Source organism: Streptococcus mitis SK597 (assembly GCF_000148545.1).
Classification (GTDB): Bacteria; Bacillota; Bacilli; order Lactobacillales; family Streptococcaceae; genus Streptococcus; species Streptococcus mitis_C.
The window spans coordinates 1-57671 of record NZ_AEDV01000097.1 but is presented as its reverse complement, the minus strand read 5'-3'; the positions used below and the strand labels follow the sequence as shown (position 1 = coordinate 57671).

Below are 57671 nucleotides of genomic sequence, written 5' to 3'. Positions count from 1 at the left end.
AAACAGTCGTTGAGTGACTTTTTCAAATTGAACTGTAATTTTATTATCTTTTCTTTCCACACGTTGAACAAAGACCTTGTCCAAGTATGATTTGACCAAACCAATCTCTAAAAGATAAGCTACCACGTCTGGGTACTCTCCAAAACGGTCTATCAACTCCTCTTGTAACTCTTCATAATTGACACGGTTGTCAATTTGACGAATTTTTTTGTAAATTTCAATCTTATGTCGTTGGTCTGAAATATAAGTATCAGGAAGATAGGCATCAATTTGCAAAATCAACTCAGCATTCCCTTTAGTTCTTGTGTTAGCGTTAGCATTACCGTTTCGTTTAGCAATAGCTTCCTCTAATAACTGCGAATACAATTCAAAACCAACAGAATCAATGAAACCAGACTGGGATTTTCCTAGGAGATTCCCTGCTCCACGAATCGAAAGATCTCGCATAGCAATCTTAAATCCGGATCCCAATTCTGTAAATCCTTTAATCGCTTCTAATCTCTTCTCAGATACTTCACTAATTGATTTTTCTGGACGATACATGAGATAGGCATAAGCAATACGATTACTACGACCGACTCTTCCTCTTAACTGATACAAGGTTGACAAGCCCATATGGTCCGCATTTTCAATAAATAAAGTATTGGCATTTGGAATGTCCACCCCTGTCTCAATAATGGTAGTCGTCACCAAAATATCGTATTGTCCCTCAATAAAGTCTAATAGAGTATTTTCTAACTGGATTTCACTCATTTGTCCGTGAACATAACCAATTGAAGCTTCTGGAATCAACTCCTGTAATTCTGAAACCTTCTGGTCAATCGTGTCAACTTTATTATAAAGATAGTAAACTTGACCTCCACGCTCCATTTCACGCAAGACTGCATCACGAATCACACTATCATTCTTTTCTAAAACATAGGTCTGAACAGGATAGCGATTAGTTGGAGGAGTTTCAATAACAGATAAATCTCTGATTCCCAGCATAGACATGTGAAGGGTACGAGGAATTGGCGTTGCTGTCAAGGTCAGGACATCTACTTGTTTTTTCAGTTCTTTCAAGGTTTCCTTATGCTTGACACCAAATCGCTGTTCCTCATCAATAATCATCAAGCCCAAATCAGCAAACACAACATCTTTTGACAAAACACGATGTGTTCCAATCAAAATATCAACTTGACCGTTTTTCAATTTTTCAAGTGTTTCAGTCTGCTCTTTTTTACTTCTAAATCGACTCAATACATCAATATTAACTGCAAAATTTTGGAATCGTTCCTTAAAATTCGTATAGTGCTGTTGCGCTAAAACCGTCGTCGGAACTAGAACGACAACCTGTTTGTGATCATTGACTGCCTTAAAGGCTGCACGCATAGCAACTTCAGTCTTTCCAAAACCAACATCCCCAACTAAAAGTCGATCCATTGGTTGAGAAGCCTGCATATCTCTCTTGATTTCCTCAACACTACGAAGTTGATCATCCGTTTCAACATAAGGGAAGGCATCATCAAAAGCATGTTGATCTTCATCATCAGCTGAGAAAGCAAAACCCTTCAACTGGCTGCGTTCAGAATAAAGTTTAATTAAATCGTCAGCTATATCCTCTACCTGGTTCTTAACTTTTTGCTTTGCTTTTTTAAAATGACCGTCATTTAATTTATTGAGTTTAGGATCTTTCCCATCACTTGAAATATATTTAGACAGTAGATGAATCTGTTCTACTGGGATAGAAATTTGATCACCATTTTGGTATTGGACGCTAACATAATCGCGGTGAATCCCTTTGATTTCAATGGTTTCAATTCCTAGGTATTGACCAATTCCATGAATGTGGTGAACAACGTAGTCCCCTTTTTCAAGTTCATTATAATCTTTTAAGCGCTCTGCATTTGAAACATGTTGTCTTCGAAAACGACGTTTTAATTTCTTTTGAAAAATCTCATGTTCAGTAATCACCAGAATTTTTTCATCTACAAAATGAAAACCATGTCTGAGATTGCCCTCGATTAAGTTTACAGATTCTTGACAGATTCTTGACTTATCTCTAGAATCCAATTTAATCTGATATTCCTCTAACACATCCTCCAATGTTTTACTTCCCATTGAATTGCTAGACTGCAGAATAATAGTATAATCCATTTTTTTGTATCGCTCAATTTCTTCTTTTAGAAAAGAAAATTGATTGAAAAACTCCTGCATAGGATATTGATTAAATTGATAAATTTGATCAAACTTGAGATTTCCTAAACCCTTTTGCATATTAGAGAAAAAGGTAACCGGACTCTGTTTTTTATAGATATGCTCTGTATCTGCAAAATACTGCATCTCAGAAAATGCTTTACTGTTCTGTAATTCTTCTGTAAAGTATTGTGCTAATTCTCTTTCAAATACTTCATACTGATTCATTAATTTTTGATAATCATCAAAGAATATTGGGGTATCTTTTTCAATATAGTCAAAAACAGTCCATATCTTGTCATAACACAAAGATAAAAATTTCCGGGAATCAGAATGAATTTGTTTTTGGTGAAAACTTGAAAGAATTTCTTCTAAGTATGATTTTAAAATAGGTGATAACGTTTTTGAAATTTGTTTTTCTAAAGCTGACTGACCTCGTTGATAATCCTTTTCTCTCAAAAGTATGTCGCTAGCTGGAAAGATTGTGAGTTCTGTCTGATTTTCTTTTGATAATTGTGTTTCGACTTCAAACGACCTGATACCATCTACTTCATCACCAAAAAACTCAATTCGGCAAGGTTCTAACTGGGATATTTCAAAAATATCTAAAATATCTCCTCGAAGACTAAATTCGCCCTGAGTTTGTACTTGTGTAACCTTTCGATAGCCTATTTCCTTTAACTGATGGATAAGCGCGTGTTGGTCATATTCTTCACCAACTGTTATTTTTACAATACTATCTTTGAATATATTTGGAGACGGTAAAATCAATCGACTTGCTGCGATATTACAAACTAAAATCCCTTTCTTAGATGAATTAGTCAAAAAACGCAAGGCTTCAACCCGTGAAATGATTTTTTCTTGTGAAGACATCAAAAACTCGACCATAGGGGAGTCATCTACCAAAAATGGATAGACAAGTTCCTCACCCAAGATAGAGATAAGATCACTAACAAGTCCTTCTGCTTCTCCATAAGTTGACGTCAACAACACAATCTTATCTTCCTGTCTCAAACTACTAGCAATTGCTAAAGCTTTTGTAGAAGTTGACAAGCCTAACATTAATTGTCTTTTCTTATCTGTCAGATTTTGATGCCATTTTTTTATCTGATCATTTTCTGAGAATAAATCTAATAAGGTCACCATTTATCCGTTATACCTCTGCATCGTTTTTTCAAAGTTTTTCTCTTGTAAATAGTAGTTTACAGAATCGTCAACTTTGTCAATAGACTGTAAAATACCAATATAATCATCCTTGTCAAACTTACTCAAAACATGGTTAACAACTGACATACCATTTTTAGGTCTTCCAATTCCTATCTTAACACGATTAAAGACCTGAGTTCCAATATGTTGAATAATAGACTTGATACCATTATGACCACCCGCTGAGCCTTTTGTTCTTAAACGAATTTTCCCAACTTCCATGTCAAGATCGTCGTAAATGACGAGTAAATCTTCAATATCCAAACCATAATAAGTCAATAAAGCATGAACCGCTTTTCCACTTTCATTCATAAAGGTCGTTGGTTTGACAAGATAAATTTTTTCTCCATTTAGGAAAAAGGATGCTAGGTCAGCTTGAAATATCTTATCGTGTGTAAAAGTAACATTCTGTTTCTTCGCTAGTTGGTCAATCAACATAAAACCAACATTGTGTTTTGTTTCAAAATATTTATCCCCTGGATTTCCTAATCCTACAAGTAATTTGCTCATTTATTTTTCCTTTCAAAAGCCAAAAGGGTTGGAATTTTTTCCAACCTAAGTGACACTATTCATTAAATTTTTTAGACATTAAAGCGGAATTCCATGATATCGCCGTCTTGAACGATATATTCTTTTCCTTCTTCACGCAAGCGTCCAGCTTCTTTTACGGCCTTTTCAGATCCGTATTTCACTAAATCCTCATATGACATGGTTACTGCACGAATAAATCCTTTTTCAAAGTCTGAGTGGATAATCCCAGCTGCTTGAGGAGCCTTCATACCACGTTTGAAAGTCCAAGCGCGAACTTCTTTTTCACCGGCTGTGAAGTAAGTTCCCAATCCAAGCAAGTGGTAAGCTGCACGCGTCAACTTATCTACACCTGATTCTGTCAAACCAATGGCTTCAAGAAACTCTTTTTTATCTTCATCGTCCAATTCAGAAATTTCTTCCTCAGCACGCGCAGAAATGACGACTACTTCAGCATTTTCTGTCGCTGCAAATTCACGAATTTGTTTGACATAGTCGATAGAGTCAGGTTCTGAAACCACATCCTCGTCAACATTAGCAACATAAAGAACTGGTTTAGTTGTCAAAAGGAAAAGACCTTTGACAACTTTTTGTTCCTCATCTGTAAATTCGATTGTACGAGCTGATTTTCCATCTTCAAGGACTGGTTTAATCTTTTGAAGAACATTAAACTCTGCTACTGATTCTTTATCTTTTTGCGTGCGTGCCATCTTTTCTACACGCGCATAACGCTTATTGACTGATTCTAAGTCTGCAAGAATCAATTCCAGGTTAATGGTGTCAATATCTGCAAGTGGATCCACAAAGGCGTCTTCACGTCCTTGCTCACGCATAACATTTTCATCATCAAAAGCACGAACTACATGAACAATCGCATCTACTTCACGGATATTGGCCAAGAATTTATTCCCTAGTCCTTCTCCTTTTGAAGCTCCTTTTACAATTCCTGCGATATCTGTAAATTCAAATGTTGTTGGAACTGTCTTTTTAGGAGTGATCATTTCAGTCAATTTTTGTAGGCGTTCATCTGGAACCTCAACCATTCCAACGTTTGGATCAATCGTCGCAAATGGATAGTTTGCAGCCTCTGCTCCTGCTTTTGTAATTGCATTAAATAGTGTTGATTTACCAACGTTTGGCAAACCAACGATACCTGCTGTTAAAGCCATATTTTCTCATTCTCCGTTTTCATTTCAATCCCTAATATTATAACACAAAAAGGGAAAACTTGCTAACCCTCTAACTAAGGGTTTTCAGTCAATAATTTTATTCATTTTTCGATCAAAATCATAGCGCCCCATCATGACAACATGGTCACAATTACTGCACTTTATTTTGATATCTGCTCCTACACGTGTAATTTCCCAACGATTAGCTTTTTTTCCTGTTGACTTGATGGTGCAAGCATGTGGTTTTTTCATCTCAACAAAATTTCCAACTTGATACATACTACTCTCCTTTTCTTTTTCGATTATATCATAAAAGAGGCGAGCTGAGCTCAACCTCTTTCACTTAATTTGTACGAACTGGGGTGATAAGTTGCATGAAGTCTTCGTCAGTATCTGCTGGCACAAGAGTAAATGGACGAACAGCTGAGATAAAGCTAATGGTCACCTTTTCGCTATTTAAAGCCTTAAGAGAATCAATCAAGTAAGTTGGGTTGAAACTAATGGTCAAATCTTCACCAGTAACCTGATCAGTATCGATTTCTTCGTTTACTTTACCAACTTCTGGAGAGTGAACATGGGCGCTAACAATCCCATCTTTAATTTCAAGTTTCACAGTACCATTTTGAGTAGCACTTGATAAAAGACGAGCACGTTCCATTGACTGGCGTAAGTTTACAACATCAAAAGTAATAGTAGTATTAAAGTCCGTTGGAATCAAACGATCTGTGTCAGGATAGTTCCCTTCGAGGAGACGAGTATAGAAGCTAATATTTTCGCTTCTAAAGAGGATTTGGTTATTGGCAAAGAAAATCTCTACAGTTTCGATATCATCTGTAAATACCGCTGAAAATTCGCGTAGAGAACGGCTAGGAATCACGACATCAAAATCATCACTATTTTTCTCAAGCGTTAATTTTTTCTGGCTTAGACGATGAGAGTCTGTTGCCACTGTTTTTAACTCTTTGTGTTGACTCAATACAAAATGAACACCTGTCAAAATTGGACGACTCTCTTGTGTACTTGCAGCAAAAGCTGTTTCATTAATAATTTTCTTGAGCAATTTTGTTTCAAGAACCAAAGGAGTGCTTGCTGAAATTTCTTGGATTCGTGGATATTGTTCACTATCTTTTCCTTTTAGGGTAATTTCTGATTTACCGCTGGTTAAAACAATTTGATTTTGTTCAATTTCTTTAAAATCAAGAGTCACATCAGGTAGACTAGATACAACATTGATGAAGAAAGAAGCTTCAAGAAGGATCGAACCTAAAGAAGTAATTAACAAACCAGCATCTTCATTTTTTTGAGAAATAAAATTTTCAATTGAAATTTGACCATTTGAACCAATTAAAGTAACACCTTCATTGGTTACGTCAATTTTTACGGTTGATAAAATAGGAATGGCATTTTTAGAGCTAATAGCTCTCTTAGTAGTATTTAAGGCTTGTAGAAATAAATTTTTATTAATTGAAAAATGAATCATGGATTCTCCTTTATTTATTTTTAGTATTAGAAGGATAATAGTAATAATAGAGTCTGTGAAATCTGTGGAAAACAGACTAAAAGTAAGGCATACCTAGTTTTTGGGCTTGTTTAAAAAATGTGGATAAAAAAGATAATAAAGTAAAAGTTATCCACAAGTTATTTGATTTTCTTTTTGATGGATTCAATTTCTAAACGTAAATTATCGTCTTCATCAATCAAAGATTTAATTTTTGCATGGGCATGAATGACTGTTGTATGGTCTTTTCCACCAAATTCCTTCCCAATTTTTGGAAGACTATTATCTGTTAGTTCTCTAGATAAATACATGGCTACTTGACGGGCTAAAACAATATTTTGAAGGCGTCTGCTTCCCTTCATTTCTTTGATACTGACACCATAAAAGTTACCAACTTCATTTTGGATTTTGTCAATTGGGATGACGAGCATTTGGCTAACATCTTGTTTGCGAGCTCTAATAGCTTCTGCAGCAATATCAATAGTGATATCCTTGATTTTTTTTACTCGGGCAATTAAAGTGATGTCGTTGATAGCTCCCTCAAGATCTCGAACATTTGAATCAAATTGCCCAGCTAGGTATTCTAGAGTATCACTTTGAAAATTGTAGCCTAAATGTTCCGTTTTACTTTGTAAAATGGCAATGCGTGTTTCAAAGTCAGGAGGTGTGATAGTTTGGGTTAACCCCCAACTAAAGCGAGTGACAAGCCTTTCTTCGAGTCCTTCTAAATGCTTTGGACTTCTATCACTGGTTAGGACAATCTGTTTTTGCTTGTCATGAAGGGCATTAAAAGTATTGAAAAATTCTTCCTGAGTTGCGACTTTTTTTCCGCTGAGTGACTGGATATCATCGATTAACAAAAGATCAAGACTACGATAGGTTTTTTTAAACTTTTCCATTTCCCCAAGTCTTAGGTGATCAAGAAAGTCATTAATAAAGCTTTCAGCGGGTATGTATTTGACACGCGCATTTGGAATATTTTTTAGAATTTCATTTCCAATAGCGTTTAACAGGTGAGTCTTACCAAGCCCAGGTCCTCCATAGATAAAAAGAGGATTATATGTCAAGGCCAAATCTTCAGAGACAGCCAAAGCGGCTGATACTGCCCAAACATTTCCATCCCCTTGAATAAAATTATCAAAGGTATACTTTTCTTTTAACCCAGTATCCGAATAAGGAATAGATGCTAACTTTGGACTATAATCATAAAGAGTTGAATTTGTAGCTTCTTCAACTTGTGAGATAGCCGTATCTTGAGGTTTGGTGAAAATATAGTGGGGAGTTATCTCAGCATCATAAATTTCAAATCCAGCAACTACAATAATATCTTTTAGTTGTTTTTCCCAGACCATTTCCATTTCAGATCGTGGTAAAAATATAGTAGCAACATTTTCCTCTACTTTGATGAGTTCAGCTTGAATAGCATAGAAATCATACATGGATCGAGTTAGTCTTTCTTGCGCAAATTCTAAGATACGATTCCAAAATTGTTTTTCTTTCAATCATCCCTCCTCCTTTACTATTTAAAAGTTTAATGCTAGACTTATTTTACCATAGATAGTAAGAATTTTCCACAAGCTGTGGGAAATAATCCACAATGTTATCAAGTTTTATCCACAGGTTGGGGATAAAGTCAGAAACTATTGATTTATTAAGCTTTTTATTGAAAAATATAGTGGATAACCTTGTGAGATAAAAAAATAAAAGAACAGCCTTATTTCAGGCTGTTGATAATTCTACTGTATTCTTCTTGGTTTGAAAAAGAAATAATGATTTTTCCACTATCTTTTTTAGATAGTTTGATTTCTACATCTAATCCGAGTAGTTTTTTTAACTGTTCTTCTTCATTTTGTATGAAATGATCATTTTCTTGCAGTTTCTTTTGTTTTTTCTCTGTCAGAAGAGCTTCTAACTTCCTTACAGAAATATCTTCTTCTATAATCCGTTGAAAGAAATAGTCTTGTTGTTCCTTATTCAACCCAACTAGCGAACGAGCATGCGCTTGTGATAGTTTGCCATTTTCTACTTCTGAGAGAATCTGTTCTGGCAAGGAAAGCAAACGAATGGAGTTGCTGATATATGGACGAGACTTGCCCATTTTATCTGCAATTTCAGCATGGGTGAATCCTTTCTCTACGAGAGATTCATAGGCGCGTGCTTCTTCTATTGGGTTTAAATTTTCTCTTTGTAAATTTTCAATAATGGACTGGACCATCATCTCTTGGTCTGAAAGCTGTTTAACAACAGCAGGGATAGACCTTAGACCAGCTAAAAGTGAAGCCCGATAGCGTCTCTCTCCTGCAAGGATTTCATAACCAATTACAGGAGATTGACGAACAATAATCGGTTGAATGATCCCATTTTCTTTGATAGACTGTGCTAGTTCATCTAGTTTTTCTCTATCAAATTCTTTTCGAGGTTGATAAGGATTTTTTTGTATATCTGTGATAGAAATCATTTCAAATTTTTCCATGATTCTACACTAACACATCTTTTCTCTTATGTAAAGTTTTCTTTACATAGATGTCAATTAAGATTCTAAATCACCTGAACTCTTGTCAAGTTTAATAGATGTAGTTTCTTCTTTACCGTTACGATAGTAAGTTATTTTAATAGTGTCTCCGATAGAATGATTGTAAAGAGCACTTTGTAAGTCTGTTGATGAAGCAATCTCTTTGTCATCTACTTTTGTAATAACATCGTATTTTTCAAGGTGACCATTTGCAGGCATATTACTTTGCACAGAACGAACAACTACACCAGATGTTACACTGCTTGGAATATTCAGTCTTCTAATATCACTTGTATTAATATTTGAGAGATTGACCATTTGGATGCCCAAAGCTGGACGCGTCACTTTTCCGTTCTTTTCCAACTGTTCAATAATATTGATAGCATCATTTGCAGGTATTGCGAAACCAAGGCCTTCTACAGAGGTTCCTCCATTTGTGGCAATTTTACTTGAGGTAATTCCGATAACCTGTCCTTGAATATTGATTAGTGGGCCACCAGAGTTACCTGGGTTAATAGCAGTATCAGTTTGGATGGCTTTTGTAGAAATGGCTTGTCCATCTTCAGATTTTAAAGATACATTTCGATTAAGACTAGATACGATACCTTGAGTGACAGTATTTGCATACTCAGAACCTAACGGGCTACCAATAGCAATAGCAGTTTCTCCTACGGTTAACTTGCTAGAATTACCAAACTCAGCTACTGTTGTAACTTTTTCTGAAGAGATTTTGACGACAGCAATATCAGAGAAAGTGTCAGCTCCGACAATTTCTCCAGGTACTTTAGTCCCATCTGACAATCGAATATCTACTTTGCTGGCGCCATTTATAACGTGATTATTGGTGACGATGTAAGCTTCTTTATCATTCTTTTTATAAATAACGCCAGATCCTTCACTAGAGATTTGCTGAGAATCTGTATCAGTATCATCATTACCAAATACGCTATTTTGTCTATTTGCTGAATAAGTAATAACAGAAACAACGGCATCTTTTACTTTATTAACAGCCTGCGTTGTTGAATTTTCGTTCTTATAGGCAGTTTGTGTAATAGTACTATTGTTGTTAGAGTTGCTTACACTACTTTTTTGAGTTAGTTGAGTTATTGAAAAGCTACCCAAGGCTCCACTAAAAAAGCTAATGACGATAACGACTAATAATTGAAACCATTTTTTATAAAATGTTTTTAGATGTTTCATATTTGCCTCCATATGTTTGAATTACTGAAAGTATAAACTGACTAGCTTAATTATAACTTAAACACAAAAGTTTTTCACAGATTGTGGATAACTTCCAAAAATCTGTGGTTTTCTCGGTTAAAATTAACCTTTTATTTTGTGAATAAGATGTGAAAAAATAGAGAATATGTTAGAATAGAGTCATGAAAATTAAAGTTGTAACAGTTGGAAAACTGAAAGAAAAGTACTTAAAAGATGGTATCGCAGAGTATTCAAAACGAATTTCTCGATTTGCTAAGCTTGAAATGATTGAGCTAGCAGATGAAAAAACACCAGATAAGGCCAGTGAGTCAGAAAATCAAAAGATTTTAGAAATAGAAGGGCAGAGAATTTTATCAAAAGTTGCTGACCGTGATTTTGTTATTGCGTTAGCTATTGAAGGGAAAGCTTTCTCCTCGGAAGAATTTAGTAAGCAGTTAGAAGAAGCTTCTATAAAAGGATTTTCTACTCTTACCTTTATTATTGGAGGGAGTTTAGGATTATCATCAGCTGTAAAAAAGAGAGCCAATCTTTCTGTTAGTTTTGGTCGCTTAACCTTGCCCCATCAGTTAATGAGACTAGTTCTTGTTGAACAAATCTATCGCGCTTTTACGATTCAGCAGGGCTCTCCCTATCATAAATAAGAAAATTGTAACTTTTTAATTGAATTTTTGGTAGAATGATTGTGTTAGGTCTCATAGCTCAGCTGGATAGAGCATTCGCCTTCTAAGCGAACGGTCGCAGGTTCGAATCCTGCTGGGATCAATATAGTAGCAAAGCTGGGAATTTTCCCAGCTTTTTTCTTAAAAAAGTACACTTGGGGAGAAAAAAATGACAGTTGAGAGAATTTTATTTAAAATGAAATTCCATTTTGTATAATAGTTTTTGTAAGTTAGCTTACAAAAAAATATTTAGGAGATTTTATTATGAAAAACACAGTTAAATTGGAACAGTTTGTAGCCTTGAAGGAAAAAGACTTGCAAAAGATTCGAGGTGGGGAGATGAGGAGAATAGATGAAAAATTAGTTGGTATATTTAATTTCTTTAGAAGAAGATAAAGGAGTAGCAGAATGGATTTTTTCTTATTAGTAGATTTGATATTATATCTTGTAATCATTTGTCACAGTTACCATTTAATTTGTAAAGGTCAAATAAAAGCAAAGGAACTATACGTTTTTGGTGCTTATACATTACTAGTAGAAGTAGTACTTGAACTTTTCTTCTATTTTCTATCTTTACATGGGTTAGGGATTGCAACATTTTTATTTCCTTTGGGGTTATATTCCTATTTTCGATGGATTAAACAGTATGAGAGGGATAGAGGACTATTCTTAAGTTTACTACTAACTCTTTTATATGAGAGCACTCATAACTTTCTGTCCGTAACTTTCTCCTCTATAACAGGAGACAATTTTGTTTTACAATATTATGGCCTATTCTTTTTCGTTGTAACGGTGTTGACTTATGTCGTTATCGTAACAATCATTCGTTATTTCCATTTGGAACTAAACTATTTTGACAAAGACTACCTATATCCTTTTTTGAAAAAAGTCTTTTTTGCTTTACTACTGCTACATATTGTATCTTTCGTTTCAGATATGGTAAGTACAATTAAACATTTGAATAGTTTTGGAAGTATTTTATCATCTATCGTCTTTATTTCTCTCCTTTTGACCTTCTTTGCAATGAATTCGCATAAAGAACAAATAGAAAAAGAGATTGCTTTGAAGCAGAAGAAATTTGAACAGAAACATTTACAAAACTACACAGATGAAATTGTCGGTCTGTATAATGAAATTCGTGGTTTTCGACATGACTATGCTGGGATGCTTGTCAGCATGCAGATGGCAATTGACAGTGGTAATTTACAGGAAATTGACAGAGTTTATAATGAAGTTTTGGTCAAAGCAAATTATAAACTGCGTTCAGATAAGTACACTTACTTTGATTTGAACAATATAGAAGATTCAGCTTTACGAAGTTTGGTTGCTCAGTCCATTGTCTATGCTCGAAATAATGGTGTAGAGTTTACACTGGAAGTAAAAGATACGATTACCAAGCTCCCAATTGAACTATTGGATTTGGTTCGTATCATTAGCGTTTTATTGAATAATGCTGTCGAAGGATCGGCCGATAGTTATAAAAAGCAGATGGAAGTAGCAGTTATTAAAATGGAAACTGAAACAGTGATTGTGATTCAGAATTCATGTAAAATGACGATGACTCCTTCAGGAGATCTATTTGCTTTAGGATTCTCTACTAAGGGAAGAAATCGCGGAGTAGGATTAAATAATGTGAAAGAACTACTAGATAAGTACAACAATATTATTTTAGAAACAGAGATGGAAGGCAGTACATTTAGACAAATTATTAGATTTAAGAGGGAATTTGAATGAAAGTTTTAATTTTAGAAGATGTTATTGAACATCAAGTGAGACTAGAGAGAATATTGGATGAAATTTCGAAAGAATCGAATATTCCAATATCATACAAGACAACGGGAAAAGTCCGTGAATTTGAAGAATACATTGAAAACGATGAAGTAAATCAGCTTTATTTCCTAGATATTGATATTCATGGAATTGAGAAAAAGGGATTTGAAGTGGCTCAGCTCATTCGTCATTACAATCCTTACGCTATTATCGTCTTTATCACCAGTCGATCAGAGTTTGCGACTTTGACCTATAAATACCAGGTATCAGCCCTAGATTTCGTTGATAAGGATATCAATGATGAGATGTTCAAGAAGAGAATTGAGCAAAATATTTTCTACACGAAGAGTATGTTACTTGAAAATGAAGATGTTGTAGATTATTTTGATTACAATTACAAGGGAAATGATTTAAAAATTCCTTACCATGATATTTTGTATATTGAAACGACAGGAGTCTCTCATAAATTGCGCATTATTGGTAAGAATTTTGCCAAAGAATTTTACGGTACCATGACAGATATTCAGGAAAAGGATAAACATACCCAACGATTTTATTCTCCTCATAAGTCATTTTTGGTAAATATAGGCAATATCAGAGAAATTGACCGAAAGAATCTAGAAGTTGTTTTCTATGAAGATCATCGCTGTCCTATTTCAAGGTTAAAAATTAGAAAGTTAAAAGATATTTTAGATAAAAAATCTCAAAAGTGATTGACAATTAGTAAGAAATTGATATAATGGTTATATCTGCTACAGATAGAAGGTCCGTTGGTCAAGGGGTTAAGACACCGCCTTTTCACGGCGGTAACACGGGTTCGAATCCCGTACGGACTATTTTATCCGCCATAGCTCAGTTGGTAGTAGCGCATGACTGTTAATCATGATGTCGTAGGTTCGAGTCCTACTGGCGGAGTATAGATAAAAGGGAACACAACTGTGTTCCTCTTTTTGTATCAATTTGTATCACCAAGCATCTTCATAAGGAAGTCTGTTATTTCTTGAGGACTTTCTTTTTTTCCATGTGCAATCCAAGTTTGGCAGACACCAAAAAGTGCGTGAGTTAGATAAATACTACTATATTCTAATTCAGTGGTATTGAGATTCAGTTGCATAAATCGCTTTTGTAAATCTGTACTGAGCATGATATGAAGTTTATTTCGTAAGAAATTTTGGATTTCTTTGGTCCCATTTTCAGAAAGAAGAGCAGCCAGAAGTGGTTCTGACTCTAGATATTCAAATACTTCTAAAATAGCATCTCTTTTGTGATGAGCATGTTTTTGAAAAATATATTCAAATGTATGAAATAGCTTGCTTTGATAGTGCTCGATCATATCATACTTATCCTTATAGTGCGTATAGAAGCTGGAACGACTAATTCCGGCTTTTTCTGCTAACTTGACAGTAGAAATTTGATCAAATGGTTGTTCCATTAGTAATTGTACCATAGCATTTTCAATAGTTCTCTTTGTTTTTAAGCGTTTGTTACTTTCTTGCATATTTCCTCCTTGTAAACAAATTAGACTATATGTCTAAAAATGGATTTTTTATCTTGTAATTTAGATTTTTTAATGTATAATCTATTATATCAAAATTTTAGACAATATGTTTAAAAAAGGAGAAACTATGTTTAAAGAATGGAAAGCAATTTTAAAAAAACCAACCTTTATTATTGTCATGATAGGGATTTCTCTTATTCCAGCTCTGTACAATATCATATTTTTGTCATCAATGTGGGATCCATATGGTCAATTGTCTGACTTACCTGTGGCCGTTGTCAATAATGATAAAGAGGCCTCTTATAATGGTAATAGCATGTCTATAGGAAAAGACATGGTGTCTAATTTAGAGCAAAATAAATCCTTGGATTTTCATTTTGTAGATGAAGAAGAAGGTAAGAAGGGTTTAGAAAATGGCGATTACTATATGGTAGTAACTTTACCAAGTGATTTATCTGAAAAAGCATCTTCTATTTTAACGGATCATCCAGAGCAAATGCAAATCGATTATCAGACTTCAAGTGGTCATAGTTTTATTGCCAGCAAGATGAGTGATTCTGCTATGACACAATTAAAGCAGAGTGTTTCTACCAATGTAACCGAGACCTATACTAAAGCTTTATTCAATAAAATGGTCGATTTAAAGGATGGTATGAGTCAAGCAGCTTCAGGTAGTGAAAAATTAACTGATGGAGCTAATCAATTAGTGACAGGAAGTCAAACATTAACTACTAACCTACACTCTTTAGCAGATTCAAGTTTAACATTTTCAAATGGAACGGAACAGTTTACTAGAGGATTATACTCTTATGTTTCTGGTGTCGAACAACTTCATCTTGGCTTAGGAAATTTTAATAGTGGTTTAGTTACATATACTGGTGCAGTGAGTCAACTAGATAGCGGATTAGGTCAATTATCTTCTAAAAGTCCTGAATTAGTAGGAGGAATCAATCAACTATATACTGGTGTAGAGTCCTATACTGGCGGTGTTTCTCAGCTTAATGCTGGTCTTAATCAATTTTCATCTGGTGTTAGTGCCTATACAAATGGAGTGGGAAATCTTGCAACAGGTGCTAATCAGTTATCTAATCAATTAGCTACACTTCGAATGGGGGTGGAGCAATTAAGTGAAGGGATTCAACAACTTTCTAGCAAGTTAGATGCTTCGTCTGGGAAAAAAAATCAAATTAATCAATTATCTTCTGGTCTGAATCAGTTAAATCAAGCCATTCAAAATATTGATGTTGGAGATACAAAACAATTAGATTCTGTTTTATCAAGTATAGTATCTCTTTCTAATCAAATGTTAGCAAGTGCTCAGTCTGATAAAGCGACTACATTAGCCAATATTCAATCGACAGCAGCTTATCAATCTTTGACAAGTGAGCAACAAGCTGAAATAAGTGCTTCTGTATCTCAAAATTCGACTGATAGTATTCAATCGGCTCAGTCAATTGTAGCTTTAGTTAAAGGTTTACAGGGAAGTTTAGAAAACTTACAAAATAAATCTTCTAATCTTTCGATTTTAAAAAATCAAGCTAATCAAGTATTACCGATTGCTTCTACTTCTTTGACAGGATTGTCAAGTGGATTAACAGAGATACAAGGAGCTGTTACTAGCAAATTAGTTCCTGACAGTCAGTCGATTGCATTAGGTGTAAAGGTATATACTACAGGTGTTGATAAAGTTTCTCAAGGCGCAAGTCAACTAAGTGAAAAGAATTCTACCTTGACAGGTAGTTTGGATCAACTAGTTTCAGGCTCAACTACCTTGACACAAAAATCATCTAACTTGACAGCAGGAGTTGGTCAATTAGTTGAAAAAACTCCAGAATTAGTGTCTGGTATTGAAAAATTATCAACTGGCTCCAGTCAATTGAATCAAAAGAGTCAAGAATTGATAGCAGGAGTTGATAAATTGCAGTCAGGATCTAACAAACTAGCTGACAAATCTAGTCAGTTAATTTCAGGTGCTTCTCAATTAGAAAGTGGAGCTAATAAATTGGCAGATGGATCTGGGAAACTTGCAGAAGGTGGAACAAAGTTAACTTCTGGATTGGAAGGTTTACAGATAGGAGTTGCTTCTTTGGGACAAGGATTAGGTAATGCTAGTGATCAACTCAAGTCAGCATCAACAGAATCTAAAAATGCAGAGATTTTGTCAAATCCTCTCAGTCTATCCAAAACTGACAATGACCAAGTTCCTGTAAATGGAATTGCAATGGCTCCTTATATGATATCAGTTGCTCTCTTTGTTGCAGCAATATCAACGAATATGATCTTTGCGAAGTTGCCTTCAGGACGTCATCCAGAGAGCCGCTGGGCTTGGTTGAAATCTCGGGCTGAAATAAATGGTATTATAGCTGTTTTAGCAGGGATTTTAGTATATGGAGGAGTCCATCTTATTGGTCTAACTGCAAATCATGAGATGAGAACATTTATTCTCATTATCCTAACAAGTTTAGTATTCATGTCCATGGTAACCGCTTTAACAACATGGAATAGCCGTATAGGAGCTTTCTTTTCTCTTATTTTGCTTTTATTACAGTTAGCATCAAGTGCAGGTACTTACCCACTTGCTTTGACAAATGATTTCTTTAGAGCCATTAATCCTTGGTTACCAATGAGTTATTCAGTTTCGGGATTACGACAAACAATTTCTATGACAGGAAATATTCATCATCAAGTCATTTTCCTTGTTGTGATATTAGCCCTATTTACTGGTTTAGGTATGCTAGCCTATCAACCTAAGAAAATGGAGGAAGATTAAAAAAATCGACCAAGCAACTGGTCGATTTTTTATGTCTTAGATGACTTTCGTCTGTGATTATAGATTCCAAATAGTAAGAGAGAAGTAAAGGAACAGATTGCTCCAGTAATAAAACCATTGGGAATGAAGGAAAGTGTAATAGTTCCTTTCCCCTTGGAAACATCAACTTTCATAAATCCAGTTTGAGCTTGTTTAATTTCTATTTTCTTACCATCTTGGTAGGCAGACCAACCTTTGTCATAAGGAATGGTGAAGAAAATGGACGTATCTTGTTTAACATCATATCTAGCAAAGACTTTGTTTTTAGAAGTTGATACTGCGACAGGTTGTTCTTTAATTTTTTGAATTGCCTCGGTGAAAGTTTGGGTATCTAAACGATAGAAGGTAGGAGATTCAAATGATACTTGTGAATTTCCAGGGAAACTAACATTGATATTGAAAGTCTTTTTCTCTTTTGTATAGCCTAGATTAAAGAAGGAGAATGCATTATCAGTTGTAAAAGTTTTCTTTTTCCCATTGACAAGGATGTCAATCTTCTTTTGTTTGTCATTAGAAAAGTGAAGGTTTGTGAAAGAAAGATAAACTTGACTGTTTTCTGGCACTTCAATTTGATATTGGATTGCTGCATCCTCATTTGAAGAACTTGTGACACTAATCAAATCATCAGTATTCTCTGTTTTTTCATAGGGTATTGGAAAAAAATAATCAAAATTGACGTCAGCAAGTTGATTTAAAAACGAGGCCTGATTATCTAGAGTGTGTTCAGTGAACTTGACATCATTGTAAACAGATTGACTAGCAAAGGCAATCGGAAGAGAGAACTGGTTTTCATATAGGGTAAGATTATCTTTTTGATAGATATCTTTAAAACCATACTTATCAATAGGACTTTCTGAGATATTGTACTGGATGCCAAATAAACTATCAGCCAAAATACTATTATTGGCATAACGGAGATTGAGATTGGTCCCAGAGGATTTAAAACCAAGTTTATCTAAAGTAGAGCTTGCTGAACGATTTCGAACAGATGAAAATTGAGAGATTCCATTGTAGTTAAATTTCATACTGTCATTTCCTGTCTGAGTCTCTAGTTTCTCAGTACGAGTAAATGAATTCCCAATATATGTTGAGAAAGATTCCATAGCTGGGATATCTCTACTATATGCACTTCGAGAAGCAAATCCCCATTCCTTAGCAATTCCATCCATTTGAGATGAAGCATTTAAACTCATTTCAACCATTATAAATAAAGAGATTAGAATGGCAAATAGGTTTACAGAGATAAACTTTTTGATAACTGCAAGGAGTAAAAGCGAATAGACAACCAAAAATTCAAGAGTAAGCAGAATATTCAAATTTGTTAAAAAAGAATAATGTGATTTTAGATAGATGGTAGCGAAAAATCCTGTTACTATAAGAAAAAGCGAAACTAAAAAATTCCAGATTTTAATTTCTTTCAGACGATTTAAGACTTCCGCTGCTGTGTAAATTAACAAGGTAGAGAAAATCCAAGCATAGCGATGTAAAAACATGTTTGGAGTATGCATGCCTTGCCAAAATAAATCAAGAGCTTCAATATAAAAGCTTGCAATTAGAAATGTAAAGAAGATTGCATAGATAAGTTTCACGTGAAACTTAATAGATTTCAGCGTAAAAAATAAAATGGTCAAAATAAAGGGGAGTAGTCCAACAAAAATCATTGGGATGGCCCCATACTTTGTTGTGTCAAAGGAACCAATAAATTGCTTAGCAAAGAGATCAAGATACCAGCTACTTTCAGTTTGAAACTTTGTAATTTCAGTCAATTTTTCCCCGTGTGTCTGTAAATCAAACAGAGTGGGAATAGTCATAATCAAACTAGCCATACCAGCTAAAAAGGAGGTGATTATGAAATCAAGAAAAGATGATTTTCGAGTTTTAAAGTCCCAAGAAATTTGGCAGATATACCAGAAAATAAGAAATAATGCTGTCATATAGCCAAAATAATAGTTTTGGATAAATAAGATTGACAGACTTGTAAAGTATAATGAGGATTTCTTTTCAGTTATAAGTAGGTGTAAACCAGTTATAATTAAAGGAATCAAGATAAAAACATCCAGCCAGGTTTTTATCTCTAGTTGACTAACAGTGAAACTCATCAGAGCATAGGAAGTAGATAAAGCTAGTTTTAAAGATTTCGGAATATTTTTAAATAATTTATTTAAACTAAAGAAGGTTGACAGACCAATCAATCCAAATTTTAAGAGAGTTGTCAGATAGACAGCATCTGGCATATTTTTTAGATCAAAAAAGTAAACTAGTGGTGAAAAGAAACTACCCAAGTAATAACTAGATAGGGCATAGAAATTCAATCCGAGGCCACTTGTAAAGGTGTAAAACAGACTACCATTTCCATGTAGGATATTTCGTAAAGCTACATCAAAAATAACGTATTGATGAAAGCCATCTCCTAATAGTGGAGATGTATCGCTATTCCAGTAGATACCTTGAGATAGGTATACTCCTGTCATAATGACTATAGGAATGATGACAGAAATAAAATAGGTCCAATATGTTTTAAAAAATAATTTCATGTTACCTCATAAAATGTTAGAAAACTCAGCTGGCTAATCCAACTGAGTTTTGAAGTTTTATTTAGTCTTTCCAAAGTTCTTTAACTTTTGCTTGTACTTCTGCATTTTCTAGGAATTCATCATAGGTTTCATCGATACGGTCAATGACGCCATTTTTAGACAAGACAATGATATGGTTAGCTAGAGTTTGAATAAACTCGTGGTCATGGCTGGCAAAGATGATTGATTCTTTAAAGTTTTTCAATCCGTCGTTTAAACTTGAGATAGATTCCAAGTCCAAGTGATTGGTTGGATCATCGAGGACAAGCACATTTGATTTCAAGAGCATGAGTTTTGAAAGCATGACACGAACTTTTTCTCCTCCTGATAAGACGTTTACAGGTTTGTTAACTTCATCTCCAGAGAAGAGCATACGGCCGAGGAAACCGCGTAGGAAAGTATTGTCATCTTCTTCTTTACTTGCGAATTGACGCAACCAGTCAAGGATTGACTCTCCTCCTGCAAAATCTGCCGAGTTATCTTTTGGCAAGTAAGAACGGCTAGTAGTTACTCCCCACTTGACAGTTCCTTCATAGTCAATATCTCCCATGATTGCACGAATTAATGCAGTCGTTTGGATGTCATTTTGTCCAATAAGTGCTGTTTTATCACCTGGACGCAAGATAAAGCTGATATTATCTAAAATAGTCTCACCATCAATCTTTACAGTTAGATTTTCTACTGTCAAGAGATCATTACCAATTTCACGTTCCGCTTTAAAGTTGATAAATGGATATTTACGACTAGATGGTACAATCTCTTCTAGCTCAATCTTATCAAGCATTTTCTTACGTGATGTTGCCTGTCTTGACTTAGAAGCATTAGCAGAGAAACGAGCAACGAACTCTTGTAATTGCTTAATTTTTTCTTCTGCTTTAGCATTACGGTCTGCTAGCAATTTAGCAGCGAGCTCAGAAGATTCCTTCCAGAAGTCGTAGTTCCCGACATAGAGTTTGATTTTTCCAAAGTCAAGGTCGGCCATGTGAGTACATACTTTGTTTAAGAAGTGACGGTCGTGGGATACTACGATAACGGTGTTATCAAAATCAATCAAGAAGTCTTCTAGCCATGTAATTGATTGGATATCCAAACCATTGGTCGGCTCGTCCAAAAGAAGAACATCTGGTTTACCAAAAAGTGCTTTGGCGAGGAGAACCTTTACTTTTTCACCGTTGGCCAACTCGCTCATATTTTGATAGTGCAATTCTTCTGGGATATTTAGGTTTTGAAGGAGTTGAGAGGCTTCACTTTCTGCTTCCCATCCTCCAAGCTCGGCAAACTCTCCTTCGAGTTCGGCAGCACGCACTCCATCTTCGTCTGAGAAATCTTCCTTCATGTAGATGGCATCTTTCTCTTTCATGATGCTATAAAGTTTTTCATTTCCCATGATAACAACATCAATGGCACGTTCATCTTCATAGTCAAAGTGATTTTGACGAAGAACAGAGAGACGTTCATCTGGACCAAGAGAGATGTGACCAGTAGTAGGTTCGATATCTCCAGCTAAAATTTTTAAAAAGGTTGATTTTCCGGCACCATTAGCACCGATTAATCCATAAGTATTTCCTTCTGTAAATTTGATATTGACATCATCAAAAAGTTTGCGATCACTAAAACGTAGTGAAACATCAGATACTGTAAGCAATGTTTTTCTCCTATATGTGTAATATATTTATTCTACTAGAAAATACGGAAATATTCAAATTTTTATCTGTCAATTTTGTGTAAATTAAATTTACAGTATGCTTTACACAAATCCGTAAATAGCAAGGCTGATTTATTTTGATAAATTACGGTTATTTCATTAAAAAAATGCTATAATTGAAGGGACTATATCGAAGGAGAACAAAATGACTAAACCCATTATTTTAACAGGAGACCGTCCAACAGGAAAATTGCATATTGGACATTATGTTGGAAGTCTCAAAAATCGAGTATTATTACAGGAAGAGGATAAGTATGACATGTTTGTGTTCTTGGCTGACCAACAAGCCTTGACAGATCACGCCAAAGATCCTCAAACCATTGTAGAGTCTATTGGAAATGTGGCTTTGGATTATCTTGCAGTTGGATTGGATCCAAGTAAATCAACAATCTTTATTCAAAGTCAAATTCCAGAATTAGCTGAGTTGTCTATGTATTATATGAATCTGGTTTCATTAGCACGTCTGGAGCGTAATCCAACTGTCAAGACAGAAATTGCTCAGAAAGGATTTGGAGAAAGCATTCCGACAGGATTCTTGGTCTATCCAATAGCTCAAGCAGCTGACATCACAGCTTTCAAGGCTAATTATGTTCCTGTTGGGACAGATCAGAAACCAATGATTGAGCAAACTCGTGAAATTGTTCGTTCTTTTAACAATGCATATAACTGTGATGTCTTGGTAGAGCCGGAAGGTATTTATCCAGAAAATGAGAGAGCAGGGCGTTTGCCTGGTTTAGATGGAAATGCTAAAATGTCTAAATCACTCAATAATGGTATTTATTTAGCTGATGATGCGGATACTTTGCGTAAAAAAGTAATGAGTATGTATACAGATCCAGATCATATTCGAGTGGAAGATCCAGGTAAGATCGAAGGAAATATGGTTTTCCATTATCTAGATGTTTTTGGTCGCCCAGAAGATGCTCAAGAAATTGCTGATATGAAAGAACATTATCAACGAGGTGGTCTTGGTGATGTGAAGACCAAGCGTTATCTACTTGAAATATTAGAACGTGAACTTGGTCCTATTCGTGAGCGCCGTATTGAATTTGCTAAGGATATGGGAGAAGTTTATAATATGCTTCAAAAAGGTAGTGAAAGAGCGCGTGAAGTTGCAGGTCAAACCCTATCTGAGGTTAAAGGAGCAATGGGACTTCATTACTTTAACTAAGTTTATTTTACAAGAAACTATCATTTCTATCTCGAAGAAAAGATAGTTTTTTATTTACCCCTGTAACATTTGACAAATTTTTATAGAATGGTATGATAGATACAATATAAAAAGAGTCAAGCTCAAAAATAAAGAAAAGAGGAAACTTCGAATGTCTAATTGGGACACTAAATTTTTGAAAAAAGGTTTTACCTTTGATGATGTATTGCTTATTCCAGCTGAAAGTCATGTGTTGCCTAACGATGCAGATTTAACAACTAAATTGGCAGATAATCTGACTTTAAATATCCCAATTATTACCGCTGCCATGGACACAGTTACAGAGAGTCAAATGGCCATTGCTATTGCTCGTGCAGGCGGTCTCGGAGTTATCCATAAAAACATGTCAATTGCTCAACAAGCGGACGAGGTTCGCAAGGTAAAACGTTCTGAAAATGGAGTTATTATTGACCCCTTCTTCTTGACGCCTGAACATACAATTGCTGAAGCAGATGAGCTTATGGGACGTTACCGCATCAGTGGTGTTCCAGTTGTTGAAACACTTGAAAATCGTAAATTGGTTGGTATTTTGACAAACCGAGATCTTCGTTTCATTTCAGATTATAACCAACCAATCTCAAACCATATGACTAGCGAAAATCTTATTACTGCTCCTGTTGGTACAGATCTTGCAACGGCTGAGAGTATTCTTCAAGAACACCGTATTGAAAAACTTCCTTTAGTAGATGAAGAAGGTCGTCTTTCTGGTTTGATTACTATCAAAGATATTGAAAAAGTTATTGAGTTTCCAAATGCGGCTAAAGATGAGTTTGGTCGTCTTCTAGTTGCAGGTGCAGTAGGTGTTACTTCAGATACATTTGAACGTGCAGAGGCTCTTTTTGAGGCAGGAGCGGATGCGATTGTTATTGATACTGCGCATGGTCATTCTGCAGGTGTCTTGCGTAAAATTGCTGAGATTCGTGCTCACTTCCCAGATCGTACTTTGATTGCTGGAAATATTGCAACTGCTGAGGGAGCGCGTGCCCTTTATGAAGCAGGTGTAGACGTTGTCAAGGTTGGTATTGGACCAGGTTCTATCTGTACTACTCGTGTGATTGCTGGTGTTGGTGTTCCACAAGTAACAGCTATCTATGATGCTGCAGCTGTTGCGCGTGAATATGGTAAAACGATCATTGCTGACGGTGGAATCAAGTATTCTGGAGATATTGTAAAAGCCCTTGCTGCAGGTGGAAATGCAGTTATGCTTGGATCAATGTTTGCTGGAACTGATGAAGCTCCAGGCGAAACTGAAATCTTCCAAGGACGTAAGTTCAAGACTTATCGTGGTATGGGATCAATTGCTGCTATGAAGAAAGGTTCAAGCGATCGTTACTTCCAAGGTTCTGTCAATGAAGCAAATAAACTTGTTCCAGAAGGAATTGAAGGTCGTGTTGCTTATAAAGGAGCGGCAGCTGATATTGTTTTCCAAATGATTGGTGGTATTCGCTCTGGTATGGGTTACTGTGGTGCAGCTAACCTTAAAGAACTACACGATAATGCTCAATTTATTGAAATGTCTGGTGCTGGTTTGAAAGAAAGCCACCCTCACGATGTACAAATTACTAATGAGGCACCAAATTATTCTATGTAAAAGAAATGAAAAGAACTCCTGCGAAAACAGGAGTTCTTTTACAATGTTGTCAAGTTTTATTTACACTAACTTTACCACCCTGAATAGTAAAGATACTTAGATTTTTTGGCAGATTTTGAAGATGATCTAAGCTTGTTGTTGTGATAAAGGTTTGAACTGAATGTGAAATCGTTTCTAATAATTTTAGTTGTCTAGTGTTGTCAAGTTCGCTCATAACATCGTCAAGTAGTAATATTGGAGATTCTGTAGTAATACTTTCCATTAACTCGATTTCTGCTAATTTTATAGAGAGGACTAGACTACGATGTTGACCTTGACTTCCAAAACTAGCATCCATCCCATTTATATAAAAAGAAATATCATCTCGATGAGGCCCAATACCAGTATTCTTTTTAAATAAATCTCTAGACCTACTTTTTTCTAAAGCAATTTTGAAAGATTCTGATAAGTCTTCTTTGTCAGTTATCTTGACAGAAGATTGATAGGATATTGACAGCTCTTCAATCTGATTAGAAAGTTCAAAATGTTTCTTACGACCAAATGCTTCTAGTTTTTTTATGAAATCTAAGCGGTGATTCATTACACGACATCCATAATCAACTAGCTGATCATCTAGTACTGAAAGGAAGGTTTCATCTATTGTTTGAGCTGATTTTAGATAAGTGTTTCTTTGTTTTAGGATGTGATTATAATTGGTTAAATCTGATAAATAGATTGGCTTAATTTGTCCAAGTTCCATATCAATGAATTTCCGTCGAACCGAAGGTGCTCCTTTAATTAGTTGTAAATCTTCAGGAGCAAATAAGACAACATTCATGTGTCCCACATAATCTGAAAGGCGTGCCTGTTTTAAGTGATTAACTTTTGTCACACGTCCTTTTTGTGTTAGTTCGATTTCTAGAGGAATGGATCCAGTTTTTTTCTGAACGAGACCTGAAAGATGAAGTTGATCCTCATCAAAATGAATGAGATTTTTATCTGTTCGAGTTCGATGACTACGCGTTAAGGCTAAAAAATAGATAGCCTCTAACATATTTGTTTTACCTTGTGCATTGCGTCCTAAAAAGACATTTAATTTAGGATTAAAGTCTATTTTCGTCTCTTTGTAGTTACGAAAAGTTTTGAGAGATAGGTGTTGTAGCCACATGATTATCTACCAGGGAATCGCGGAGCTTGTCTGCTTTTGGGTGATGAAGCAGGTTTCGATTTGTCTTTTTTTACTCCCTTATTCATCTCTTTGACGAGTTTAGCGATTCGTTCTTTTTCAACTTTATCAGCTTGGTATTCATCTTGTTCTTCAAAAGTAGGTTGTGTCAACAAGATGTCAATATTCATGTCAGGGATGTCAACTTTATCACCAATACGAAGTTTTTTACCACGACGATTTTCTAATTCCCCATTAAAGTAAACAGAATGTTCAGAGAGAAATGATTTAATAGCTCCTCCGCTATGTGTAATTCCAAGTTCTTTGAGTAGTGCTTGGAGGGTAATAAATTCTTCAAATAATTTGTATTCCATAATTCACCTCAATCTTTGGTATTATACCATATTTTCCTAAAAATAGTGAGAGAAATAGGGAGAAATGTAAGCGATTTTTATTTCAAAAGTGTTACAGAGAACAAGAAAATTTCAGGTTTTCGTGATATAATAGAAGTCTGTATATAAGGAGGTAAATCATGGAGTTAGTGCATGGAATTTCAACACATTTTATCCAATCAAAAAAGTTTAAAACGAACAAAATTACCGTGCGTTTTACAGCTCCATTATCTCTTGATACGATTGCAGGTCGCATGTTGAGTGCGAGTATGCTAGAGACTGCTAATCTGATGTACCCTACTTCTCAAGCTTTGAGGAGACACTTGGCCAGTCTATATGGTACAGATATGTTAACCAATTGTTTTAGAAGAGGGCAAAGCCACATTGTAGAATTGACATTTACCTATGTTCGTGATGAGTTTTTAAGTAGGAAAAATGTGCTAACTTCTCAGGTTTTGGAACTAGTAAAAGAAACTCTTTTTTCACCCGTAGTAGTTGATAATGGGTTTGATTCGGCCTTATTTGAAATTGAGAAAAAGCAATTGCTAGCAAATTTAGCAGCTGATATGGATGATTCTTTTTATTTCGCACATAAAGAATTGGATAAATTATTTTTTTATGATCAACGTCTTCAATTGGAATATAGTGATTTACGAAATCGTATTTTAGCTGAAACTCCAAAAAGTTCTTATTCTTGTTTCCACGAATTTTTGGCCAATGATCGAATAGATTTCTTTTTCCTAGGTGATTTTAATGAGGTTGAAATTCAAAATGTATTAGAATCATTTGGCTTTAAAGGTCGAAAAGGAGATGTGACGGTTCAGTATTGTCAACCTTATTCCAATATACTTCAGGAAGGTATGGTTCGGAAAAATGTGGGACAATCCATTTTGGAATTAGGTTATCATTGCCCTTCTGAATATGGTGATGAGCAACATTTACCCATGATTGTAATGAATGGTTTACTTGGTGGATTTGCTCATTCTAAACTCTTTACAAATGTCCGTGAAAATGCTGGATTGGCTTATACTATTTCAAGTCAGCTCGATTTGTTTAGTGGATTTTTAAGGATGTATGCTGGTATTGATCGAGAAAATCGTAACCAGGCTCGTAAAATGATGAATAATCAACTGATTGATTTAAAAAAAGGTTATTTTACAGAGCTTGAGTTAGAGCAGACCAAGGAAATGATTCGTCGGTCTTTGTTGCTTTCTCAAGATAATCAAGGTTCATTGATTGAACGTGCTTATCAAAATGCCTTACTTGGGAAATCTTCAGCAGATTTTAAAGGTTGGATTGCAAAACTCGAGCAAGTTGACAAAGATGATATTTGTAGAGCGGCTAATAATGTGAAACTACAGGCGATTTATTTTATGGAAGGAATAGAATGACAAAGGTTGTTTTTGAAGAAAAATACTATCCAGCTGTAAAAGAAATGATTTATCGAACTCGTTTGTCAAATGGATTAACAGTTGCTCTTTTGCCTAAAAAGGAATTTAAAGAGGTTTACGGGAGTGTAACTGTCCAGTTTGGTTCGGTAGATACGCTTGTCACAGAAGTTGACGTAGGTGTAAAACAATATCCTGCAGGAATTACTCATTTTCTTGAACATAAATTATTTGAAAGAGAAGATTCTAGCGATTTGATGTCAGCTTTTACGAGTCTAGGTGCAGATAGTAATGCCTTTACAAGCTTTACAAAAACAAGCTATCTTTTTTCAGCAACGGATCATTTTTTAGAAAATTTAGACTTACTTGATGAATTGGTAACATCAGCACACTTTACTGAAGATTCCATTTTAAGAGAGCAGGATATTATCCAGCAAGAACGAGAAATGTATCAAGATGATCCAGATTCGTGTTTATTCTTTTCAACTTTAGCGAATTTGTATCCTGGTACTCCTTTAGCAACTGATATAGTTGGAAGTGAGGAGTCGATTTCTCAAATCAATCTAACTAATTTGCAAGAAAATTTTACAAGATTTTACAAACCTGTAAACATGTATCTGTTTTTAGTTGGTGATTTTGATGTGGAGCAAGTACAGGACTATTTTGAAAGAAAAGAATTGAAAGATTTAGATGTTCAGGAAGTAGTAAGAGAAAAAATTGTTTTACAGGCTGTAAAGCAAACAGACAGTATGAGAATGGAAGTATCTTCTCCCAAACTAGCGATTGGAGTTAGAGGTAAGCGAGAAGTTGCTGAGGCGGATTGCTATCGATATCATATTTTATTAAAATTATTGTTTGCAATGATGTTTGGTTGGACTTCGGATCGTTTTCAAAAGTTATATGAATCAGGTAAAATAGATGCTTCCTTATCTCTTGAAATTGAAGTAACAAGTCGCTTTCATTTTGTCATGTTGACAATGGATACGAAAGAGCCAGTTGCTTTATCTCATCAATTTAGGAAGGCCATTCGTAATTTTACAAAGGATTTAGATATTACAGAGGAACATTTAGATATTATCAAAAGAGAGATGTTTGGCGAATTTTTCAGTAGCATGAACTCTCTTGAATTTATTACAACGCAATATGATGCTTTTGAACATGGTGAGACAATTTTTGATTTACCAAAGATTTTACAGGAAATTACTTTAGAGGATGTCCTTGAAGCTGGACATCATTTAATAGATGATGGTGACATAGTTGATTTTACAATATTCCCATCGTAGTAACCTATCATAATTGACACTAGAAAGAAGGGATGACAAGTATGAGGAAAAAAACAATTGGTGAGGTTTTACGATTAGCTAGAATCAATCAGGGATTGAGTTTAGATGAATTGCAGAAAAAGACAGAAATCCAGTTAGATATGTTGGAAGCAATGGAAGCAGACGATTTCGATCAACTTCCAAGTCCTTTTTACACGCGTTCTTTCTTGAGAAAATATGCATGGGCTGTTGAGTTAGATGACCAAATTGTCTTGGATGCTTATGATTCTGGGAGTATGATTACTTATGAGGAAGTAGATGTTGATGAAGACGAGTTGACAGGTCGTAGACGTTCAAGTAAGAAAAAGAAGAAAAAAACATCATTTTTACCTTTATTTTATTTTATCCTTTTTGCCTTATCTATTTTAATTTTTGTGACCTATTATGTTTGGAACTATATTCAAACCCAACCAGAGGGGCCTTCTCTTTCTAATTACAGTGTGGTTCAATCAACAAGTTCGATAAGTTCAACTAGCTCTGTTCCCCACTCCTCAAGTAGTAGTTCATCTAGTAGTTCTTCTAGTATAGAATCAGCTATAAGTGTATCAGGTGAAGGAAATCATGTAGAAATCGCTTATAAGACAAGTAAGGAAACAGTTAAACTGCAATTGGCAGTTTCAGATGTTACAAGTTGGGTCAGCGTTTCAGAAAGCGAACTTGAGGGCGGTGTAACCTTATCACCGGATAATAAAAGTGCAGAAGCAACAGTTGCAACTAAAAGTCCTGTAACCATTACGTTAGGTGTTGTAAAAGGTGTTACTTTGACAGTAGATAATCAGACTGTTGATTTGTCGAAGTTAACAGCGCAGACTGGGCAAATCACTGTAACCTTTACTAAAAATTAAGGAAAAACGAATGAAAAAAGAACAAATTCCCAATCTCTTAACAATAGGTCGAATTCTCTTTATACCTATTTTTATCTTTATTTTAACAGTAGGAAATTCGATAGAGAGTCATATAGTGGCGGCTATTATCTTTGCTATTGCCAGTATTACAGATTATTTAGACGGATATTTAGCTCGTAAATGGAATGTGGTCAGTAATTTCGGTAAATTTGCAGATCCTATGGCGGATAAACTACTAGTTATGTCGGCTTTTATTATGTTGATTGAGCTAGGTATGGCTCCGGCTTGGATTGTTGCAGTGATTATCTGTCGAGAGTTAGCTGTGACAGGTTTAAGGCTGTTACTGGTTGAAACTGGAGGAACAGTTTTAGCAGCAGCAATGCCTGGAAAAATTAAAACTTTTAGTCAGATGTTTGCGATTATTTTCTTGCTATTACATTGGACTTTGCTTGGTCAAGTTCTACTTTATGTAGCCTTATTTTTCACTATCTACTCTGGCTATGATTATTTTAAGGGTAGTGCCTATGTATTTAAAGGGACATTTGGTTCGAAATGAAATCAATAATTGATGTAAAAAATCTTTCTTTTCGTTATAAGGAAAATCAGGAATACTATGATGTGAAGGATATTACGTTTCACGTGAAACGTGGAGAATGGCTTTCGATTGTAGGACATAATGGTAGTGGTAAATCAACGACGGTTCGCTTAATTGATGGTTTACTGGAAGCAGAATCCGGAGAGATTGCAATTGATGGCCAACGGCTGACTGAGGGGAATGTTTGGAGTATACGTCGTCAAATCGGTATGGTTTTTCAAAATCCAGATAATCAATTTGTTGGAGCGACTGTTGAGGATGATGTTGCCTTTGGTTTGGAAAATCAGGGCCTTTCTCGTCAAGAAATGAAAAAGAGAGTGGAGGAAGCTCTGGCTTTAGTTGGCATGTTGGACTTTAAAAAGAGAGAGCCAGCGCGTCTATCGGGTGGCCAAAAGCAACGTGTGGCTATTGCAGGTGTTGTAGCCCTAAGACCAGCTATTCTAATTCTAGATGAAGCAACGAGTATGTTGGATCCTGAGGGTCGTAGCGAACTGATTGAGACAGTAAAAGGAATTCGAAAAGACTATGATATGACGGTCATTTCCATTACACATGATTTGGAAGAAGTTGCCATGAGTGATCGTGTGTTGGTCATGAAAAAAGGGGAAATTGAATCAACTAGTAGTCCAAGAGATCTTTTCTCTCGAAATGATTTAGATCAAATTGGATTAGACGATCCTTTTGCCAATCAATTAAAACATTCTTTGAGCCAGAATGGCTATGATTTACCTGAAAATTATTTGACAGAAAGTGAGCTAGAGGATAAGCTATGGGAATTGCTCTAGAAAATGTGAGTTTTACATATCAAGAAGGTACTCCCTTAGCTTCAGCAGCTTTGTCGGATGTTTCTTTGACGATTGAAGATGGTTCTTATACAGCTTTAATTGGGCACACAGGTAGCGGTAAATCAACTATTTTACAACTCTTAAATGGTTTATTGGTTCCAAGTCAAGGGAGTGTGCGAGTTTTTGATACCTTAATCACCTCGACTTCTAAAAATAAAGATATTCGTCAAATTAGAAAACAAGTTGGCTTGGTATTTCAGTTTGCTGAAAATCAGATTTTTGAAGAAACGGTTTTGAAAGACGTTGCTTTTGGACCGCAAAATTTTGGAGTTTCTGAAGAAGATGCGGAGAAGATTGCGCGTGAGAAACTGGCTCTGGTTGGAATTGATGAATCACTTTTTGATCGTAGCCCATTTGAGCTGTCAGGTGGACAAATGAGACGTGTGGCCATTGCAGGCATACTTGCCATGGAGCCAGCTGTATTAGTCTTAGATGAACCCACAGCAGGTCTGGATCCCCTAGGGAGAAAAGAGTTGATGACCCTGTTCAAAAAACTCCACCAGTCAGGGATGACCATCGTTTTGGTAACGCATTTGATGGATGATGTGGCTGAATATGCAAATCAAGTCTATGTGATGGAAAAGGGACGTCTAGTTAAGGGTGGTAAGCCAAGTGATGTCTTTCAAGATGTTGTCTTTATGGAAGAAGTGCAGTTGGGAGTACCTAAAATTACGGCCTTTTGTAAACGATTGGCTGATAGAGGCGTGTCATTTAAACGATTACCGATTAAGATAGAGGAGTTCAAGGAGTCGCTAAATGGATAGTATGATTTTGGGGCGTTATATCCCAGGGGATTCGATTGTTCACCGATTGGATCCACGTAGCAAATTGCTTGCTATGATGTTACTGATTTTAATCGTTTTTTGGGCTAATAATCCCTTGACGAATTTAATTCTTTTTATAGCGACAGGAATCTTTATTGCCTTGTCCGGAGTATCTCTTTCATTCTTTATTCAGGGCTTGAAGTCTATGTTTTTCTTGATTGCCTTCACAACTATTTTTCAACTGTTTTTCATTTCTAATGGGAATGTTTTAATTGAGTTTTCGTTTGTAAGAATCACGGATTATGCATTGCAACAAGCTGGAATTATTTTTTGTCGCTTTGTATTAATTATTTTCTTTTCAACTTTGTTAACCTTAACAACCATGCCCTTAAGTTTGGCATCAGCTGTCGAAGCTTTGTTAGCGCCTTTAAAGCGTGTGAAAGTTCCAGTTCATGAAATTGGCTTAATGCTATCTATGAGTTTGCGTTTTGTTCCGACCTTAATGGATGATACGACGCGGATTATGAATGCACAGAAAGCTCGTGGAGTTGATTTTGGTGAAGGAAGCATTGTTCAAAAAGTAAAGACGATGATTCCTATTTTGATTCCTCTTTTTGCGACAAGTTTAAAACGTGCAGATTCCTTGGCTATCGCCATGGAAGCGCGTGGTTATCAGGGTGGAAAAGGCAGAAGTCAATACAGACAATTGAAATGGACTCGAAAGGATACGCTGACCATTCTTGTTGTTCTCGTACTTGGTTGTTGTTTATTTTTCTTAAAATCTTAGTAGATTTCAGGAATTGATAAAAAAGTTACTGTAACAGTTTTTGATATAAAGGTAGGGATATGAACCGTTTTAAAAAATCAAAATATGTCATTATTGTTTTTGTCACTGTTCTGCTTGTCTCAGCTCTCTTGGCGACGACTTATTCAAGTACAATTGTGACAAAATTAGGAGATGGAATCTCATTGGTTGATAGAGTTGTGCAAAAACCTTTTCGGTGGTTTGATTCTGTCAAATCAGATTTGGCTCATTTGACACGAACATATAATGAAAATGAAAGTTTGAAGAAACAGATTTACCAATTAGAAGTTAAATCAAATGAGGCGGAAAGTTTAAAGACAGAAAATGAACAATTGCGTCAATTGCTTGATATGAAGTCCAAGTTGCAAGCTACAAAGACTTTGACAGCAGATGTTATTATGCGTTCTCCGGTATCTTGGAAGCAGGAGTTGACCTTAGATGTAGGCAAATCAAAAGGAGCTTCTGAGAACATGTTAGCCATTGCAAATGGTGGTTTGATTGGGAGCGTTTCAAAAGTAGAGGAGAACTCTACTATGGTTAACCTTCTGACAAATACGGAAAATGCTGATAAGATTTCTGTTAAAATTCAACACGGCACTACCACAATTTATGGAATTATTGTTGGCTACGACAAGGAAAATGAAGTTCTTAAAATTAGCCAATTAAATAGCAATAGCGATATTAGTACAGGCGATAAAGTGACAACGGGTGGATTAGGAAACTTTAACGTTGCGGATATTCCTGTTGGTGAAGTGGTTGCCACAACGCATAGTACGGACTATTTGACACGAGAAGTAACTGTTAAGTTGAGTGCAGATACTCATAATGTGGATGTGATAGAATTAGTGGGGAATTCATAATGAGACAGTTAAAGCGGGTAGGAGTGTTTTTATTGCTACCTTTCTTGGTTCTAATTGACGCCCATATTAGCCAGCTTCTGGGCTCATTTTTCCCCCATGTACATTTGGCTAGTCATTTTCTTTTTCTATTTCTCTTATTTGAGACGATAGAAGTATCAGAGTATCTCTACCTAGTCTATTGTTTTGTGATAGGCTTGGTTTACGATGTTTACTTTTTCCATCTAATAGGGATTGCAACTCTCTTATTTATCTTATTGGGAGCCTTTCTTCATAAATTGAATAGTGTTATTTTGTTGAATCGTTGGACGAGAATGTTGGCAATTATTGTCATGACTTTTTTATTTGAGATGGGAGCTTATATACTTGCATTAGTGGTAGGTTTAACTGTAGATAGTCTGCCGATTTTTATCGTTTATAGCCTAGTACCATCCATGATTTTAAATCTTGTGTGGATGCTTATTTTTCAGTTTATTTTTGAAAGATATTATCTATAAGAAAGAAACAAAAATGTAACAAAGGCGTAATATTCATTAGGCCTTTTTTTGGTATACTAGTATTGTCTTTAAAAGAAGGAGTATCTATGTAATATGAAGAAAAAAATCTTAGCGTCACTTTTATTAAGTACAGTAATGGTTTCTCAAGTAGCTGTTTTAACAACTGCGCATGCAGAAACGACTGATGACAAAATTGCTGCTCAAGATAATAAAATTAGTAACTTAACAGCACAACAACAAGAAGCCCAAAAACAAGTTGACCAAATTCAGGAGCAAGTATCAGCTATTCAAGCTGAGCAATCTAACTTGCAAGCTGAAAATGATAGATTACAAGCAGAATCTAAAAAACTTGAGAATGAGATTACAGAGCTTTCTAAAAATATTGTGTCTCGTAATGATTCTTTGGAAAAGCAAGCTCGTAGTGCTCAAACAAATGGAGCTGCAACTAGCTACATTAATACAATTGTAAACTCAAAATCAATTACAGAAGCTATTTCACGTGTTGCAGCAATGAATGAAATTGTATCTGCTAACAACAAAATGTTGGAACAACAAAAAGCAGATAAAAAATCAATTTCTGAGAAGCAAGTGGCAAACAATGACGCAATTAATACAGTTATTGCAAATCAACAGAAGTTGTCTGATGATGCACAAGCTCTAACAACGAAACAAGCTGAGTTGAAGGCTGCAGAATTAAATCTTGCTGCTGAAAAGGCGACAGCAGAAGATGAAAAAGCAAGTTTGCTAGAGAAAAAAGCAGAAGCAGAAGCGGCAGCAAAAGCAGCGGCAGCAGCAGAAGCAGCTTATAAAGAAAAACAAGCTAGCCAACAGCAATCAGTACTTGCTTCAGGTAATACAAACCTAACAGCACAGGTACAAGCAGTATCTGAATCTGCAGTAGCACCTGTTCAGGCTAAAGTACGTCCAACATATAACACAAATGCCTCAACTTATCCAATTGGTGAATGTACCTGGGGAGTAAAAACATTGGCACCTTGGGCTGGAGACTACTGGGGTAATGGAGCACAGTGGGCTACAAGTGCAGCAGCAGCAGGTTTCCGTACAGGTTCAACACCTCAAGTTGGTGCGATTGCATGTTGGAATGATGGTGGATATGGTCACGTAGCGGTTGTTACAGCTGTTGAATCAACAACACGTATCCAAGTATCAGAATCAAATTATGCAGGTAATCGTACAATTGGAAATCACCGTGGATGGTTCAATCCAACAACAACTTCTGAAGGTTTTGTTACATATATTTATGCAGATTAATTTACAGAGGGACTCGAATAGAGCCCTCTTTTCAGGTTTTACCGTGACAATCCCTATTAAAAATCCCATCAAAATAGCTTGAAAATATCGAAAAAGTATGGTAGAATAAAGATTGTCGTGTGAACGATAATACTCATTCTTGATGAATTGTGAAGCAGTTGCCCTTGGGTCGTTTTGCGAGTTGAAGTCAAGAAGAGGAAAAAAACAAAAAGGAGAAATACTCATGGCAGTAATTTCAATGAAACAACTTCTTGAGGCTGGTGTACACTTTGGTCACCAAACTCGTCGCTGGAACCCTAAGATGGCTAAATACATCTTTACAGAGCGTAACGGAATCCACGTTATCGACTTGCAACAAACTGTAAAATACGCTGACCAAGCATACGACTTCATGCGTGATGCAGCAGCTAACGATGCAGTTGTATTGTTCGTTGGTACTAAGAAACAAGCAGCTGATGCAGTTGCTGAAGAAGCAGTACGTTCAGGTCAATACTTCATCAACCACCGTTGGTTGGGTGGAACTCTTACAAACTGGGGAACAATCCAAAAACGTATCGCTCGTTTGAAAGAAATCAAACGTATGGAAGAAGATGGAACTTTCGAAGTTCTTCCTAAGAAAGAAGTTGCACTTCTTAACAAACAACGTGCGCGTCTTGAAAAATTCTTGGGTGGTATCGAAGATATGCCTCGTATCCCAGATGTGATGTACGTAGTTGACCCACATAAAGAGCAAATCGCTGTTAAAGAAGCTAAAAAATTGGGAATCCCAGTTGTAGCGATGGTTGACACAAATACTGATCCAGATGATATCGATGTAATCATCCCAGCTAACGATGACGCTATCCGCGCTGTTAAATTGATCACAGCTAAATTGGCTGACGCTATTATCGAAGGACGTCAAGGTGAGGATGCAGCAGTTGAAGCAGAATTTGCAGCTTCAGAAACTCAAGCAGATTCAATTGAAGAAATCGTTGAAGTTGTAGAAGGCGACAACGCTTAATTTATACAAATAGTAATTACCTAGGAGGGCGGGGCTTAGCCCGGCTCTCCTATTTTCAAAAAAATATAGGAGAATTAAAATGGCAGAAATTACAGCTAAACTTGTAAAAGAGTTGCGTGAAAAATCTGGTGCCGGTGTTATGGACGCTAAAAAAGCATTGGTTGAAGTGGAAGGCGATATCGAAAAAGCGATTGAATTGCTTCGCGAAAAAGGTATGGCAAAAGCAGCTAAGAAAGCTGACCGTGTTGCTGCAGAAGGTTTGACTGGTGTTTATGTTAACGGTAATGTTGCAGCAGTTATTGAAGTAAACGCTGAAACTGACTTCGTTGCGAAAAACGCCCAATTCGTTGAATTGGTAAATACTACAGCTAAAGTTATTGCTGAAGGAAAACCTGCTAACAATGAAGAAGCTCTTGCTTTGACAATGCCTTCAGGTGAAACTCTTGAAGCAGCTTATGTGTCTGCAACAGCGACTATCGGAGAAAAAATCTCATTCCGTCGCTTTGCTTTGATTGAAAAAACAGATGCACAACACTTCGGAGCATACCAACACAACGGTGGACGTATCGGTGTTATCTCTGTAATCGAAGGTGGAGACGAAGCACTTGCTAAACAAATTTCAATGCACATCGCTGCTATGAAACCAACAGTTCTTTCTTACAAAGAATTGGATGAACAATTCGTTAAAGATGAGTTGGCACAATTGAACCACGTTATCGACCAAGATAACGAAAGCCGTGCAATGGTTAACAAACCAGCTCTTCCACACTTGAAGTATGGATCAAAATCTCAATTGACTGATGAAGTGATTGCTCAAGCTGAAGCTGACATCAAAGCAGAGTTGGCTGCAGAAGGCAAACCAGAAAAAATCTGGGATAAAATTATCCCAGGTAAAATGGATCGCTTCATGCTTGACAACACTAAAGTTGACCAAGCTTACACACTTCTTGCACAAGTTTACATCATGGATGATAGCAAGACAGTTGAAGCATATCTTGAATCAGTTAACGCTTCAGTAGTTGAGTTCGCTCGCTTTGAAGTTGGTGAAGGTATTGAGAAAGCTGCAAACGACTTTGAAGCTGAAGTTGCAGCTACAATGGCAGCAGCCTTGAATAACTAATTATAGAAAGGAAGTAAATTTGCTTCCTTTTTTCTATGCAGTCGATCCCTATAGGGAGAGCTTCCTATTTTCAAGGTAAAAACAAAAAGCCCTATAATAAGGGCCAATTGTATTTAGGAGACTAAACTTCAAATTCATAGAGTGCTGTAGAGAGATAACGTTCACCGTTATCTGGTGCTAGAGCAAGGACTTTTTTACCTGTACCTAATTTTTTGGCAACCTCGATGGCTCCGTAGATAGCTGCAGCTGAAGAAATCCCTACAAGGAAGCCTTCTTTTCCACCAATTTCACGTCCGAGTGCAAGAGCATCATCTGATGTTACACGAACGATACCATCATAGGCTTTAGTATCAAGTGTATCAGGAATAAATCCAGCTGAGATACCTTGAATTTTGTGAGGACCAGGTTTTTCACCAGATAGAATAGCAGATTCATCAGCTTCCACTGCATAAACTTGAATGTTTGAATTTGCTGATTTGAGTGCATGAGAAACACCAGAAATCGTTCCACCGGTACCCACTCCAGCAACAAAGGCATCTAGTCCATCTTTACCGAAAGCAGCTAGTATCTCAGCTCCTGTTGTTCTTTCGTGTACTTCTGGATTAGCTGGGTTGTCAAATTGAAGAGGAAGGAAACCATCACGTTCAGCAGCGATTTCTTGAGCCTTAGCAATAGCACCTTTCATTCCCTCGCTACCAGGAGTTAGGACGAGTTCAGCACCATAGGCTTGGATAATCTTACGTCGTTCTACACTCATAGTTTCAGGCATAACGATGACGACTTTATACCCTTTAGCAGCACCTACCCATGAAAGTCCAATACCAGTGTTTCCACTTGTTGCTTCAACAATAGTAGAACCAGGTTTCAGAATACCGTCTTGTTCAGCTTTTTCAATCATGCTAAGAGCAATACGATCTTTTACAGAAGAACCAGGGTTAAATGCTTCAAGTTTTACATAGACATCTGCAGCACCTTCTGGCACAATGTTGTTGAGTTTAACAATCGGAGTTTGACCGATTAGTTCAGTAATGTTGTTATAAATAGACATATGAATACCTCTTTGTATAAGATATCTCTAGTATAACGCTATCTATACCATTTGTAAAATATAGAAATCCTATCGAAGTGATAGGATTTTTTTATATCACAGGTTAAAGCTATTAATTTTCAAGCGATTGTGGTAGGCTAATTCTAGTAAATATGTATAAAGTGGAACGATATCCGTTTTCTTAGGAAATTCAAATTTATGAGAACTAAAATGTTCATTATGTGCTTTTAGAAAGACATTTTCTAAATAAGTAATAGTAATTTCACTATCATCTATACCTGCTCCTGCAGTTTCCATTTCAACATTAATAATGTTCATCAAAAAGATTGATTTAATGGACATCTTACGACCAGTAGCGCCTTGTTTATCTGTAAAGATAATACGGATATTTGTAAATATAATTGAGTCGCGAATCAGTTTATATCCACTTTGAATTTCTTCATTTTCTAGTAGATATTGTCTATATTCTTTGATAAGAGTTTCTTTGTTTTGCTCGCTAAAGTTACCAGCGAGTCCTTGAATGAATTTTCCAAATGCCATATTTTTCTCCTTTGTTTACACTAAGTTTACAGCAACTTCAACTTCGCGTAAACCTTGATCAGTTAAAGTGACTTTTCCATTAAAAAATTCCACAAGTGAAGTTTTAATAGTTTCTTTTTCTTCTTTATCAACATAAATCAGCGTATCGACTTTATCTGTAAAGTTTGTATCCAGCTCCATGAGATCATGTTCCTTAAGAAAGTTACTATACTCTTGGTATTGAGCATAAGACATTTGAATAGCAATGCCAGCCTGTTCTTTTATTTCAATAATACCAATTTCTTTGACAGCTAAGGCGACACTGCCGGCGTAAGCACGAATTAGTCCTCCAGCGCCTAGTTTAATACCACCAAAGTAGCGTGTCACGACCACACAGACATTAGTGAGATTGTGATTTTCTAGTACCCCAAGCATGGGAACGCCAGCAGTGCCACTAGGCTCGCCATCATCACTTGTACGTTTGATTTCACTACGTTCCCCAATGATAAAAGCCGAGCAGTTATGCGTCGCTTTGTAGTGTTCTTTTTTGATGGTGGTAATGAAGTCACGAGCCTCTTCTTCGCTATAAACACGCTTGGCATGACAGATAAAGCGGGATTTTTTGATTTTTTCTTGGACTTGTCCGTCCTCTTTAATTGTTTTAAATTCCATGATTTAATTGTACTAAAAAATCATCTAAAGCGCTAGGTTTTTACGAATAAAGAAGTATGAAAGTAAATCCAAACTATCTCGGTCGTTTGTTTACTGAGAATGAATTAACAGAAGAGGAATGTCAGTTGGCGGAGAAATTTCCAGCAATGAGAAAGGAGAAGGGGAAATTTTTCTGTCAACGTTGTAATAGTACTATTCTAGAAGAATGGCATTTGCCCATTGGTGCTTACTATTGTCGGGAGTGCTTAATTATGAAGCGAGTCAGGAGTGATCAAGCTTTATACTATTTCCCACAGGAGGATTTTCCGAAGCAAGATGTTCTTAAATGGCGTGGTCAATTAACTCCTTTTCAAGAGAAGGTGTCAGAGGGATTGATTCAAGCAGTAGACAAGCAAGAGCCAACTTTAGTTCATGCGGTGACAGGGGCTGGAAAGACAGAAATGATTTATCAAGTAGTAGCTAAAGTGATCAATGCGGGTGGTGCAGTATGCTTGGCTAGTCCTCGCATAGATGTTTGTTTGGAGCTGTACAAGCGCCTGCAAGATGATTTTGCTTGCGAGATATCTTTACTACACGGAGAATCAGAGCCGTATTTTCGAACACCACTAGTTGTTGCGACAACCCATCAGTTATTGAAATTTTATCAAGCTTTTGATTTGCTGATAGTGGATGAAGTAGATGCTTTTCCTTATGTTGATAATCCAACACTTTACCACGCTGTCAAGAATAGTGTAAAGGAGAATGGACTGAGAATCTTTTTAACAGCGACTTCGACCGATGAGTTAGATAGAAAGGTCCGTTTAGGAGAATTGAAACGATTGAGTTTGCCTAGACGATTTCATGGAAATCCGTTGATTATTCCTAAGCCAGTTTGGTTATCGGATTTTAATCGCTATTTGGATAAGAATCGTTTGTCACCAAAGTTAAAGTCTTATATTGAGAAGCAGAGAAAGACAGCTTATCCGTTGCTTATTTTTGCATCAGAAATTAAGAAAGGGGGGCAGCTAAAAGAAATCTTACAGGAGCAATTTCCAAATGAGAAAATTGGTTTTGTGTCTTCTGTCACAGAAGATCGATTAGAGCAGGTGCAAGCTTTTCGAGATGGAGAACTGACAATACTTATCAGTACGACAATCTTGGAGCGTGGAGTTACCTTCCCTTGTGTGGATGTTTTCGTAGTAGAGGCCAATCATCGCCTTTTTACCAAGTCTAGCTTGATTCAGATTGGTGGACGAGTTGGGCGAAGTATGGATAGACCGACAGGAGATTTGCTTTTCTTTCATGACGGATTAAATGATTCAATCAAGAAGGCAATTAAGGAAATTCATCAGATGAATAAGGAGGCGGGGCTATGAAGTGCTTGTTATGTGGGCAGACTATGAAGGATGTTTTAACTTTCAGTAGTCTCTTACTTCTGAAGAATGATGCCTCCTGTCTTTGTTTAGATTGTGATTCTACTTTTGAGAGAATTGGAGAAGAGTACTGTCCAAACTGTATGAAAACAGGATTGTCAACAAAGTGTCAAGATTGTCAATTTTGGTGTAAAGAAGAAGTTGAGGTCTCTCATAGAGCTATTTTCACTTACAATCAAGCTATGAAGGATTTTTTCAGTCGGTATAAGTTTGATGGAGACTTCCTGTTAAGAAAAGTTTTCGCTTCATTTTTAAGTGAGGAGTTGAAAAAGTACAAAGAGTACCAATTTGTAGTCATTCCATTAAGTAAGGAGAGATATGCTGATAGAGGATTTAATCAGGTTGAGGGCTTGGTCAATGCAGCAGGATTTAAGTACCTGGATTTGTTAGAGAAAAGAGAAGAACGAGCCAGTTCTTCTAAAAGTCGTTCAGAGCGTTTGGGGACAGAATTTCCTTTCTTTATTAAAAGTGGAGTTACTATTCCTAAAAAAATCCTACTTATAGATGATATTTATACTACTGGAACAACTATAAATCGTGTGAAGAGACTGTTGGAAGAAGCGGGTGCTGAGGATGTGAAAACATTTTCCCTTGTAAGATGAGGAAAAAATTTGCAAAAATAGAATGAAAGCGTTATAATAAAATCATAAAAACAAAAATGTTTAGAAAGAAGGTACTCATATGATTAAATATAGTATCCGTGGTGAAAACCTAGAAGTAACAGAAGCAATTCGTGATTATGTAGTTTCTAAACTCGAAAAGATCGAAAAGTATTTTCAAGCTGAACAAGAGTTGGATGCTCGAGTTAACTTGAAGGTGTATCGTGAAAAAACTGCTAAAGTGGAAGTAACGATTCCGCTTGGCTCTATTACTCTTCGTGCAGAAGATGTGTCTCAAGATATGTATGGTTCAATTGACCTTGTAACCGATAAAATTGAACGTCAGATTCGTAAAAATAAAACAAAAATTGAGCGTAAAAATAAAAATAAGGTAGCAACTAGTCAATTATTTACAGATGCTTTGGTGGAAGATCCAAATGTTGTCCAATCTAGAGTTGTTCGTTCAAAACAAATTGATTTAAAACCAATGGATTTGGAAGAAGCTATTCTACAGATGGATTTGTTGGGACATGATTTCTTTATCTATGTGGATGTTGAAGATCAAACAACTAATGTGATTTATCGTCGTGAAGATGGCGAGATTGGCTTGTTAGAAGTTAAAGAATCTTAATTTCAATATGTGTAAAGGTAGGTTTACTGAGTTGTAAACCTCCTTTTTCTTAGAGTTTGTAGAATTACTGATTACACTTTTAAAAAGTCGCTTTTTGGTGGTTATTATGGTATAATGGGTGCCAAGAGGTTTGGAATGAAAAAATTTTATGTAAGTCCTATTTTCCCCTTAATATTAGGAATAGTGGCGTTTGGAGTGCTATCTGTGCAACTTGTTTTTGTAACTAATACACTGGTAACGCTATTTCTTTTGCTACTTATTTTGGGTTCATATATTTTACTATTTATCCATCAGAGAGACTACTACTCAAGGAGTGAAGTAGAACAAATCCAGTATGTAAACCACCAAGCTGAAGAAAGTTTGACAACCTTGTTAGAACAGATGCCAGTCGGAGTTATTAAACTAGACTTATCGTCAGGTGAAGTTGAATGGTTCAATCCTTACGCTGAATTGATTTTGACTAATGAAGTGGGCGAGATTGATGTGGCATTAATTCAAACAATTATCAAGGCATCGGTAGGAAATCCAGGTTCTTATGCTACCTTGGGTGAGACCCGCTATTCGGTTCATATGGACAAGGTGTCTGGAGTTCTTTACTTCTTTGATGTGTCTGGAGAATACGAAGCGACTGTTGAGTTAGTAACGAGTCGACCTGTGATTGGGATTGTTTCTGTTGACAACTACGATGATTTAGAAGATGAAACATCAGAGTCTGATATCAGTCATATCAATAGTTTTGTAGCCAATTTTGTTTCAGAATTTGCTGGTAAACATGCCATGTTCTCCCGTCGAGTAAGTATGGATCGCTTTTATCTATTTACGGACTACACGGTACTTGAGGAATTGATGAATGATAAATTTTCTGTTATCGATGCTTTCAGAGAAGAGTCGAAACAGAGACAGTTGCCATTGACCTTAAGTATGGGATTTTCTTATGGTAATGGAAATCATGATGAGATAGGGAAAGTTGCATTGCTCAACTTAAACTTGGCTGAAGTGCGTGGTGGCGATCAGGTGGTTGTCAAGGAGAATGACGAAACAAAAAATCCCGTTTATTTTGGTGGTGGATCTGCTGCCTCAATCAAACGTACACGGACCCGTACGCGCGCTATGATGACAGCTATTTCAGATAAGATTCGAAGTGTGGATCAGGTTTTTGTAGTTGGTCACAAAAATCTTGATATGGATGCTTTGGGTTCTGCTGTAGGTATGCAGCTATTTGCTAGTAATGTAACAGAAAATAGTTATGCTCTTTATGATGAAGAACAAATGTCTCCAGATATTGAACGAGCAGTTTCATTCTTAGAAAAAGAAGGAGTTACGAAGTTGTTGTCTGTTAAGGATGCAATGGCGATGGTGACCAATCATTCTTTGTTGATTCTTGTAGACCATTCAAAGACAGCCTTAACATTATCAAAAGAATTTTATGATTTATTTACACAGACCATCGTTATTGACCACCACAGAAGGGATCAGGATTTCCCAGACAATGCAGTTATCACTTATATCGAAAGTGGTGCAAGCAGTGCCAGTGAGTTGGTAACGGAATTGATTCAGTTCCAGAATTCTAAGAAAAATCGTTTGAGTCGTATGCAAGCAAGTGTCTTGATGGCTGGTATGATGTTGGATACTAAAAATTTCACCTCACGAGTGACTAGTCGGACATTTGATGTTGCTAGCTATCTCAGAACGCGCGGAAGTGATAGTATTGCTATCCAAGAAATCGCTGCGACAGATTTTGAAGAATATCGTGAGGTCAATGAACTGATTTTACAGGGGCGTAAATTAGGTTCAGATGTACTGATAGCAGAGGCTACGGATTCGAAATGCTATGATACAGTTGTTATTAGTAAGGCAGCAGATGCCATGTTAGCTATGTCAGGTATTGAAGCGAGTTTTGTTCTTGCGAAGAATACACAAGGATTTATCTCGATCTCAGCTCGCAGTCGTAGTAAGCTGAATGTACAACGGATTATGGAAGAGCTGGGAGGTGGAGGCCACTTTAATTTGGCAGCAGCTCAAATTAAGGATTTAACCTTATCAAAAGCAGGTGAAAAACTGACAGAAATTGTATTAAATGAAATAAAGGAAAAGGAGAAAGAAGAATGAAAGTAATCTTTTTAGCAGATGTTAAAGGAAAAGGTAAAAAAGGCGAAATTAAGGAAGTACCAACAGGGTATGCACAAAACTTTCTTATCAAAAAGAATTTAGCAAAAGAAGCGACTGCTCAAGCGGTAGGTGAGCTTCGTGGTAAACAAAAATCTGAAGAAAAAGCTCACGCTGAGATGATTGCAGAAGCAAAAGCAATTAAAGCCCAACTTGAAGCAGAAGAAACTATTGTAGAATTTGTTGAAAAAGTTGGTCCAGATGGTCGTACCTTTGGTTCTATTACCAATAAGAAGATTGCAGAAGAATTGCAAAAGCAATTTGGAATTAAGATTGATAAACGTCATATTCAAGTACAAGCTCCGATTCGAGCGGTTGGTTTGATTGATGTGCCAGTGAAAATCTATCAAGATATTACAAGTGTAATCAATCTTCGTGTGAAAGAAGGATAAGTTTACACCTTCTTGACAAGATTGTAAAAGGAAGGGAAGTCTGATGGCAGAAGTAGAAGAGTTACGAGTACAACCTCAAGATATCTTAGCTGAGCAATCCGTTTTGGGAGCTATCTTTATTGATGAGAGTAAACTTGTTTTTGTGCGAGAATACATTGAGTCTCGGGACTTTTTTAAGTATGCCCATCGTTTGATTTTCCAAGCCATGGTTGATTTATCCGATCGTGGTGATGCCATAGATGCAACAACGGTTCGTACTATCCTTGATAATCAAGGTGATTTACAGAATATTGGTGGCCTGTCTTATCTGGTTGAGATTGTCAATTCTGTGCCAACTTCTGCTAATGCGGAGTATTATGCTAAAATTGTTGCAGAAAAGGCTATGTTACGGCGATTAATCGCCAAGTTGACAGAGTCTGTCAATCAAGCTTACGAGGCTTCGCAACCAGCTGATGAAATCATTGCTCAGGCAGAAAAAGGGCTGATTGATGTCAGCGAAAATGCTAATCGAAGTGGATTTAAGAATATTCGAGATGTGTTGAATGTCAACTTTGGAAATCTGGAAGCTCGATCGCAACAAACGACCGATATTACAGGGATTGCGACAGGCTATCGTGATTTGGATCATATGACGACTGGTCTTCATGAGGAGGAGTTGATTATCTTAGCAGCTCGTCCGGCGGTTGGTAAGACAGCTTTTGCCTTGAATATCGCTCAGAACATTGGGACTAAGTTGGACAAAACTGTTGCTATTTTTTCACTGGAAATGGGTGCGGAAAGTCTAGTGGATCGTATGTTGGCGGCAGAAGGTTTGGTGGAATCGCATTCTATCCGTACGGGGCAATTGACCGATGAGGAATGGCAAAAGTATACCATTGCTCAAGGGAATCTAGCGAATGCAAGTATCTATATCGATGATACGCCAGGTATTCGGATTACAGAGATTCGTTCTCGTTCTCGTAAATTGGCTCAAGAAACTGGAAATCTTGGTTTGATTTTGATAGACTATTTGCAGCTTATCACGGGAACTGGTCGAGAAAATCGTCAACAAGAGGTTTCAGAAATTTCACGTCAGTTGAAAATCCTAGCAAAAGAACTGAAAGTTCCAGTAATTGCTCTAAGTCAGCTTTCTCGTGGTGTAGAACAACGTCAGGATAAGAGACCGGTCTTGTCTGATATTCGTGAATCTGGGTCTATTGAGCAGGACGCTGATATCGTAGCCTTTCTTTATCGTGACGATTACTATGAGCGTGGTGGTGAAGAAGAGGAAGGTATACCGAATAATAAGGTAGAAGTTATCATTGAGAAAAACCGTAGTGGAGCTCGTGGAACGGTGGAATTAATTTTCCAAAAAGAATACAATAAATTTTCAAGTATCTCAAAGAGGGAGGCATAAGATGTCAGATGCATTTACAGATGTAGCCAAGATGAAAAAAATCAAAGAAGAAATCAAGGCACATGAGGGACAAGTCGTAGAAATGACTTTGGAGAATGGTCGTAAGCGCCAAAAAAATAGATTGGGCAAGCTAATTGAGGTTTATCCATCCCTATTTATCGTTGAATTTGGGAACGTTGAAGGAGATAAACAAGCTAATGTTTACGTTGAATCCTTTACTTACTCAGATATCCTTACAGAAAAGAATTTGATTCATTATCTTGACTAAAGTGAGAAATTTTCTCACTTTTTCTTTTTTCTCCGAATAATTTAGGTGAAGGTAATCTTCAATTTATATTATTTTTCAAGGAGGAAGAATGAAAATTTTACCGTTTATAGCAAGAGGGACAAGTTATTGTTTGAAGATATCAGTTAAAAAGGTTGTTCCTTTTTTAGTAGTAGGATTGATGCTAGCAGCGGGTGATAGTGTCTATGCCTATTCTGGAGGGAATGGATCGATTGCGCGAGGGGATGATTATCCTGTTTATTATAAAAATGGGAGCCAGGAGATTGATCAGTGGCGCATGTATTCTCGTCAGTGTACTTCTTTTGCAGCCTTTCGTTTGAGTAATGTCAATGGTTTTGAGATTCCAAGGGCTTATGGAAATGCGAATGAATGGGGCTATCGTGCTCGTCGTGAAGGCTATCGTGTAGATAATACACCGACGATTGGATCCATTGCTTGGTCTACTGCAGGAACTTATGGGCATGTTGCTTGGGTGTCAAATGTAATAGGAGATGAGATTGAGATTGAAGAATACAATTATGGAATAAGGGAATCTTACAATAAGCGCGTCGTGAAGGCGAATACTATGACTGGTTTTATTCATTTTAAAGATTTAGCTGGTGGCAGTGTTGGGAATAGTCAATTCTCAGTTTCAACAGGAGGAACACATTATTTTAAGACTAAGGCTGCTATCAAAAATCAGCCTCTAGCTAGCGCAACTGCAATTGATTACTATTATCCTGGGGAGAATGTTCATTATGATCAAATTCTCGAAAAAGACGGCTACAAGTGGTTGAGTTATACGGCTTATAACGGAAGTCGTCGTTATATCCAGCTAGAGGTAGTAACCTCTTCACAGAATTATCAGAATCAATCAGGAAATAGCTCTAACTATGGATCCAATAACAGTTCAACTGTCGGTTGGAAGAAAATAAATGGTAGTTGGTATCATTTCAAATCAAATGGCTCTAAATCAACAGGCTGGTTGAAGGATGGTTCTAGTTGGTATTATTTGAAATCATCTGGTGAAATGCAGACAGGCTGGTTAAAGGAAAATGGTTTGTGGTATTATTTGGATAGTTCAGGGGCAATGAAAACAGGCTGGTATCAAGTTTCTGGTAAGTGGTATTATTCTTACTCTTCAGGTGCCTTAGCTGTTAATACGACGGTGGATGGCTACAGAGTAAATAGTGATGGAGAACGAGTATAGAAAATTGGAGTAGGAAGTTTTTCCTGCTCTTTTCTGTAAGCAGTTTCCTTGACATTTTTTTTGTTTTGCGCTATCATATGTCCATATAATATATGGGAGTCTGTGTACAGTCTGAGAGGAAGTGTTAAACTTCGACCGCACCTGATCTGGGTAATGCCAGCGTAGGGAACGATACTTAGTCTAATTCTGCACCTTTTCCATATATGGTAAAGGTTTTTCTTTTTACCAAAGGAAAACGAGAAGAGGAGGTTTTTATGAAAGCAAGCATTGCCTTGCAAGTTTTACCCCTAGCACAGGGGATTGATCGAATAGCTGTTATCGATCAGGTCATTGATTATCTGCAAGTTCAAGAAGTGACTATGGTGGTGACACCATTTGAAACGGTCTTGGAAGGGGAGTTTGATGAACTTATGCGCATTCTCAAAGAAGCGTTGGAAGTAGCAGGACAGGAGGCAGACAATGTCTTTGCTAATGTCAAAATAAATGTAGGAGAGATTTTAAGTATTGATGAGAAGCTTGAAAAGTATACTGAGACGACACATTAGTCTATTGGGTTTTCTGGGAGTCTTGTCAATCTGGCAGTTAGCAGGTTTTCTTAAACTTCTCCCCAAGTTTATCCTGCCGACACCTCTTGAAATCCTCCAGGCCTTTGTTCGTGATAGAGAATTTCTCTGGCACCATAGTTGGGCGACCTTGAGAGTGGCTTTGCTAGGTCTAATTTTGGGAGTCTTGATTGCCTGTCTCATGGCTGTACTTATGGATAGTTTGACTTGGCTCAATGACTTGATTTACCCTATGATGGTGGTTGTTCAGACTATCCCGACTATTGCGATAGCTCCTATCCTGGTATTGTGGCTCGGTTATGGGATTTTGCCCAAGATTGTCTTGATTATCTTGACGACAACCTTCCCCATCATCGTCAGCATTTTGGACGGTTTTAGGCATTGTGACAAGGATATGCTGACCTTGTTTAGTCTGATGCGGGCCAAGCCTTGGCAAATCCTGTGGCATTTTAAAATTCCAGTCAGTCTGCCTTACTTTTATGCAGGTCTGAGGGTCAGTGTCTCCTACGCCTTTATCACAACAGTGGTATCTGAGTGGTTGGGAGGCTTTGAAGGACTAGGTGTTTACATGATTCAGTCCAAGAAACTGTTTCAGTATGATACCATGTTTGCTATTATTATTCTGGTATCGATTATCAGTCTTCTGGGTATGAAGTTGGTCGATATTAGTGAAAAATATGTTATTAAATGGAAACGTTCGTAGAATAAGAATGTTTCTGAAAAAGAAAAGAGGAAATTGAAATGAAGAAAACATGGAAAGTGTTTTTAACTGTTTTAACAGCTCTTGTAGCTGTTGTGCTTGTGGCCTGTGGCCAAGGAACTGCTTCTAAGGATAATAAGGAAGCAGAACTTAAGAAAATCGACTTTATCCTAGACTGGACACCAAATACCAACCACACAGGGCTTTATGTTGCCAAGGAAAAAGGCTATTTCAAAGAAGCTGGAGTGGATGTTGACTTGAAATTACCACCAGAAGAAAGTTCTTCTGACTTGGTTATCAATGGTAAGGCACCATTTGCAGTCTATTTCCAAGACTATATGGCTAAAAAATTGGAAAAAGGAGCAGGAATCACTGCCGTTGCAGCTATCGTAGAGCACAATACATCAGGAATCATCTCTCGTAAATCTGACAATGTAAGCAGTCCAAAGGACTTGGTTGGTAAGAAATACGGAACTTGGAATGACCCAACTGAACTTGCTATGTTGAAAACCTTGGTAGAATCTCAAGGTGGAGACTTTGAGAAGGTCGAAAAAGTACCAAATAACGATTCAAACTCGATCACACCGATTGCCAACGGAGTCTTTGACACTGCTTGGATTTACTACGGTTGGGATGGTATCCTTGCCAAATCTCAAGGCGTAGAGGCTAACTTCATGTATTTGAAAGACTACGTCAAGGAATTTGATTACTACTCACCGGTTATCATCGCCAACAACGACTACCTTAAAGACAACAAAGAAGAAGCTCGCAAAGTTATCCAAGCTATCAAAAAAGGCTACCAATATGCTATGGAGCATCCAGAAGAAGCAGCTGATATCCTCATCAAGAATGCACCTGAACTTCAGGAAAAACGTGACTTTGTCATCGAATCTCAAAAATACTTGTCAAAAGAATACGCAAGCGACAAGGAAAAATGGGGGCAATTTGATGCAGCTCGCTGGAATGCCTTCTACAAATGGGATAAAGAAAATGGTATCCTTAAAGAAGACTTGACAGACAAAGGATTCACCAACGAATTTGTAAAATAATGACAGAAATAAGACTAGAACACGTCAGTTATGCCTATGGTCAGGAGAGGATTTTAGAGGATATCAATCTGAAAGTCACTTCAGGTGAAGTGGTTTCTATTCTGGGCCCAAGTGGTGTAGGAAAGACCACCCTCTTTAACTTAATTGCTGGGATTTTAGAAGTCCAGTCAGGGCGAATTGTTCTGGACGGTGAGGAGAATCCCAAGGGGCGCGTGAGTTATATGTTGCAAAAGGACTTGCTCTTGGAGCACAAGACGGTGCTTGGTAATATCATTCTGCCCCTCTTGATTCAAAAGGTGGATAAGGCAGAAGCTATTGCTCGCGCAGATGAAATTCTTGCGACCTTCCAGTTGACAGCTGTACGAGACAAGTATCCTCATGAACTTAGTGGCGGGATGCGCCAGCGTGTAGCCTTGCTTCGAACCTACCTTTTCGGGCACAAGCTCTTTCTCTTAGATGAGGCCTTTAGCGCCTTGGATGAGATGACCAAGATGGAACTCCACGCTTGGTACCTTGAGATTCACAAGCAGTTGCAGCTAACAACCTTGATTATTACTCACAGTATCGAGGAGGCTCTCAGTCTCAGCAATCGCATCTATATCTTGAAAAATCGCCCTGGGCAGATTGTTTCAGAGATTAAACTAGATTGGTCTGAAGGTGAGGACAAGGAAGTTCAAAAGATTGCCTACAAACGTCAAATCTTGGCAGAATTAGGCTTAGATAAGTAGAAAAATAGGGAGTTGGTGAAGATTATCCTTTACCAGCGCCCTTTTTCTTTTAAAAATGAGAAAATTTCGGTATAATAGTCAAAGATAGTCAAGGTTTAAAGAGAGAGGTGGGTTTGTAATGAGATTTAAAAATACATCGGATCATATTGAGGCCTACATCAAGGCGATTTTAGATCAATCTGGAATTGTGGAGTTGCAACGTAGTCAGTTGGCAGATACCTTTCAGGTTGTCCCTAGTCAGATTAACTATGTGATCAAGACACGCTTTACGGAAAGTAGAGGCTACTTGGTTGAAAGTAAGCGTGGTGGTGGAGGCTACATTCGTATAGGACGAATTGAGTTTTCTAGTCATCATGAAATGCTCCGAGAGCTGCTTTATTCGATTGGTGAGCGGGTCAGTCAAGAAATTTATGAGGATATTCTCCAGCTTTTGGTTGAGCAGGAATTGATGACCAAGCAGGAGATGAATTTGCTGGTAGCAGTAGCTTTGGATCGCGTTCTAGGAGAAGAAGCTCCAGTCCTTCGAGCTAATATGCTACGACAGGTCATACAAGAGGTAGATAGAAAAGGGAAGTAAGATGAACTATTCAAAAGCATTGAATGAATGTATCGAAAGTGCCTACATGGTTGCTGGCCATTTTAGAGCTCGTTATCTAGAGTCTTGGCACTTGTTGATTGCCATGTCCAATCACAGTTATAGTGTGGCAGGGGCCACTTTAAATGATTATCCATATGAGATGGACCGTTTAGAAGAGGTCGCTTTGGAACTGACTGAAACGGACTATAGTCAGGATGAAACCTTTACGGAATTGCCGTTCTCCCATCGTTTGCAGGTCCTTTTTGATGAAGCAGAGTATGTAGCGTCAGTGGTTCATGCTAAGGTGCTGGGAACGGAGCATGTCTTTTATGCGATTTTGCATGATGGCAATGCCTTGGCGACTCGTATTTTGGAGAGGGCTGGTTTTTCTTATGAAGACAAGAAAGATCAGGTTAAGATTGCTGCCCTACGTCGAAATTTAGAAGAACGGGCAGGCTGGACTCGTGAAGACCTCAAGGCTTTACGCCAACGTCATCGTACAGTAGCTGACAAGCAAAATTCCATGGCCAATATGATGGGCATGCCGCAGACTCCTAGTGGTGGTCTCGAGGACTATACGCATGATTTGACAGAGCAAGCGCGTTCTGGCAAGTTAGAGCCAGTTATTGGTCGGGACAAGGAAATCTCGCGTATGATTCAAATCTTGAGCCGGAAGACTAAGAACAATCCTGTCTTGGTTGGGGATGCTGGTGTCGGGAAAACAGCTCTGGCGCTTGGTCTTGCCCAGCGTATTGCTAGTGGTGATGTGCCTGCGGAAATGGCTAAGATGCGCGTGTTAGAGCTTGATTTGATGAATGTCGTTGCAGGGACACGCTTCCGTGGTGACTTTGAAGAACGTATGAACAATATCATCAAGGATGTTGAAGAAGATGGCCAAGTTATCCTCTTTATTGATGAACTTCACACTATCATGGGTTCTGGTAGTGGGATTGATTCAACTCTGGATGCGGCTAATATCTTGAAGCCAGCCTTGGCCCGTGGAACTTTGAGAACGGTTGGTGCCACCACTCAGGAAGAGTACCAAAAACACATCGAAAAAGACGCAGCCCTTTCTCGTCGTTTCGCCAAAGTGACGATTGAAGAGCCAAGTGTGGCAGACAGCATGACCATTTTGCAAGGTTTGAAGGCGACTTATGAGAAACATCACCGGGTGCAAATCACAGATGAAGCGGTTGAAACAGCCGTCAAGATGGCTCATCGTTACTTGACTAGTCGTCACTTGCCAGACTCTGCTATCGATCTCTTGGATGAAGCAGCAGCAACAGTGCAAAATAAAACTAAAAATATAAAAGCAGACGATTCAGATTTGACTCCAGCTGACAAGGCCTTGATGGATGGTAAGTGGAAACAAGCTGCTCAACTAATTGCTAAAGAAGAGGAAGTGCCTGTCTATAAAGACTTGGTAACAGAGTCTGATATTTTGACTACCTTGAGTCGCTTGTCAGGTATCCCAGTCCAAAAACTGACCCAAACGGATGCCAAGAAATACTTAAACTTGGAAGCTGAATTGCACAAACGTGTTATCGGGCAAGATCAAGCTGTTTCAAGCATTAGCCGTGCCATTCGCCGTAATCAGTCAGGAATTCGCAGTCACAAGCGTCCGATTGGCTCCTTTATGTTCCTAGGACCTACAGGTGTCGGGAAGACTGAATTAGCCAAGGCTTTGGCGGAAGTTCTTTTTGACGACGAATCAGCCCTTATCCGCTTTGATATGAGTGAGTATATGGAGAAATTTGCAGCCAGTCGTCTCAACGGAGCTCCTCCGGGTTATGTGGGCTATGAAGAAGGTGGGGAGTTGACAGAGAAGGTTCGCAATAAACCCTATTCCGTTCTCCTCTTTGACGAGGTAGAGAAGGCTCATCCAGATATCTTTAATGTTCTCTTGCAGGTCTTGGATGACGGTGTCTTGACCGATAGTAAGGGCCGCAAGGTCGACTTTTCAAATACCATTATCATCATGACGTCAAACCTTGGTGCGACAGCCCTTCGTGATGACAAGACCGTTGGTTTTGGAGCCAAGGATATTCGTTTTGACCAGGAAAATATGGAAAAACGCATGTTTGAAGAGTTGAAAAAGGCTTATAGACCTGAGTTTATCAACCGTATTGATGAAAAGGTAGTCTTTCATAGCCTATCTAGTGACCATATGCAGGAAGTGGTGAAGATTATGGTCAAACCTTTAGTGGCAAGTTTGGCTGAAAAAGGTATTGACTTGAAATTACAAGCTTCAGCACTGAAATTGTTGGCAAATCAAGGATATGACCCAGAGATGGGAGCTCGTCCACTTCGTAGAACCCTACAAACAGAAGTGGAGGACAAGTTGGCAGAGCTTCTTCTCAAGGGAGAATTAGAGGCAGGCAGCACACTTAAGATTGGTGTTAAAGCAGGCCAGTTAAAATTTGATATTGTATAAAAACGAGGTCGGGACAAAGTTCCCGACCTCTTTATGTACCATCATGAGATGGTTTTGTGTTGCGAGTGTTTTTAGGGATGCCTATCTTTCTTAGAATTGCTCAACATGTGAGTAAAAAAGTCTTTGTATCGATATTTGAGATATTTTTCGTGTAGGAATAACAAAGCTATATAGAAAATCATAAAGACTGTCGTCAGATAGAAGACATCAAATGCAGTTCGCGAATAGTAAGTGGCTGATTGATAAGAGCCAATAGCTCCCAAAATCAACCAAGGAAGATACTTATAATACTTATTTAGCATAAGAGTGCACCTCCTATATCTATTTCGATGGTATTATATCCCTTTTTCTAAAACAATGCAAACGATTACATAAAAACAAATTTAAATTTTTAACAGGAAAATCTCCTGTTTTTCTGTTTTATTACGAATAGAAGAGTAGGAGGAGTAAAGGTGTTTAAATTATGTGAGATTTTTAAAATAGTTTATTTAAATAAATCGTTGACATATTCAAATCTTAATGTTACAATTATATTACAAAAATATTTCTTAATATTTCGAAAACATTACAAAGGAGTAGAGAAATGAAAAAGAAAACCTATATCAAATTAATGGCAGCAACTGTATTGGCTTCTACCTTGCTATTGGGAGCTTGTGGGAATAAAAAGGAAACAACTCAGGCAAGCAGTTCTGCTAAAACAAGCCAATCATCAAGCTCCAAAGCAGCTTCTGCTAGCAAAGAAAGCAAGACTCAGAAGTCCTCAAGTTCAGCTTCATCTGAAAAGGCCAAGGCATCTACTGATCAATCTTCAGCAACTGCAACGCCATCACAAGCGGCACCTGCACCAGAGCAAAGACAAGGTCAAGAAGTGTCTAATCAACAGGCAGCTAGTCAACAAACTCCTGCTCAGGCTCCTTCAACTCAACAGGCTCCTCAAGCCCAGTCTAACCGATCAAGCTATGATCCTACAACTGACCGCAAACTTCAAGACAAGCAAGCAGAGCAAAATAAACGCTACAAGGGTGTTTTAACCATGGTAGATGGTGATTTCTCAGCTGCAGCGGGCAACTGGAAGGGAGCCAATGGCGAAACCATCACAGTTTCATCAGGTGGTCAATTTACAGTAGAATCTGCAGATGGAAAGAAAGAAAATTACTCTATCAAGGGCTATTCTTATACTCTTGATGATGGTAAGTATAATGCCAAAATCGGTGGAGGGAAAGTCATCCAAATTACAACAGGAGCGGATGGTAAGGTTTCCAGCGTTGCTTTGAGTCAATAATAGCTCTCAGTATTTGAATTTTTACAGTCAAAAACCCGTAAACTTTAAGAGAGTTATGGGTTTTAAACTATTAAGCCTTATCCAGTTGCAAGAGGGCTTCAATCTCTGCTAGGGTGTTGGCTTGTGAAATGGCTCCACGGAGTTTGGCAGCGCCAGATGTTCCACGGAGGTAGTGAGGAGCGAGTCCACAGAATTCACGAACTGCGACGTTTTCCCCTTTGAGGTTAATCAAGCGTTTCAAGTGTTCGTAGGCGATTTTCATCTTATCTTCAAAAGTCAAATCAGGTAGGATTTTACCTACAAGAAGATTGTATCAGTTATATTTCGAAAGAAAAAAGAATAAATTTAACTATAAAACCTGTCTTATTGAATGAAAAAATGGTAGAATAAACATCAATATCAAGTGAAATGTGGAGTGTTGCAAACAATGAAGTCAAAAATGTTTCGATTTTATTTTGTTTTGTTATTTATTTTCTTTTTTTATTTTTCATTTTCAATATTTAACCGAACGTACAGTGGAATCACCGTAGATAAACATGATAATGAGTGGATAGTTAGACAAGTCCATAATCTGGGAAGCTTTGCGAATCATCAAGGGATAATAGGGTCATCTATTATACAAATAGACGGTCAGAATCCAGATAGTAATTTCTTATTATCTCGATTTTTAATTGTTGAACCGCTTCATTCTGTGACAGTGTTAGATAAAGGAATTTCAAAGACTTTAATAATAGAATCTGGGAGATCAAGCCAAATTATCTTTCTTGTTTTATCAATCATTGCTTTTCTGATTCTACTGTTATTTCGCTTATACATAAAAGGTAGAAGTAGAGGAAAAACTGGAAAACGATATTTTTATTTTATTATTTATACTAGTCTGATGTTATTATCAATTATTCCATCAAGTATAGGAGATGTATTTGGTCGTAGTCTATTAATTTCATACTTGACTTTATTTCCATTATTCATGGATATTTTCATTAGAGTGTTAGTCCTGAAGATAAAAGGTTCAACCATTTCTAACTTTTCTCGTATTATACTGGGCTATTCACTCATCACTCAACTTTTGTTTGTTTATAATCTTATACAGCCCATTGATTTTTTGACCATCTTTTTTTCTAGGGGGGTATTTTATTTAGTATTTTTCTTTTTAGTTATCCTACTGTTAAAGATGCTTATAAATTACTCTCAGATAAGAGAAATGTTGCCAATTCATACCTTATTTTTAGCAGTTCTTGCCTTATTTCCTCTATTTTTTGGATATATTTTTCCGATTGGTAAGGAAGTTTCGTTTATTTATAGTATTCCTCTATTGTTGCTTATTTTGTTCTCTATTGTAAATAACTTGATACTAGAGCGAATGGTATATGTTGCTTGGAAGTGGAACCCGTTCATATATAACTTGATATTTGCCGTTTTTTTTACTAGTCTAATTATTCTTTTTAGTCTGTTATTAAGAGAATTTTCTCCAATTTTTTTCGTTCTTTACACTTTTCTCTTTTCGCTGACTTTGTTACCTGAAATAAGGAAAATGATGTTGATTAGCCATAAAATGGAGGGAATCTTTAGTAGTTTTCATACTTTTGTAGCTACTGAATTGGAGCGGGAAGAAATTGCAACGTTTATACATGATACTACAATTCAGAAGGTTATTTATTATAAAAAGCAGTTAGAAATTAGTGAACAAATTAATAGGGTAGCTTTATTAGAGATGTTGGATGATATTGTCTTTGAATTAAGAGATTTATGTTCCAATATCTATCCTTTAATGGTGCATGAATTAGGGCTGAAAGAATCTATTACTAGCATATTAAACCAATTCATGAAGATGGAAACTGTTTCGATTATGACAACTTTTTCAATAGATGAAGAAAAAGTTAATGATAAAGTGGGCACGTTTGTATTAAGGACAGTTAAAGAACTAGTAAATAATAGTATTCTTCATGGGAATGCTAGAGAAATTACTGTAGATTTATCTACAAAAGAAAAGATTTTATCAATTGAAGTTATAGATGATGGTATTTTTAAGGGAAACTATCAGTCTAATGAACATCATTTTGGTTTAAATAGAATTGTAAAGAAGGTTCATTTATTGGGGGGAACTGTTCAGATAAATATAGAACCTACAAGTGTGAAGATACGAATACCTATAGAAGGGAAGAAAAATGATTCGTTTAGTTTTGATTGATGATCACAGTTTAGTATTACAAGGATTGGAGAACTATTTTTTAAAGGAAGATGATTTTAAAATTGTTGGTTCCTATACAGAAGTAGCAGATTTACTTCTCTGTCTTAAGAATGAAAAGGTAGATGTGCTAGTTATGGATTTTATGTTGAAAGGAGTAACGGCATTTGATGTTATTAGTCAAATAAATAGATTTCTGAATACAGTTCCCAAGATAGTTCTTTTATCAGGATTTTATGATACTTTGTTACATAAGAGAGCGATGGATTTTGGGATTCAAGCTTTTTTACCCAAAGAAAGTTCTTATTTGGATGTTAAAAGTGCAATTTATGCTGTTTATAAGGGAAATCACGTTATCCCAGATGGTTTGATAGAAAAGCAAGAAAATAATCTATTGACAGATACGGAGTTAAGTGTATTGGAACTTATTGTAAAAGAATATTCTAATGAAAAGATAGCAAATAGTTTATTTGTCAGCAGGAGAACGGTGGATACCCATGTTTCCAATATTTGTTCAAAGTTGGGAGTGACGAGTAGAGTTGGAGCTGTACGTGAGGCTATTCGATTAAATCTAGTATCTTTATAATTTATCCTAAAAAGGCAAGAAGGTTTTCGTAAATTACGGATTCTTTCTTGTCTTTTTTTGTTTAAGATAGAGTCAGTTTAAAAGATTGGAGAAGGATATGCTAACAGTAGATTATTTACTTGGAGACAATAAAAATCGCTATTTTGGTAGAGGGTATAAGAGGACGACTTATGAAGTTAATACTCTTCAAAAATCTCTTCAAACTACGTCAGCGTCGCCTTGCCGTATATAGGTTACTGACTTCGTCAGTTCTATCTACAACCTCAAAGCAGTGCTTTGAGCAGCCC

General features: G+C 36.9%; 53 protein-coding genes, 3 tRNA genes, 1 pseudogene and 1 riboswitch (1 of these 58 running past the window's edge). Of the genes and pseudogenes, 39 read left to right on the top strand and 18 right to left on the bottom strand.

Annotated features, from left to right (window positions below; translation table 11 throughout):
• The 8 genes from mfd to htrA form a co-directional block, all read right to left on the bottom strand.
• Positions 1–3321: the 5' portion of a transcription-repair coupling factor gene (gene mfd, locus SMSK597_RS12365; protein ID WP_000258125.1), read on the bottom strand. 189 nt of this gene lie to the left of the window's left edge; only the first 3321 of its 3510 coding nucleotides appear in the window; the start codon lies at positions 3319–3321; the stop codon falls past the left edge of the window.
• Complete coding sequence (gene pth / locus SMSK597_RS12360; RefSeq protein ID WP_000040628.1) at positions 3322–3891, bottom strand: aminoacyl-tRNA hydrolase; 570 nt, start codon at positions 3889–3891, stop codon at positions 3322–3324. It lies immediately after the preceding gene.
• A 71-nt stretch (positions 3892–3962) separates the two neighbouring features.
• Positions 3963–5078 carry a redox-regulated ATPase YchF gene (ychF, locus tag SMSK597_RS12355; protein WP_001218707.1) on the bottom strand — a complete coding sequence of 372 codons (1116 nt, stop codon included), beginning with the start codon at positions 5076–5078 and terminating at the stop codon, positions 3963–3965.
• Positions 5079–5162: 84 nt separating this feature from the next.
• Complete coding sequence (locus SMSK597_RS12350; RefSeq protein WP_000285186.1) at positions 5163–5357, bottom strand: DUF951 domain-containing protein; 195 nt, start codon at positions 5355–5357, stop codon at positions 5163–5165.
• 64 nt (positions 5358–5421) lie between these two features.
• Complete coding sequence (gene dnaN, locus SMSK597_RS12345) at positions 5422–6558, bottom strand: DNA polymerase III subunit beta (RefSeq protein WP_000581172.1); 1137 nt, start codon at positions 6556–6558, stop codon at positions 5422–5424.
• Between the two features lie 158 nt (positions 6559–6716).
• Positions 6717–8078, bottom strand: coding sequence for a chromosomal replication initiator protein DnaA (gene dnaA, locus SMSK597_RS12340; RefSeq protein WP_000660606.1), 1362 nt, complete (start codon positions 8076–8078; stop codon positions 6717–6719).
• Between the two features lie 212 nt (positions 8079–8290).
• A complete protein-coding gene (locus SMSK597_RS12335) occupies positions 8291–9049 on the bottom strand; it encodes a ParB/RepB/Spo0J family partition protein (RefSeq protein ID WP_000410372.1) in 759 nt (252 codons plus the stop codon).
• A gap of 57 nt (positions 9050–9106) precedes the next feature.
• Positions 9107–10288, bottom strand: a complete 1182-nt coding sequence (gene htrA / locus SMSK597_RS12330; RefSeq protein ID WP_000681605.1) for a serine protease HtrA — start codon at positions 10286–10288, stop codon at positions 9107–9109.
• 182 nt (positions 10289–10470) lie between these two features.
• Here htrA and rlmH point away from each other — a divergent pair, with 182 nt between their 5' ends.
• From rlmH to SMSK597_RS0103375, 7 genes are all read left to right on the top strand, one after another.
• Complete coding sequence (rlmH, locus tag SMSK597_RS12325; protein WP_000695933.1) at positions 10471–10950, top strand: 23S rRNA (pseudouridine(1915)-N(3))-methyltransferase RlmH; 480 nt, start codon at positions 10471–10473, stop codon at positions 10948–10950.
• A 47-nt stretch (positions 10951–10997) separates the two neighbouring features.
• Positions 10998–11071: transfer RNA gene (locus SMSK597_RS0103395), tRNA-Arg, on the top strand.
• 161 nt (positions 11072–11232) lie between these two features.
• Positions 11233–11364, top strand: a complete 132-nt coding sequence (gene comC / locus SMSK597_RS12320) for a competence-stimulating peptide ComC (RefSeq protein ID WP_004238647.1) — start codon at positions 11233–11235, stop codon at positions 11362–11364.
• Positions 11365–11376: 12 nt separating this feature from the next.
• Entirely contained in the window at positions 11377–12702 is a 1326-nt protein-coding gene (comD, locus tag SMSK597_RS0103390) for a competence system sensor histidine kinase ComD (RefSeq protein WP_025169714.1), read from the top strand.
• Entirely contained in the window at positions 12699–13451 is a 753-nt protein-coding gene (gene comE, locus SMSK597_RS0103385) for a competence system response regulator transcription factor ComE (protein ID WP_000866068.1), read from the top strand. The genes comD and comE overlap by 4 nt, the downstream gene beginning before the upstream one ends.
• Before the next feature lie 51 nt (positions 13452–13502).
• A tRNA-Glu gene (locus tag SMSK597_RS0103380) sits at positions 13503–13574 on the top strand.
• A 5-nt stretch (positions 13575–13579) separates the two neighbouring features.
• A tRNA-Asn gene (locus SMSK597_RS0103375) sits at positions 13580–13653 on the top strand.
• Between the two features lie 40 nt (positions 13654–13693).
• On the opposite strand, the gene SMSK597_RS12315 is transcribed toward SMSK597_RS0103375, so the two are convergent.
• Positions 13694–14236: a TetR/AcrR family transcriptional regulator gene (locus tag SMSK597_RS12315; RefSeq protein WP_001158275.1), complete on the bottom strand. Its 543-nt coding sequence runs from the start codon at positions 14234–14236 to the stop codon at positions 13694–13696.
• Between the two features lie 127 nt (positions 14237–14363).
• Here SMSK597_RS12315 and SMSK597_RS12310 point away from each other — a divergent pair, with 127 nt between their 5' ends.
• Entirely contained in the window at positions 14364–17006 is a 2643-nt protein-coding gene (locus SMSK597_RS12310; RefSeq protein ID WP_000472081.1) for a YhgE/Pip domain-containing protein, read from the top strand.
• 29 nt (positions 17007–17035) lie between these two features.
• On the opposite strand, the gene SMSK597_RS12305 is transcribed toward SMSK597_RS12310, so the two are convergent.
• Both SMSK597_RS12305 and SMSK597_RS12300 read right to left on the bottom strand, forming a co-directional pair.
• On the bottom strand, positions 17036–19579 hold the full coding sequence (locus tag SMSK597_RS12305; protein ID WP_000764973.1) for a YfhO family protein: 2544 nt from the start codon (positions 19577–19579) through the stop codon (positions 17036–17038).
• A gap of 61 nt (positions 19580–19640) precedes the next feature.
• The gene (locus SMSK597_RS12300) at positions 19641–21263 is read right to left on the bottom strand and encodes an ATP-binding cassette domain-containing protein (protein WP_000958774.1); all 1623 of its coding nucleotides are present in this window, start codon (positions 21261–21263) and stop codon (positions 19641–19643) included.
• A gap of 205 nt (positions 21264–21468) precedes the next feature.
• Here SMSK597_RS12300 and trpS point away from each other — a divergent pair, with 205 nt between their 5' ends.
• Both trpS and guaB read left to right on the top strand, forming a co-directional pair.
• Complete coding sequence (gene trpS, locus SMSK597_RS12295) at positions 21469–22494, top strand: tryptophan--tRNA ligase (RefSeq protein ID WP_000165457.1); 1026 nt, start codon at positions 21469–21471, stop codon at positions 22492–22494.
• A gap of 151 nt (positions 22495–22645) precedes the next feature.
• Positions 22646–24124: an IMP dehydrogenase gene (gene guaB, locus SMSK597_RS12290; RefSeq protein WP_000073401.1), complete on the top strand. Its 1479-nt coding sequence runs from the start codon at positions 22646–22648 to the stop codon at positions 24122–24124.
• 49 nt (positions 24125–24173) lie between these two features.
• On the opposite strand, the gene recF is transcribed toward guaB, so the two are convergent.
• Positions 24174–25271 carry a DNA replication/repair protein RecF gene (gene recF / locus SMSK597_RS12285; RefSeq protein WP_000266652.1) on the bottom strand — a complete coding sequence of 366 codons (1098 nt, stop codon included), beginning with the start codon at positions 25269–25271 and terminating at the stop codon, positions 24174–24176.
• 2 nt (positions 25272–25273) lie between these two features.
• Positions 25274–25642 (bottom strand): S4 domain-containing protein YaaA, encoded by a 369-nt coding sequence (gene yaaA, locus SMSK597_RS12280; RefSeq protein WP_000455891.1) that lies wholly within the window; start codon positions 25640–25642, stop codon positions 25274–25276.
• 158 nt (positions 25643–25800) lie between these two features.
• On the opposite strand from yaaA, the gene yfmF reads away from it, so the two are divergent.
• The 12 genes from yfmF to tsf all read left to right on the top strand — a co-directional run bounded on the left by yfmF (position 25801) and on the right by tsf (position 36970).
• Positions 25801–27051, top strand: a complete 1251-nt coding sequence (gene yfmF, locus SMSK597_RS12275) for an EF-P 5-aminopentanol modification-associated protein YfmF (RefSeq protein WP_000424282.1) — start codon at positions 25801–25803, stop codon at positions 27049–27051.
• Positions 27048–28331: an EF-P 5-aminopentanol modification-associated protein YfmH gene (gene yfmH, locus SMSK597_RS0103370; protein ID WP_000170198.1), complete on the top strand. Its 1284-nt coding sequence runs from the start codon at positions 27048–27050 to the stop codon at positions 28329–28331. The genes yfmF and yfmH overlap by 4 nt, the downstream gene beginning before the upstream one ends.
• A 41-nt stretch (positions 28332–28372) precedes the next feature.
• Entirely contained in the window at positions 28373–29215 is an 843-nt protein-coding gene (gene rodZ, locus SMSK597_RS12270) for a cytoskeleton protein RodZ (RefSeq protein WP_001227963.1), read from the top strand.
• Between the two features lie 10 nt (positions 29216–29225).
• Positions 29226–29771, top strand: a complete 546-nt coding sequence (gene pgsA / locus SMSK597_RS12265; RefSeq protein WP_000712138.1) for a CDP-diacylglycerol--glycerol-3-phosphate 3-phosphatidyltransferase — start codon at positions 29226–29228, stop codon at positions 29769–29771.
• The gene (locus SMSK597_RS12260) at positions 29768–30595 is read left to right on the top strand and encodes an energy-coupling factor ABC transporter ATP-binding protein (RefSeq protein ID WP_000835705.1); all 828 of its coding nucleotides are present in this window, start codon (positions 29768–29770) and stop codon (positions 30593–30595) included. Before pgsA ends, SMSK597_RS12260 begins: the two co-directional genes overlap by 4 nt.
• Positions 30580–31419, top strand: a complete 840-nt coding sequence (locus SMSK597_RS0103365; protein WP_000510417.1) for an energy-coupling factor transporter ATPase — start codon at positions 30580–30582, stop codon at positions 31417–31419. The genes SMSK597_RS12260 and SMSK597_RS0103365 overlap by 16 nt, the downstream gene beginning before the upstream one ends.
• Positions 31412–32206, top strand: coding sequence for an energy-coupling factor transporter transmembrane component T family protein (locus SMSK597_RS12255; RefSeq protein WP_000377900.1), 795 nt, complete (start codon positions 31412–31414; stop codon positions 32204–32206). Before SMSK597_RS0103365 ends, SMSK597_RS12255 begins: the two co-directional genes overlap by 8 nt.
• Positions 32207–32265: 59 nt before the next feature.
• On the top strand, positions 32266–33084 hold the full coding sequence (gene mreC / locus SMSK597_RS12250) for a rod shape-determining protein MreC (RefSeq protein ID WP_001078991.1): 819 nt from the start codon (positions 32266–32268) through the stop codon (positions 33082–33084).
• Positions 33084–33578, top strand: coding sequence for a rod shape-determining protein MreD (gene mreD / locus SMSK597_RS12245; RefSeq protein WP_001249460.1), 495 nt, complete (start codon positions 33084–33086; stop codon positions 33576–33578). The genes mreC and mreD overlap by 1 nt, the downstream gene beginning before the upstream one ends.
• 93 nt (positions 33579–33671) lie before the next feature.
• Positions 33672–34850, top strand: a complete 1179-nt coding sequence (pcsB, locus tag SMSK597_RS12240) for a peptidoglycan hydrolase PcsB (protein WP_000727019.1) — start codon at positions 33672–33674, stop codon at positions 34848–34850.
• 223 nt (positions 34851–35073) lie between these two features.
• Positions 35074–35850 (top strand): 30S ribosomal protein S2, encoded by a 777-nt coding sequence (gene rpsB, locus SMSK597_RS12235; protein WP_000268461.1) that lies wholly within the window; start codon positions 35074–35076, stop codon positions 35848–35850.
• A 79-nt stretch (positions 35851–35929) separates the two neighbouring features.
• On the top strand, positions 35930–36970 hold the full coding sequence (gene tsf, locus SMSK597_RS12230) for a translation elongation factor Ts (RefSeq protein ID WP_000808096.1): 1041 nt from the start codon (positions 35930–35932) through the stop codon (positions 36968–36970).
• 121 nt (positions 36971–37091) lie between these two features.
• Here tsf and cysK read toward each other — a convergent pair whose 3' ends face one another.
• The 3 genes from cysK to SMSK597_RS12215 all read right to left on the bottom strand — a co-directional run bounded on the left by cysK (position 37092) and on the right by SMSK597_RS12215 (position 39209).
• Positions 37092–38018 carry a cysteine synthase A gene (cysK, locus tag SMSK597_RS12225; RefSeq protein ID WP_000029883.1) on the bottom strand — a complete coding sequence of 309 codons (927 nt, stop codon included), beginning with the start codon at positions 38016–38018 and terminating at the stop codon, positions 37092–37094.
• 96 nt (positions 38019–38114) lie between these two features.
• On the bottom strand, positions 38115–38558 hold the full coding sequence (locus tag SMSK597_RS12220) for a PH domain-containing protein (RefSeq protein ID WP_000863909.1): 444 nt from the start codon (positions 38556–38558) through the stop codon (positions 38115–38117).
• 15 nt (positions 38559–38573) lie between these two features.
• Positions 38574–39209 carry a YigZ family protein gene (locus SMSK597_RS12215; protein ID WP_000394687.1) on the bottom strand — a complete coding sequence of 212 codons (636 nt, stop codon included), beginning with the start codon at positions 39207–39209 and terminating at the stop codon, positions 38574–38576.
• Between the two features lie 56 nt (positions 39210–39265).
• Between SMSK597_RS12215 and SMSK597_RS12210 the strand changes: the two genes are divergently transcribed.
• The 14 genes from SMSK597_RS12210 (at position 39266) to SMSK597_RS12160 (ending at position 53331) form a co-directional block, all read left to right on the top strand.
• Positions 39266–40564, top strand: coding sequence for an ATP-dependent helicase ComFA (locus tag SMSK597_RS12210; protein ID WP_000867718.1), 1299 nt, complete (start codon positions 39266–39268; stop codon positions 40562–40564).
• Positions 40561–41223: a ComF family protein gene (locus tag SMSK597_RS0103360; protein WP_000649959.1), complete on the top strand. Its 663-nt coding sequence runs from the start codon at positions 40561–40563 to the stop codon at positions 41221–41223. The genes SMSK597_RS12210 and SMSK597_RS0103360 overlap by 4 nt, the downstream gene beginning before the upstream one ends.
• A gap of 79 nt (positions 41224–41302) precedes the next feature.
• The gene (hpf, locus tag SMSK597_RS12205; protein ID WP_000599100.1) at positions 41303–41851 is read left to right on the top strand and encodes a ribosome hibernation-promoting factor, HPF/YfiA family; all 549 of its coding nucleotides are present in this window, start codon (positions 41303–41305) and stop codon (positions 41849–41851) included.
• Positions 41852–41986: 135 nt separating this feature from the next.
• Entirely contained in the window at positions 41987–43960 is a 1974-nt protein-coding gene (locus tag SMSK597_RS12200; RefSeq protein ID WP_000715140.1) for a GGDEF domain-containing protein, read from the top strand.
• Positions 43957–44409 carry a 50S ribosomal protein L9 gene (gene rplI / locus SMSK597_RS0103355; RefSeq protein WP_000864213.1) on the top strand — a complete coding sequence of 151 codons (453 nt, stop codon included), beginning with the start codon at positions 43957–43959 and terminating at the stop codon, positions 44407–44409. Before SMSK597_RS12200 ends, rplI begins: the two co-directional genes overlap by 4 nt.
• Positions 44410–44452: 43 nt before the next feature.
• Positions 44453–45805, top strand: a complete 1353-nt coding sequence (dnaB, locus tag SMSK597_RS12195; protein ID WP_000852490.1) for a replicative DNA helicase — start codon at positions 44453–44455, stop codon at positions 45803–45805.
• A 1-nt stretch (position 45806) separates the two neighbouring features.
• Complete coding sequence (locus SMSK597_RS12190; protein WP_001278169.1) at positions 45807–46073, top strand: Veg family protein; 267 nt, start codon at positions 45807–45809, stop codon at positions 46071–46073.
• A gap of 88 nt (positions 46074–46161) precedes the next feature.
• Positions 46162–47280, top strand: coding sequence for a choline binding-anchored murein hydrolase CbpD (gene cbpD / locus SMSK597_RS12185; protein WP_000698543.1), 1119 nt, complete (start codon positions 46162–46164; stop codon positions 47278–47280).
• A gap of 82 nt (positions 47281–47362) precedes the next feature.
• A riboswitch (TPP riboswitch) is annotated at positions 47363–47465 on the top strand.
• 69 nt (positions 47466–47534) lie between these two features.
• Positions 47535–47825 (top strand): thiamine-binding protein, encoded by a 291-nt coding sequence (locus SMSK597_RS12180; RefSeq protein WP_000647666.1) that lies wholly within the window; start codon positions 47535–47537, stop codon positions 47823–47825.
• Positions 47788–48546 carry an ABC transporter permease gene (locus SMSK597_RS12175; RefSeq protein WP_001257155.1) on the top strand — a complete coding sequence of 253 codons (759 nt, stop codon included), beginning with the start codon at positions 47788–47790 and terminating at the stop codon, positions 48544–48546. The genes SMSK597_RS12180 and SMSK597_RS12175 overlap by 38 nt, the downstream gene beginning before the upstream one ends.
• Before the next feature lie 38 nt (positions 48547–48584).
• On the top strand, positions 48585–49592 hold the full coding sequence (locus SMSK597_RS12170) for an ABC transporter substrate-binding protein (protein ID WP_000754563.1): 1008 nt from the start codon (positions 48585–48587) through the stop codon (positions 49590–49592).
• Positions 49592–50320 carry an ABC transporter ATP-binding protein gene (locus tag SMSK597_RS0103350; RefSeq protein WP_000136217.1) on the top strand — a complete coding sequence of 243 codons (729 nt, stop codon included), beginning with the start codon at positions 49592–49594 and terminating at the stop codon, positions 50318–50320. The genes SMSK597_RS12170 and SMSK597_RS0103350 overlap by 1 nt, the downstream gene beginning before the upstream one ends.
• A 118-nt stretch (positions 50321–50438) precedes the next feature.
• Positions 50439–50897 carry a CtsR family transcriptional regulator gene (locus SMSK597_RS12165; protein WP_001211275.1) on the top strand — a complete coding sequence of 153 codons (459 nt, stop codon included), beginning with the start codon at positions 50439–50441 and terminating at the stop codon, positions 50895–50897.
• A gap of 1 nt (position 50898) precedes the next feature.
• A complete protein-coding gene (locus SMSK597_RS12160; RefSeq protein WP_001109717.1) occupies positions 50899–53331 on the top strand; it encodes an ATP-dependent Clp protease ATP-binding subunit in 2433 nt (810 codons plus the stop codon).
• Positions 53332–53402: 71 nt separating this feature from the next.
• On the opposite strand, the gene SMSK597_RS12155 is transcribed toward SMSK597_RS12160, so the two are convergent.
• Complete coding sequence (locus tag SMSK597_RS12155) at positions 53403–53633, bottom strand: hypothetical protein (RefSeq protein ID WP_000933130.1); 231 nt, start codon at positions 53631–53633, stop codon at positions 53403–53405.
• Positions 53634–53914: 281 nt separating this feature from the next.
• Between SMSK597_RS12155 and SMSK597_RS12150 the strand changes: the two genes are divergently transcribed.
• Positions 53915–54613 carry a hypothetical protein gene (locus SMSK597_RS12150; RefSeq protein WP_000730891.1) on the top strand — a complete coding sequence of 233 codons (699 nt, stop codon included), beginning with the start codon at positions 53915–53917 and terminating at the stop codon, positions 54611–54613.
• A 70-nt stretch (positions 54614–54683) separates the two neighbouring features.
• Here the strand turns inward: SMSK597_RS12150 and SMSK597_RS12145 are convergent.
• Positions 54684–54911, bottom strand: a pseudogene (locus SMSK597_RS12145) (tRNA dihydrouridine synthase DusB); the annotation flags it as partial.
• A gap of 129 nt (positions 54912–55040) precedes the next feature.
• Here SMSK597_RS12145 and SMSK597_RS12140 point away from each other — a divergent pair.
• Positions 55041–56801, top strand: coding sequence for a sensor histidine kinase (locus tag SMSK597_RS12140; protein ID WP_000837599.1), 1761 nt, complete (start codon positions 55041–55043; stop codon positions 56799–56801).
• Positions 56779–57384, top strand: a complete 606-nt coding sequence (locus SMSK597_RS0103340; protein WP_000620479.1) for a response regulator transcription factor — start codon at positions 56779–56781, stop codon at positions 57382–57384. Before SMSK597_RS12140 ends, SMSK597_RS0103340 begins: the two co-directional genes overlap by 23 nt.
• The last annotated feature ends 287 nt before the right edge of the window (positions 57385–57671 follow it).

Coding starts and splice junctions, on each gene's coding strand:
- pth (WP_000040628.1), bottom strand. CDS start 3,891: ATGAGCAAATTACTTGTAGGATTAGGAAATCCAGGGGATAAATATTTT.
- ychF (WP_001218707.1), bottom strand. CDS start 5,078: ATGGCTTTAACAGCAGGTATCGTTGGTTTGCCAAACGTTGGTAAATCA.
- SMSK597_RS12350 (WP_000285186.1), bottom strand. CDS start 5,357: ATGTATCAAGTTGGAAATTTTGTTGAGATGAAAAAACCACATGCTTGC.
- dnaN (WP_000581172.1), bottom strand. CDS start 6,558: ATGATTCATTTTTCAATTAATAAAAATTTATTTCTACAAGCCTTAAAT.
- SMSK597_RS12335 (WP_000410372.1), bottom strand. CDS start 9,049: ATGGAAAAATTTGAAATGATTTCTATCACAGATATACAAAAAAATCCT.
- htrA (WP_000681605.1), bottom strand. CDS start 10,288: ATGAAACATCTAAAAACATTTTATAAAAAATGGTTTCAATTATTAGTC.
- rlmH (WP_000695933.1), top strand. CDS start 10,471: ATGAAAATTAAAGTTGTAACAGTTGGAAAACTGAAAGAAAAGTACTTA.
- comC (WP_004238647.1), top strand. CDS start 11,233: ATGAAAAACACAGTTAAATTGGAACAGTTTGTAGCCTTGAAGGAAAAA.
- comD (WP_025169714.1), top strand. CDS start 11,377: ATGGATTTTTTCTTATTAGTAGATTTGATATTATATCTTGTAATCATT.
- comE (WP_000866068.1), top strand. CDS start 12,699: ATGAAAGTTTTAATTTTAGAAGATGTTATTGAACATCAAGTGAGACTA.
- SMSK597_RS12315 (WP_001158275.1), bottom strand. CDS start 14,236: ATGCAAGAAAGTAACAAACGCTTAAAAACAAAGAGAACTATTGAAAAT.
- SMSK597_RS12310 (WP_000472081.1), top strand. CDS start 14,364: ATGTTTAAAGAATGGAAAGCAATTTTAAAAAAACCAACCTTTATTATT.
- SMSK597_RS12305 (WP_000764973.1), bottom strand. CDS start 19,579: ATGAAATTATTTTTTAAAACATATTGGACCTATTTTATTTCTGTCATC.
- trpS (WP_000165457.1), top strand. CDS start 21,469: ATGACTAAACCCATTATTTTAACAGGAGACCGTCCAACAGGAAAATTG.
- guaB (WP_000073401.1), top strand. CDS start 22,646: ATGTCTAATTGGGACACTAAATTTTTGAAAAAAGGTTTTACCTTTGAT.
- recF (WP_000266652.1), bottom strand. CDS start 25,271: ATGTGGCTACAACACCTATCTCTCAAAACTTTTCGTAACTACAAAGAG.
- yaaA (WP_000455891.1), bottom strand. CDS start 25,642: ATGGAATACAAATTATTTGAAGAATTTATTACCCTCCAAGCACTACTC.
- yfmF (WP_000424282.1), top strand. CDS start 25,801: ATGGAGTTAGTGCATGGAATTTCAACACATTTTATCCAATCAAAAAAG.
- yfmH (WP_000170198.1), top strand. CDS start 27,048: ATGACAAAGGTTGTTTTTGAAGAAAAATACTATCCAGCTGTAAAAGAA.
- rodZ (WP_001227963.1), top strand. CDS start 28,373: ATGAGGAAAAAAACAATTGGTGAGGTTTTACGATTAGCTAGAATCAAT.
- pgsA (WP_000712138.1), top strand. CDS start 29,226: ATGAAAAAAGAACAAATTCCCAATCTCTTAACAATAGGTCGAATTCTC.
- SMSK597_RS12260 (WP_000835705.1), top strand. CDS start 29,768: ATGAAATCAATAATTGATGTAAAAAATCTTTCTTTTCGTTATAAGGAA.
- SMSK597_RS0103365 (WP_000510417.1), top strand. CDS start 30,580: ATGGGAATTGCTCTAGAAAATGTGAGTTTTACATATCAAGAAGGTACT.
- SMSK597_RS12255 (WP_000377900.1), top strand. CDS start 31,412: ATGGATAGTATGATTTTGGGGCGTTATATCCCAGGGGATTCGATTGTT.
- mreC (WP_001078991.1), top strand. CDS start 32,266: ATGAACCGTTTTAAAAAATCAAAATATGTCATTATTGTTTTTGTCACT.
- mreD (WP_001249460.1), top strand. CDS start 33,084: ATGAGACAGTTAAAGCGGGTAGGAGTGTTTTTATTGCTACCTTTCTTG.
- pcsB (WP_000727019.1), top strand. CDS start 33,672: ATGAAGAAAAAAATCTTAGCGTCACTTTTATTAAGTACAGTAATGGTT.
- rpsB (WP_000268461.1), top strand. CDS start 35,074: ATGGCAGTAATTTCAATGAAACAACTTCTTGAGGCTGGTGTACACTTT.
- tsf (WP_000808096.1), top strand. CDS start 35,930: ATGGCAGAAATTACAGCTAAACTTGTAAAAGAGTTGCGTGAAAAATCT.
- cysK (WP_000029883.1), bottom strand. CDS start 38,018: ATGTCTATTTATAACAACATTACTGAACTAATCGGTCAAACTCCGATT.
- SMSK597_RS12220 (WP_000863909.1), bottom strand. CDS start 38,558: ATGGCATTTGGAAAATTCATTCAAGGACTCGCTGGTAACTTTAGCGAG.
- SMSK597_RS12215 (WP_000394687.1), bottom strand. CDS start 39,209: ATGGAATTTAAAACAATTAAAGAGGACGGACAAGTCCAAGAAAAAATC.
- SMSK597_RS12210 (WP_000867718.1), top strand. CDS start 39,266: ATGAAAGTAAATCCAAACTATCTCGGTCGTTTGTTTACTGAGAATGAA.
- SMSK597_RS0103360 (WP_000649959.1), top strand. CDS start 40,561: ATGAAGTGCTTGTTATGTGGGCAGACTATGAAGGATGTTTTAACTTTC.
- hpf (WP_000599100.1), top strand. CDS start 41,303: ATGATTAAATATAGTATCCGTGGTGAAAACCTAGAAGTAACAGAAGCA.
- SMSK597_RS12200 (WP_000715140.1), top strand. CDS start 41,987: ATGAAAAAATTTTATGTAAGTCCTATTTTCCCCTTAATATTAGGAATA.
- rplI (WP_000864213.1), top strand. CDS start 43,957: ATGAAAGTAATCTTTTTAGCAGATGTTAAAGGAAAAGGTAAAAAAGGC.
- dnaB (WP_000852490.1), top strand. CDS start 44,453: ATGGCAGAAGTAGAAGAGTTACGAGTACAACCTCAAGATATCTTAGCT.
- SMSK597_RS12190 (WP_001278169.1), top strand. CDS start 45,807: ATGTCAGATGCATTTACAGATGTAGCCAAGATGAAAAAAATCAAAGAA.
- cbpD (WP_000698543.1), top strand. CDS start 46,162: ATGAAAATTTTACCGTTTATAGCAAGAGGGACAAGTTATTGTTTGAAG.
- SMSK597_RS12180 (WP_000647666.1), top strand. CDS start 47,535: ATGAAAGCAAGCATTGCCTTGCAAGTTTTACCCCTAGCACAGGGGATT.
- SMSK597_RS12175 (WP_001257155.1), top strand. CDS start 47,788: ATGAGAAGCTTGAAAAGTATACTGAGACGACACATTAGTCTATTGGGT.
- SMSK597_RS12170 (WP_000754563.1), top strand. CDS start 48,585: ATGAAGAAAACATGGAAAGTGTTTTTAACTGTTTTAACAGCTCTTGTA.
- SMSK597_RS0103350 (WP_000136217.1), top strand. CDS start 49,592: ATGACAGAAATAAGACTAGAACACGTCAGTTATGCCTATGGTCAGGAG.
- SMSK597_RS12165 (WP_001211275.1), top strand. CDS start 50,439: ATGAGATTTAAAAATACATCGGATCATATTGAGGCCTACATCAAGGCG.
- SMSK597_RS12160 (WP_001109717.1), top strand. CDS start 50,899: ATGAACTATTCAAAAGCATTGAATGAATGTATCGAAAGTGCCTACATG.
- SMSK597_RS12155 (WP_000933130.1), bottom strand. CDS start 53,633: ATGCTAAATAAGTATTATAAGTATCTTCCTTGGTTGATTTTGGGAGCT.
- SMSK597_RS12150 (WP_000730891.1), top strand. CDS start 53,915: ATGAAAAAGAAAACCTATATCAAATTAATGGCAGCAACTGTATTGGCT.
- SMSK597_RS12140 (WP_000837599.1), top strand. CDS start 55,041: ATGAAGTCAAAAATGTTTCGATTTTATTTTGTTTTGTTATTTATTTTC.
- SMSK597_RS0103340 (WP_000620479.1), top strand. CDS start 56,779: ATGATTCGTTTAGTTTTGATTGATGATCACAGTTTAGTATTACAAGGA.